This window comes from Enterobacter cloacae complex sp. HYC074_NIDB (assembly GCF_056673345.1).
Genome location: NZ_CP114214.1, coordinates 3,776,266 through 3,833,936 on the forward strand (window position 1 = coordinate 3,776,266; position 57,671 = coordinate 3,833,936).

The window sequence follows — 57,671 nt, forward strand, 5'->3', positions numbered from 1 at the left end:
CCCCTCTTCCTGCGCCATCTGCGCGTAGAACACCACCTGGAACAGCAGGTCGCCCAGCTCACCGCGCAGATCGTCGAAATCCTCTCGCGAAATGGCGTCCAGCACTTCGTAGGTCTCTTCCAGCGTGTAAGGCGCAATGGTGGCGAAAGTCTGCTCTTTATCCCACGGGCAGCCGTTTTCCGGGTCGCGCAGGCGTTTCATGATGCCGAGCAGGCGGTCGATTTGAGTCATAACAGATTCCATTAAATGCCTGAGCCGGGTGGCGGCGTTGCCTTACCCGGCCTACAGAAGAGGATGTTTAGCCGCCGTGCAGACGACGCGCGTCAATCACATCCGGCACCTGGTTCAGTTTGCCGAGTACGCGGCCCAGCACCTGAAGGTTATAGATTTCGATAGTCATATCGATGGTGGCAAGCTGCTCGCGGGTATCGCTGCGGCTGGCAACGCCCAGCACGTTGACCTTCTCGTTGGCGAGAATGGTGGTGATGTCGCGCAGCAGGCCGCTGCGGTCGTTGGCAGTGACGCGCACCACCAGCGAGTAACCCGCCGAGTAGCTCTCCCCCCAGACGGCTTCCACGATACGTTCCGGCGCATGCGATTGCAGCTCTGCAAGCTGGTCGCAGTCGGAGCGGTGAATTGAGATCCCGCGCCCCTGGGTGATAAAGCCGACAATATCATCTCCCGGGATCGGCTGGCAGCAGCGGGCAATGTGGTGCATCAGGTTACCCACCCCTTCAACCACCACGCGGCCATTGTCCTTGCTGCGCTGCTGCGGAGCGTAGGTTTTCTGCTGGAGCTGTTTCAGGGCTGCCGCATCCTGCTCTGCCGCGCTTGGCTTGTTGAACTGCGCTTGCAGGAAGTTCACCATCTGGTTCAGGCGGATATCACCGCCGCCAATCGCCGCTAACAGTTCGTCGAGCTCGTTGAAGTTGTAGCGCGGCAGCAGGAACTTCTCCGCTTCTTTCAGGCTAATGCCAATATGTTCCAGCTCGTCGTCCAGGATCTGGCGACCGGCAAGGATGTTCTTGTCACGATCCTGCTTACGGAACCAGGCGTGAATTTTTGAGCGCCCACGGCTGGTGGTAACGTAACCGAGGTTCGGGTTCAGCCAGTCGCGGCTTGGGTTTGGCTGCTTCTGGGTGATGATTTCAATCTGATCGCCCATCTGGAGCTGGTAGGTAAACGGTACGATACGTCCGCCGATCTTCGCCCCGATGCAACGGTGCCCCACATCGCTGTGGATGTGGTAGGCGAAATCGAGCGGCGTGGAGCCTGCCGGCAAATCCACCACGTCCCCTTTCGGGGTAAAGACGTAGACGCGATCGTCGAAGACCTGACTGCGCACTTCGTCGAGCATTTCGCCGGAGTCGGCCATCTCTTCCTGCCACGCAATCAGCTTACGCAGCCAGGCGATACGGTCCTCGTGACCGGAGCGACCGCCGCCGGAGGTACCCTCTTTGTATTTCCAGTGCGCCGCCACGCCCAGCTCGGCGTCTTCGTGCATCTGTTTGGTACGGATCTGAATTTCCACCGTTTTGCCGCCAGGGCCGAGCACCACGGTATGAATAGACTGATAGCCGTTTGGTTTCGGGTTCGCGACGTAGTCATCGAACTCATCCGGCAGATGGCGGAAGTGAGTATGCACTATCCCCAGCGCGGCATAGCAGTCCTGAAGACGCTCCGCCACGATACGCACCGCGCGCACGTCAAACAGCTCGTCAAAGGCGAGGTGTTTCTTCTGCATTTTGCGCCAGATGCTGTAGATGTGCTTTGGACGCCCGTAGACCTCGGCGCGCACATTCTCCTCTTTCATCGACTGGCGCAGCCCGCTGACAAATTCCTCGATATAGTGCTCGCGGTCAATGCGGCGTTCGTGCAGCAATTTTGCAATGCGTTTGTATTCCGCCGGATGCAGGTAGCGGAAGCAGTAATCTTCCAGCTCCCACTTCAGTTGCCCGATACCCAGACGGTTCGCCAGCGGCGCATAGATATTCGTACACTCTTTGGCGGCCAGGACGCGCTCGTCTTCCGGCGCATCCTTTACTTCACGCAGATGGGCAACCCGTTCGGCCAGCTTGATCACCACGCAGCGGAAATCATCTACCATCGCCAGCAGCATACGACGAACGTTATCCACCTGCTCGGAAGAGACAGAGTCAGTTTGCGCGGCTTTAAGCTGACGAATGGCTGCCATATCACGCACGCCGTGGATGAGCGCCACGACGGACTGGCCGACGCTTTCACGCAGGACGTCTTCCGTCACCACGTCGGCGTCCGCCAGGGGGAACAGTAGTGCGGCCTGTAGCGTTTCGATGTCCATGTTCAGCATGGAGAGAATTTCAACCATCTCCACGCCGCGCCACAACAGCAGTTCAGCGTCCGGATGCCCCTGCGTTGTGCGTAAACAATAGGCCCAGGTTTCGGTTAAGCGTTCACACGACTGCTGGCTGGAAATCCCCAGACTTGCGATCCATTTTTGAGGGTCAAACTCACCAGCTTTATTTAAATGTGCACTTCTTACCGCAACCATCGTCCTCTCCTTTAGGGACAAGGGCCTGTCGAAGTCGACAAGCCAAACTCATTAGATGTGCTCGAACAACACCATCGATTCCAGATGACCAGTGTGCGGGAACATGTCCAGCATTGCCAGACGCCGAATCTGGTAACCCCCGCTCAATAATGCTTCGCTGTCACGGGCAAGCGTCGCCGGGTTACAGGAAACATAGACCACGCGTTCAGGCGCGAGTTTAATTATATGCTGCATCACGCCTGGCGCACCTGCGCGCGCCGGATCGAGCAGGATCTTATCAAAGCCCTGCTTAGCCCACGGTTGCTGAGTGACATCATCCTCAAGATTTTGATGAAAGAATGTCACATTTTGCAAACCGTTCTGTTGGGCGTTCTCCTGGCCTTTCGCCACCAGCGCCTCAACGCCTTCCACTCCGACCACGCTTGCTGCTCTGCGGGCCAGCGGCAGGGTAAAGTTCCCCATGCCGCAGAACAGATCGAGCACCCGGTCAGTGGGCTGTACGTCGAGCCATTCCAGCGCATTCGCCACCATCTGTTGGTTCACGCCGTCGTTGACCTGGATAAAATCCCGCGGGCTGAACGTTAAGCGTAGCCCGTCTGACGCATACCAGGGCGCTTCTCCGCTGACCTGCTCAAGTATCTCGCTTTGCGGCGCGAGGAAAAGCGCAAGCTCATGAGAATGCGAAAAGCGTTCCAGTTTTTCGCGATCCGCCTTTGACAGCGGCGCGGTGTGGCGCAGCACCATCAGCGGGGCACTGTTGGCCAACACCAGTTCGACATGGCCGAGCGAACGCACGCCATCCAGCGATGCAAGACAGTGGTGCACGTCCGGGAGCAATGCCTCAAGATGGGGCACCAAAACAGGGCACTGCGTGACAGAGACGATATCGCTGGAGCCGGCTTTGCGAAACCCCATCTCCAGCCGCTCGGTTTTGGGCTGGTAGCTGAGGCTCAGGCGAGCGCGGCGACGGTAGCCCCAGGGCCGATCGGCAATGATGTCATTCACGTCGTGTCCGACCAGGCGGGCCAGCGCGCTGCTTTTACTTTTTTGCTGTAATTCAGTGCTGGCATGCTGTTGCTGGCAGCCACCGCAGACGCCAAAATGGGGGCAGCGAGGCGTCACGCGCTCCGGGCTATCATTAAGACGGCGCTTGACCTGACCGCGCGCATACTGACGTTTGTCTTCCGTCAGCGTAATATCTGCACGTTCTCCTGGCAGCAAACCTGTGATAAACAGTGTTTTACCCTTGTGTCGCGCCACCCCCTGTCCAAAAGGATCGAGGTCAGAGGCTTCAACAGTTATGATCTGACGCGTCGTCACGCGTCGTTTTGCAGAGTAGAATTGCGCCATCGCCGAGATTGTTCTCAAATAAACATAATTAGCCTGATTGTCCCATAACGGAACTCCATGACCAACTACAGCCTGCGCGCGCGCATGATGATTTTGATCCTCGCTCCTACCGTTCTCATCGGTTTGCTGCTGAGCATTTTCTTTGTGGTGCATCGCTATAACGATTTGCAGAGACAGCTTGAAGATGCCGGGGCCAGCATTATCGAACCGCTGGCCGTCTCCAGCGAGTACGGTATGAACCTGCAAAACCGTGAATCCATTGGTCAGTTAATCAGCGTGCTGCACCGCCGTCATTCAGAGATTGTGCGCGCCATTTCCGTTTACGATGAGCATAACCGTCTGTTCGTCACCTCGAATTTCCATCTGGATCCCACGTCGCTGAAAATCCCGGATGGTACCCCCTTCCCGCGTCATCTTACGGTGTTGCGGCGAGGCGATATCATGATCCTGCGCACGCCGATTATCTCCGAAAGCTATTCACCCGATGAATCCGCCCAGTCCGATGCGAAGTCCAGCAATAATATGCTGGGATATGTGGCGCTGGAGCTGGATCTTAAGTCGGTACGGCTCCAGCAGTACAAAGAAATATTCATCTCCGGCGTGATGATGCTGTTCTGCATCGGCATAGCGCTGATCTTCGGCTGGCGACTGATGCGCGACGTCACGGGGCCTATCCGCAACATGGTGAATACCGTTGACCGGATCCGCCGGGGTCAGCTCGACAGCCGCGTGGAAGGCTTTATGCTCGGCGAGCTGGATATGCTGAAAAACGGCATCAACTCAATGGCGATGTCGCTGGCGGCTTATCACGAAGAGATGCAGCACAACGTTGACCAGGCCACCTCTGACCTGCGCGAAACGCTGGAGCAGATGGAGATCCAGAACGTGGAGCTGGATCTGGCGAAAAAACGTGCTCAGGAGGCGGCGCGTATTAAGTCTGAATTCCTGGCGAACATGTCGCACGAGCTGCGCACGCCGCTGAACGGGGTGATTGGCTTTACCCGTCTGACGCTCAAAAGCGAGCTTAACCCAACCCAGCGTGACCATCTGCATACCATTGAACGCTCAGCCAATAACCTGCTGACCATTATTAACGACGTACTGGACTTCTCGAAGCTGGAAGCGGGCAAGCTGATTCTGGAGAGTATTCCCTTCCCGCTGCGCAGCACGCTGGATGACGTGGTCACGCTTCTTGCCCACTCATCGCATGATAAGGGTCTGGAACTGACGCTCAATATTAAAAATGATGTGCCGGATAACGTCATTGGCGACCCGCTGCGCCTGCAACAGGTCATTACCAATCTGGTGGGCAACGCGATTAAGTTCACCGAGAGCGGCAACATCGACATTCTGGTCGAAAAAAGGGCGCTCAGTAATAACAAAGTCCAGATTGAAGTGCAGATCCGGGATACCGGCATCGGTATTCCGGAGCGCGATCAGACGCGTCTGTTCCAGGCTTTCCGCCAGGCCGATGCGAGCATTTCCCGTCGTCACGGCGGAACGGGCCTGGGGCTGGTGATCACCCAAAAGCTGGTGAAAGAGATGGGAGGCGATATCTCCTTCCACAGCCAGCCTAACCGGGGCTCAACCTTCTGGTTCCATATCAACCTTGATCTTAACCCGAACGTGCAGACCGACGGCCCGGTCACCGGGTGCCTGAAGGGGATGCGTCTGGCCTATGTGGAACCGAACGCCGCGGCAGCGCAGTGTACGCTTGATGTATTAAGCAGCACGCCGCTGGAGGTCATCTACAGCCCGACCTTCTCCGCGCTGGCGAACGATCATTACGATATCCTGTTGTTGGGGATTCCGGTGACGTTTACCGGAGAACTGACCATGCAGCAGGAACGCCTGGCGAAGGCGGCCTCAATGACGGACTACCTGCTGCTGGCGCTGCCGTGCCACGCCCAAATCAACGCCGAAGAGCTGAAAAACGACGGAGCGGCGGCGTGTCTGCTGAAACCCCTCACCGCCACACGGCTGTTACCTGCGTTGACGGAATATTGCCGTCTGACGCATCAGTCCCTGCCGCTGGAAAACGACGAACATAAGCTGCCGATGACGGTGATGGCCGTGGACGATAACCCGGCGAATCTGAAGCTGATTGGCGTACTGCTTGAGGATCAGGTTCAGCATGTTGAGCTGTGTACCAGCGGCGCCGAAGCCGTGGAACAAGCCAAACAGATGCAGTTCGACCTGATCCTGATGGATATTCAGATGCCGGGCATGGATGGCATCCGCGCCTGCGAGTTGATTCGCCAGCTTCCGCACCAGCAGCAGACGCCGGTGATTGCCGTGACGGCGCACGCGATGGCGGGGCAAAAGGAGAAACTGCTGGGTGCGGGCATGAACGATTATCTGGCGAAACCGATCGACGAAGAGAAGCTGCACAGCCTGCTGCTGCGCTACAAGCCGGGGCACATTGGCGGGACATACACCATTACAGCTGAATCGCCGGAGATCAGCGTTAACCAGAATGCCACGTTTGACTGGCAACTGGCGCTGCGCCAGGCGGCAGGCAAACCCGATCTGGCCCGCGATATGCTGCAAATGCTGGTGGACTTCCTGCCTGAGATCCGTAACAAGGTTGAAGAACAGCTGGTGGGTGAAAACCCCGAAGGACTGCTGGAAGCCATTCATAAACTGCATGGCAGCTGCGGCTACAGCGGCGTACCGCGGTTGAAAAATCTCTGCCAGCTGCTTGAACAGCAGCTCCGCGCGGGTACGCCAGAATCCGATCTCGAACCGGAGTTCCTGGAGCTGCTGGACGAGATGGACAACGTGACGCGGGAAGCAATGAAGGTGTTGGGGAGCTAAGACCAAAGCCCGGTGGCGCTTCGCTTACCGGGCCTACAGGAGCACGAACGTTAACGCGACATCCCCTGCCCCATCTTTATCACCGCCGCAATATTCCTTGCGGCCATCTGTACATTCTGTTGCGCATTTTCCAGCGCATCCTCCAGCGAGCAGATGGTGTAAATCACGCTGAATACGGCATCCAGTCCGTGCTCATGCACCACGCCAACATCCGCCGTCAGGCTGCCGGCAATGCCAATAACCGGCTTGTTATAGCGTTTCGCGACTCTCGCCACGCCAACGGGCACTTTTCCGTGGATCGTCTGGCTGTCGATACGCCCTTCGCCCGTGATCACCAGATCGGCGTCCGCGACCTGTTCATCGAGATGCAGGGCATCGGTGACAATCTCAATCCCCTGACGGAGCTGTGCGCTGCAAAATGCATACAGCGCCGCCCCCATTCCGCCGGCCGCACCACCGCCCGCCAGGTTTAAGACGTCAATATCCATATCCCGGGCGATAATTTTTGCGTAATGCGCAAGCGCGTTGTCCAGCGTCCTGACCATCTCCGGCGTCGCCCCTTTCTGCGGACCAAATACCGCAGAAGCACCTGTCTCGCCGATCAGGGGGTTGGTCACATCGCAGGCCACTTCAATTCGACAGGCTGCCAGCCGCTTGTCCAGCCCGCTAAGATCGATATGCGCAAGGCTTGCCAGTTCGCCGCCGCCCGGCCCAACGGGCTGCGCTTTCGCATCCAGCAGTTTTACGCCCAGCGCCTGCACCATGCCTGCGCCACCGTCATTGGTCGCGCTGCCTCCAATGCCAATAATGATATGCTTAACGCCCGCATCCAGCGCATGACGGATCAGTTCCCCGGTTCCCCAGGAGGTGGTGATTAACGGGTTACGCTTTGCAGGAGCAACAAGCTCCAGACCGCTCGCTGCCGCCATCTCGATAAAGGCGCTTTTCCCGTCTCCGGATAACCCGAAAAACCCTTCCACGCGTTCACCCAAAGGCCCGGTAACAGGAACATGGACAAGACGCCCATGCGTGGCTGCCACCATCGCTTCCACCGTCCCTTCACCACCATCGGCAACCGGTAATTTGACATAGTCCGCTGACGGGAAAATTTCGCGAAAACCGACCTCTATCGCTGTCGCCACCTCCAGCGCGCTCAAGCTTTCCTTATACGAGTCCGGAGCGATAACAATTTTCATAAGCCATCCTTACGCATGTTAGTTACGTTAAGCATACACCACGTAAGGGACCACTCATGGGAGCGGTCCCAATGAGTTTATCGTACCATGCACGGACGTTTATTGTCGAATGTCCACTCTGAGATCAGGTATTGCATCGCCAGCGCGTCATCACGCGCGCCCAGGCCGTGTTTCTGGTAAAGCTCATGCGCTTTCATGACCTGGTCCATATCCAGCTCAACGCCCAGCCCCGGCGTAGCAGGAACTTGCACCATGCCGCCTTTGATTTCAAACGGCTGTTTGGTCAGGCGCTGGTTGCCCTCCTGCCAGATCCAGTGGGTGTCGATGGCGGTAATGTTGCCCGGCGCAGCGGCCGCCACGTGGGTGAACATCGCCAGCGAGATGTCGAAGTGGTTGTTGGAGTGGGAGCCCCAGGTCAGGCCGAACTCATGGCACATCTGCGCCACGCGAACCGAGCCCTGCATCGTCCAGAAGTGCGGGTCTGCCAGCGGAATGTCCACCGATTGCAGCGAGAGCGTGTGCCCCATCTGACGCCAGTCGGTCGCGATCATGTTGGTGGCGGTTGGCAGCCCGGTGGCGCGACGGAACTCCGCCATTACTTCACGTCCGGAGAACCCCTGCTCGGCGCCGCACGGATCTTCCGCGTAGGCCAGCACGCCTTTAAGCTGCTTACCGATTTTGATCGCCTCATCAAGCGACCAGGCACCGTTCGGATCCAGCGTGACGCGCGCCTGCGGGAAGCGCTTCGCCAGCGCGGCGATCGCCTCTGCTTCTTCTTCACCCGCCAGTACGCCGCCTTTCAGCTTGAAGTCATTAAAGCCATATTTTTCATACGCGGCTTCCGCCAGGCGCACCACCGCGTCCGGGGTCATCGCTTCATCGTGACGCACACGATACCAGTCGCATTTTTCGTCCGGCTGGCTCTGGTACGGCAGCGGGGTGAGTTTGCGGTTGCCGATAAAGAACAGGTAGCCGAGCATTTCCACTTCGCTGCGCTGTTGGCCGTCGCCCAGCAGGGAGGCGACATTGACGCCCAGATGCTGGCCCAGCAGATCCAGCATCGCGGCTTCAATGCCCGTGACCACATGGATAGTGGTGCGCAGATCAAACGTTTGCAGACCACGGCCACCCGCATCACGATCGGCAAAGGTCGTGCGCACGCGAGTCAGCACATTTTTGTACTCGCCCAGCGTTTTACCCACCACCAGCGGAATGGCGTCCTCCAGCGTTTTACGGATCTTCTCCCCGCCCGGGATTTCACCGACACCGGTATGCCCTGAGTTGTCCTTGATCACCACAATATTACGGGTGAAGAACGGCGCATGGGCGCCGCTCAGGTTCATCAGCATGCTGTCATGTCCCGCGACAGGAATGATCTGCATGGAGGTAACTACAGGGGTAGAAAATGTGCTCATCGTTCGATCCTTTTATCAGTGACGTCCAAATACAGGGCGCTTACGGTCAAATGTCCAGCCGGGGATAAGGTACTGCATCGGGCCTGCGTCGTTGCGCGCGCCGCCCGGCAGTTTTTTATACGCTTCATGCGCCTTGTGGATCTGATCCCAGTCAAGCTCCACGCCCAGCCCCGGCGCATCCGGTACGGCAATTGTGCCGTTTTTGATTTCAAGTGGATTTTTGGTCAGGCGCGCTTCGCCTTCCTGCCAGATCCAGTGCGTATCGATGGCGGTCGGGTTGCCCGGCGCCGCCGCGCCAACGTGGGTAAACATCGCCAGCGAAATGTCGAAATGATTATTGGAGTGGCAGCCCCAGGTGAGGCCCCAGTCATCGCACAGCTGCGCCACGCGCACCGCGCCGGAAAGGGTCCAGAAGTGCGGGTCCGCCAGCGGTATGTCCACCGCATTCAGCATCACCGCATGGCCCATTTCGCGCCAGTTGGTGGCGATCATGTTGGTCGCAACCGGCAGCCCGGTAGCGCGGCGGAATTCGGCCATCACCTCGCGGCCAGAAAAGCCCTGCTCGGCACCGCACGGATCTTCCGCGTAGGTCAGCACGTCGCCCAGCCCTTTGCACAGCGCGATAGCTTCATCCAGCAGCCAGGCGCCGTTCGGATCGACGGTGATGCGTGCCTCCGGGAAGCGTTTTTTCAACGCGCGCACGCTGTCAATCTCCTGCTCGCCCGGCAGAACGCCGCCTTTCAGCTTGAAGTCTTTAAAGCCGTAGCGATCCTGCGCCGCCTCTGCCAGGCGTACCACCGCCTCGCCAGAGAGTGCCTCCTGATGACGCAGGTGATACCACTCGTGGCTACCCGGCGAGCGTTCCAGATACGGCAGATCGGTTTTAGTCCGGTCGCCAACGTAGAACAGATAGCCCAGCACCGTTACCGCATCACGCTGTTTGCCTGGCCCCAGCAGTTCGCAGACCGGCACGTTCAGCGCCTTGCCCAGTAAATCGAGGAGAGCCGCCTCCAGCGCCGCCACCGCGTTAACGCGCAGTTCAAACGTCCAGGCACCTTTGCCGAAGATATCAAAATCCGCCGACTGGTTGCCCTTATGCACCCGCTGAACCACCTTGTTGAGACGGGCGACCTCCTGCCCAACCACCTGCGGGATGGCGTCGACCAGCGTCTGGTAAATCACCTCTCCGCCAGGCGCTTCCCCGACGCCGGTGTTCCCTGCGCTGTCGGTCAGCACCACAATGTTGCGGGTGAACCAGGCGTTATGCGCGCCACCAATGTTGAGCAGCATGCTGTCCTGCCCCGCCACCGGGATGACCTTCATCTCCGTCACGATCGGGCTTGATTGCGTTGTCATCATCCGCGCTCCCCAACAGGTTTCAGTTCGATTCGTTTGATGTCACCCACCAGCACCAGGTAACTGAGTACCGCCACCAGCGCATGGACGCCTACATAAATCAGCGCACCATTGAAGGAGCCGGTGGTGCCGACGATGTAACCGATAGCGATTGGGGTGACAATGCCGGAAATGTTGCCAAACATGTTGAACAGACCGCCGCTCAGGCCGCTGATCTCTTTCGGCGCGGTATCTGCCATCACCGCCCAGCCCAGTGCGCCAATGCCTTTACCGAAGAAGGCCATCGCCATAAAGCCGATAATCATCCACTCCGCGCTGACGTAGTTACAGAACACCATGGTCATGGAGAGCAGCATGCCGAGCACGATTGGCGTTTTACGCGCAATATTCAGCGAACCGGTACGACGCATCAACCAGTCGGAGATGACCCCGCCAAGCACCCCACCCACGAAGCCGCAGATGGCCGGCACGGAGGCGACAAACCCCGCCTTCAGAATCGACATGCCGCGCGCCTGCACCAGGTAAACCGGGAACCAGGTGATGAAGAAGTAGGTTAAGGCGTTAATGCAATACTGGCCGAGATAGATACCGATCATCATTCGTGAGCCGACGAGTTGTTTGATCTGCCCCCATTTCTGGCTGAACGGGACCTTAGCTTTCTGGGTTTTCTGATCCATGTTGATCAGCGCCCCGCCTTCAGCAATGTAGTCCAGCTCTTTCTTGTTCACGCCCGGATGCTGGTTTGGTTCGTGGATCACTTTCAGCCAGATGAAGCTGATGACGATCCCCAGCCCGCCCATGAAGAAGAAGACGTGTGACCAGCCCACCTCATGCGTCAGCCAGCCCATGATTGGCGCGAAAATAACCGTCGCAAAGTATTGCGCCGAGTTAAAGATGGCTACCGCCGTTCCCCTCTCCTGCGCCGGGAACCAGGCGGCCACAATACGGCTGTTGCCAGGGAACGATGGCGCTTCCGCTAAGCCCACCAGGAAGCGGAGGGTAAAGAGCGCAATGATAATGCCGAAGCCGCTAAAGATATCCACGAAGCCCTGTAACAGGGTAAACATCGACCAGATGAAAATGGACCAGAAATAGACCCGTTTTGAGCCAAAGCGGTCCAGCAGCCAGCCGCCAGGGATTTGGCCGATTACGTAGGCCCATGAAAATGCGGAGAAAACATACCCCATACCCACCGGATCAAGTCCGATGTCCTTTGCCATCTCAGAGCCGGCAATGGATAACGTGGCACGGTCGCCGTAGTTGAAAGAGGTGACGATAAACAGCATCACCACTATCCAGTAGCGGGCGTTGGTGCGCTTCTCAGCGCTGCTCGCCGCGTGGCTTAATGTACTCATTGTTGCACTCCTGAAACATAGCTTTCGCCTGGTTCATTCTGTACAGCACCTGTAGGGTAATCAGAATGAGAGATTTGTGTTTGGTTTTGGTACGGCCAGAAGCCGTTTTATAGTGACGGGAAAAGTATATGAAGGAGTGACCGGTTCTCTCACCGTGCAGGAACACAACATTGACGGGCGTGGGGAACGTGGTTTGGGGCATAAGCCCAAAGTGGTGGAAGATACTTCACGGAATTGAGGATAGGGTGCGGCTTCGTTGCCGGGTGGCGGCTTCGCCTTACCCGGCCTGGCGTTCGTTTAGTACAGGGTTAGTTCAGGAGCGTGGCCCAGTGTTCAACCCAGGGATTTGACTCGCTTTCTGGCTCAGGGTGTTCACCCGCATCAATCAGCAACATCTCTCCGACGCGCTGAGCGCTCTGTTCCTGCAACAGCGCGTCGAACTGTTTACCGCCGCCGCAGAAATTGGCGTAAGAGCTATCGCCGAGGGCAATGATGCCATAGTGAACATCTGGCTGATAGCCAAGCTGGTCTTTAATGCCCTGGAAAAGCGGGACGATGCTGTCCGGTAGATCGCCCTGCCCGGTGGTGGAGGTCACCACCAGGATGTATTTATCTTTATACTTTTCCCAGTCCGCCAGCTCCGGATCTTCATAGACCGTTGCTTTATGGCCCTGGTTTACGAGGATTGCTTCCGCTTCCTCCGCCACCAGCAGCGAGTTGCCGTACATTGTCCCGACAAAAATGCCTACTTCAGCCATGCTTTGCTCCCGTAATTATTGCGCTTGCTGTTCATCCTGAACGTTGCCTGCGGCAAACTCAACCCTTTCATTTTCGGGGAGTTGTCCCAGCCAGCCAAACTGTGACAGCGCCTGCATCCAGACCTCGTCCAGCCCCGCGCGAATAGTCAGCGGTTCGCCGGTAAACGGGTGCGTCAGGCGTAGCTCGCTGGCGTGCAGCATCAGCCGGTTACAGCCAAAGTGCTCGGCCGCGCTGCGGTTCTGGCGCAGATCGCCGTGCTTGCTGTCGCCAATAATGGGGTGGCGCAGATGTGCAAGGTGACGGCGAAGCTGGTGCTTGCGCCCGGTTTTGGGCAAAAGCTCCACCAGACTATATCGCGTGGTCGGAAATTTGCTGGTCGCCACCGGCAGTTCTGTGGTCGCCATACCACGATAGTCGGTCACCGCTGGCTGCGGGCCTTTATCTTCGCGGGCAAATTTATCGGCGATTTTATCCAGTTCCTCCACCAGGGGATAATCAAGCGTGGCGGAATCCATCAGCCAGCCACGCACGATGGCGTGGTAGCGTTTCTGGATCTGGTGCCGTTCAAACTGCTGCGCCAGCAGGCGCCCGGCCTCACTGGAAAGCCCCATCAGCAGAACACCAGAGGTTGGCCGATCGAGACGATGGGCAGTAAAAACGTGCTGACCGATTTGATCGCGCACGGTTTGCATGACCACCACTTTCTCATCGCGATCGAGCCAGCTACGGTGCACCAGCCAGCCGGACGGTTTATTCACCGCCACTAACCACTCATCCTGATAAAGGATCTCAAGCGTCATGCATCGTCACCGGCGAAAAGCGCATCCAGCTTCTCCAGCTCCACCAGCATCATAGTACGCGCCGGGTGGGTCGCTTCCAGCGCCATTTCGTAATAGGGAGAGACGGCAAAAGACGCGGGCAACGCGTGGCCACCTTCCAGCAGCGCGTGCATACGCGGAATTAAGACCCACTGGAGCCACTCGAACGGGTCCAGCGTATCCAGACAAAACGGTTGGGTGCTGGCGAACGCGTCTGGCTGCGGCGCGTTATCCTGCCACAGCTGATGCTGGCGCATAAGGGCTTCGATGGCGTGCAACTGCGCACGAACGCTGTCATGATGCGACATATATACCTCAACTGAAAAACGGAATGGCGCGAAGCATAGCATTGCGGAAGACAGAAATAAAAAAGGGAGCACTGTAAAAACAGTGCTCCCGGTTCGTTTCGCAGCATTCCAGCTACAATACGTGCTCCCTGCTCATCCGTGACAACTTTTCCTGATGCCCGAAGGCCTGGTCATCCCTTTACCTTTTGCTTCCTGCTCACATCGTCCTGATGTGTAGGTTTCATCCTGAAACGTCCTGGCCATCCTGACCCACCGACCATCCTGACCGGCTCTCGTTCTCCTTCCTGGAGGTGTCCCTTACGCATCCTGCGTGATCCACTTTGCTTCATCCTGAAGCCTTCCTGCGGCGTCATCCTGACGTGTCCCTGGTAAGAAACGCCATCATCCTGATGTTCGTTTCTCGTGTCGGCATCCTGTCGACACAGATAGAATCCGCTATTCTGCTTCGTCTTACAACCCACCTTGTGAGCAATGTAAGCCAGGCGAAACGGGGGATTTCCTTTCAGAAAACCACTAACTTATTGAAAGAGAAGTTAATATTAATCTGAAATTCCTAAGACAATGCTAATTGTTTCGGCGATGTCTCACAGCGCGTGTAAGAGATCTCTCACACGCCCATTAGCATCATGGATTACAGAAGCGGCTCAATTCGGGTAAGGAAATCCGCAAGTGAAGGCGCGAGAACGTCGCGATTGCGGGTGCCGAGCGTCTCTTTAATGACCTCGCCAGACAGGTTGCAGACAGAAATGACGTCCAGTTCACTGTCGAGCGTCGCAATAAAGAGAGTCGGAGAGAGCTTAAGCCGTTTTTGCGTGACCAGGTGACCAATGAGGTTTTCCTGAACGCGTTGCAGATCGTCTTCGCTCCAGGTTTGCAGCAGCGTCAGCGGCTGTCCTGCAAAACATGCAGTCATATCCCCGGCAAACTGCGTGGTATAAAATGCATGAAGCGCAGGTTGTATCACAAGGTCCATCGCGCGTTCAACAGCATTTACATTCTGCTCGCCCATGAACGGTTTCGGTTGCCAGATAACGTAATCATCCTGCGAAGCGATAATGCACGGTGACGGCACGCCACATAAGTCAGTACTTTGCGGCCACGTCCCCCGCTTTTCATGCCAGGCATCGCAATAGCGGGTCGTGAAGGACGTCAGGGCATTTGCAGTTTCGATATCCACCGATTTCTCTCTTCTTGTAAGACAGGATAAACTCAGCCCATAAGTGTACCTGTAAAGTGGCTATGAAACATGTCTTACGAAAATCATCAGGCGTTAACGGGCTTAACGCTGGGAAAATCGACCGATTACCGCGACACCTACGATGCAAGCCTGTTGCAGGGCGTGCCGCGCAGTCTGAACCGCGATCCGCTCGGGCTGCACGCTGACGCGCTGCCGTTTGTCGGCGGCGACATCTGGACGCTGTACGAACTCTCCTGGCTGAATGCGCGCGGTCTGCCGCAGGTGGCCGTGGGCCACGTCGAGCTGGATTACGCCAGCGTAAACCTGGTCGAATCCAAGAGCTTTAAGCTCTATCTCAACAGCTTTAACCAGACCAAATTTAACAGCTGGGACGAGGTGCAACAGACGCTTGAACGTGATTTAAGCGCGTGCGCGCAGGGGAACGTAACCGTCTCGTTATACCGTCTGCATGAGCTGGAAGGTCAGCCCATCGCCCATTTCCACGGCACCTGCATCGACGATCAGGACATTGAGGTGGAAAGCTATGAATTTAGCAGCGACTACCTGGAAAACGCGGCGGGCGGAAAAGTGGTCAACGAGACGCTGGTCAGCCATCTGCTGAAATCCAACTGCCTTATCACCCATCAGCCGGACTGGGGCTCGGTACAGATCCAGTACCGCGGCCCGCAGATTGACCGTGAAAAGCTGCTGCGTTACCTGGTGTCATTCCGTCATCACAACGAATTCCACGAGCAGTGCGTGGAGCGCATCTTCAACGACATCCAGCGTTTCTGCCAGCCCGAAAAGTTGAGCGTTTACGCCCGCTACACCCGTCGCGGCGGTCTGGATATCAACCCGTGGCGCACCAATACCGATTTTGTGCCTGCCACCGGACGACTTGTGCGCCAGTAAGATAAATATTTTCACAATATGCGGGCGGTATTCCGCCCGAAGTGTTGTGAAACGTCATAAGCCAGGGCTATTGTAATCAACAGGGAAAGACGATAATCGTCCCATAAGGAGCTCACTTGATTACACATATTAGCCCGCTTGGCTCTATGGATATGTTGTCGCAACTGGAAGTGGACATGCTTAAACGCACCGCCAGTAGCGACCTTTATCAACTGTTTCGTAACTGTTCACTTGCCGTACTGAACTCCGGAAGCCTGACCGACAACAGTAAAGAGCTGTTGTCCCGCTTCGAAAGTTTTGATATCAACGTGCTGCGCCGCGAGCGCGGGGTGAAGCTCGAAGTGATCAACCCGCCGGAAGACGCTTTTGTCGACGGGCGTATTATTCGCTCACTTCAGGCAAACCTGTTTGCCGTGCTGCGCGACATTCTGTTTGTTAACGGACAGATCAGCAATGCCGGACGTTTCCAGCATCTTGACCTGGAAAGTTCCGTTCATATCACCAACCTGGTCTTCTCCATTCTGCGTAACGCCCGTGCCCTGCACGTGGGCGAAGCGCCGAACATGGTCGTCTGCTGGGGCGGTCACTCCATTAACGAAACCGAATACCTGTATGCCCGCCGCGTAGGGACGCAGCTCGGCCTGCGCGAACTGAATATCTGTACCGGTTGCGGTCCTGGCGCGATGGAAGCGCCGATGAAAGGCGCGGCAGTAGGACACGCACAGCAACGCTATAAAGAAGGCCGTTTTATCGGCATGACCGAGCCATCGATCATCGCCGCTGAGCCGCCTAACCCGCTGGTTAACGAACTGATTATTATGCCGGATATCGAAAAACGTCTTGAGGCGTTTGTCCGTATCGCGCACGGCATCATCATCTTCCCGGGCGGCGTAGGCACGGCGGAAGAGCTGCTTTATCTGCTGGGGATCCTGATGAACCCGGCCAACAAAGATCAGGTTCTGCCGCTGATCCTGACCGGCCCGAAAGAGAGCGCCGACTACTTCCGCGTGCTGGACGAGTTTATCGTGCATACGCTGGGCGAAGATGCGCGCCGTCACTACCGCATTATTATTGACGATGCCGCAGAAGTGGCCCGTCAGATGAAAAAAGCGATGCCGCTGGTGAAAGAGAATCGTCGTGATACCGGGGATGCCTACAGTTTTAACTGGTCCATCCGTATCGCACCGGATCTTCAGATACCCTTCGAGCCGTCGCATGAGAACATGGCGAACCTCAAACTCTATCCGGATCAGCCGGTGGAAGTGCTGGCTGCCGACCTGCGTCGCGCCTTCTCTGGCATCGTGGCGGGGAACGTGAAAGAGGTAGGGATCCGCGCAATTGAAGAGTTCGGGCCGTATAAGATCCACGGTGACCCGGAGATGATGCGCCGCATGGATGACATGTTGCAGGGCTTTGTCGCTCAGCACCGCATGAAGCTTCCAGGCTCTGCCTATATTCCGTGTTACGAAATCATCAAGTAAAGCGACATTTCTTTCCTCTCAAGCCGGATCGTCATCCGGCTTTTTTATTAGTGATGCAATTCATAGCGATCTTCAATGTTATTAACAAATCTGACGCCTGCGCAAACGATTACCTCGATTTTGAAACCGTAAATAATCAGCCTTAATCGAAATTACCCGCCAGAAAATCCTAAAATCCCATTTCTTTACAGCGAAAGACACCTATCTCGCGGGTCGACCTTTTCGAAAACATGTCGTTAATGGTAGCCTTCGCGCCCGTAAATTCTCTTTGATGTTTTTTTAACAGATAAATGGTCTAAAGATACCCACATCACAAGTGGATTATTGCATTTGGGATCGCGATCACTGATAGATTCATAACTAGAATGTATCTTTCCGCCCGCCAATAGTTACGGGCAAAAATTATTAAAAAACCGTCACTGAACGAATTTCATATTACCGTCAGGCACTTTTTCATCGGATTTGACTAAAAACCTGACAATTTGCTTCCTCCAGGAGATACAGATGGAAACCACTCAAACCAGCACCGTTGCTTCGATTGAATCCCGAAGCGGTTGGCGCAAAACGGATACCATGTGGATGCTTGGCCTGTACGGCACAGCAATCGGCGCTGGTGTACTGTTCCTTCCTATCAACGCAGGTGTCGGCGGTATGATCCCGCTGATCATCATGGCCCTCATCGCTTTCCCGATGACCTTCTTTGCACACCGCGGCCTGACCCGCTTCGTGCTGTCCGGTAAAAATCCGGGCGAAGACATCACTGAAGTCGTTGAAGAACACTTCGGCGTCGGCGCAGGTAAGCTGATTACCCTGCTCTACTTCTTCGCGATTTACCCGATTCTGCTGGTGTACAGCGTTGCTATCACCAACACCGTTGAAAGCTTTATGATGCACCAGCTTCAGATGACCCCGCCGCCGCGTGCGATTCTGTCCCTGATCCTGATCGTCGGTATGATGACCATCGTGCGCTTCGGCGAGCAGATGATTGTGAAAGCGATGAGCGTGCTGGTGTTCCCGTTTGTTGCGGCTCTGATGGTGCTGGCTCTGTACCTGATCCCACAGTGGAACGGCGCTGCGCTGGAAACCCTGTCTCTGAGCAGCGCATCCACGACCGGCAACGGTCTGCTGCTGACCCTGTGGCTGGCGATCCCGGTGATGGTATTCTCCTTCAACCACTCGCCAATCATCTCTTCCTTCGCAGTAGCGAAGCGTGAAGAGTACGGCAATGGCGCAGAGAAGAAGTGCTCCAGCATCCTGGCTCGCGCGCACATCATGATGGTACTGACCGTAATGTTCTTCGTGTTCAGCTGCGTGCTGAGCCTCTCCCCGGCGGATCTGGCGGCGGCGAAAGAGCAGAACATCTCTATTCTGTCTTACCTGGCAAACCACTTTAACGCACCGCTGATTGCGTGGATGGCGCCGATCATCGCGATTATCGCCATCACCAAATCCTTCCTGGGCCACTACCTGGGCGCACGTGAAGGCTTCAACGGCATGGTGATTAAATCTCTGCGTGGTAAAGGCAAGACCATTGAAATCAACCGTCTGAACAAAATCACTGCACTGTTCATGCTGGTGACCACCTGGGCGGTAGCCACCCTGAACCCAAGCATTCTGGGCATGATTGAAACCCTGGGCGGCCCGATTATCGCGATGATCCTGTTCCTGATGCCGATGTACGCGATTCAGAAAGTGCCTGCGATGCGCAAATACAGCGGCCATATCAGCAACGTGTTCGTTGTTGTGATGGGCCTGATTGCCATCTCCGCTATTTTCTACTCGCTGTTCAGCTAATACCTCCTGCGCCGTCTGCGGACGGCGCACTTCTCCCCTCTGACTGAAGCAATGGACGCATCATGATTAGCGTATTCGATATCTTCAAAATCGGTATTGGTCCTTCCAGCTCTCACACCGTCGGACCAATGAAAGCCGGTAAACAATTCACGGATGACTTGATTGCACGCGGCATTTTGCACGACATCACCCGCGTGGTTGTCGATGTATATGGTTCCCTTTCCCTGACCGGTAAAGGCCACCATACCGATATTGCCATTATCATGGGGCTGGCGGGTAATCTGCCGGATACCGTTGATATTGATGCAATACCTGGCTTTATCCAGGACGTGAACACCCACGGTCGTTTGCTGCTGGCGAACGGCGAGCATGAGGTTGAATTCCCGGTTGATCACTGCATGAATTTCCATGCGGATAACCTGTCGTTGCACGAGAATGGCATGCGCATTACCGCGCTGGCCGGCGACAAAGCGTTTTACAGCCAGACGTATTACTCCATCGGCGGCGGGTTTATCGTCGACGAGGACCATTTTGGTCAAAGCACCAATTCTGCTGTTGATGTGCCGTACCCTTACAAAAACGCGGCCGACTTACAGCGTCACTGCCAGGAGACAGGGCTTTCTCTCTCCGGCCTGATGATGAAAAACGAGCTGGCCCTGCACAGCAAAGAGGAACTGGAACAGCACTTCGCTAACGTCTGGGAAGTGATGCGCAGCGGCATTGAGCGCGGGATCACCACCGAAGGCGTGCTGCCGGGTAAACTGCGTGTTCCGCGTCGTGCGGCTGCGCTGCGCCGCATGCTGGTCAGCGCCGACAAAACCACCACCGATCCGATGGCCGTCGTCGACTGGATCAACATGTTCGCGCTGGCGGTGAACGAAGAGAACGCCGCGGGCGGCCGCGTCGTCACCGCACCAACCAACGGGGCGTGCGGCATTGTTCCGGCGGTCCTGGCGTATTACGACAAGTTTATCCGTGAAGTGAACGCAAACTCACTTGCACGCTACCTGCTGGTCGCCAGTGCGATTGGCTCACTGTACAAGATGAACGCCTCAATTTCTGGCGCGGAAGTAGGCTGTCAGGGTGAAGTGGGCGTAGCCTGCTCTATGGCGGCGGCGGGTCTGGCCGAATTGCTGGGCGCAAGCCCTGCGCAGGTTTGTATCGCGGCGGAAATCGGCATGGAACATAACCTGGGGCTGACCTGCGATCCGGTCGGCGGACAGGTCCAGGTGCCATGCATCGAACGTAACGCCATCGCCTCGGTGAAAGCAGTGAACGCGGCCCGTATGGCGCTGCGTCGTACCAGCGAACCGCGCGTCTGCCTCGACAAGGTTATCGAAACCATGTACGAAACCGGCAAAGATATGAACGCCAAATACCGCGAAACCTCCCGCGGTGGCCTGGCGATGAAGATCGTCACCTGCGATTAAGCCTCTCAGGAAGCCTCGTTTTGCGAGGCTTCTTCCTGTTTTCCCCACCATTCATAGTTTCATGCTGCGCTCAGTGTTACCCTTCACCCATTAGACAGAAGGGAGATTATCTGTGGCCGTTCATTTGCTTATCGTCGATGCTCTTAACCTGATTCGCCGTATTCATGCGGTACAGGGCACACCCTGCAAGGACACCTGTTTACACGCGCTGGAGCAGCTTATCCGCCACAGTGAACCCACCCATGCGGTCGCGGTTTTTGATGACGAAGCCCGCAACACGGGCTGGCGGCACCAGCGCCTGCCGGACTACAAAGCCGGGCGTGCGCCGATGCCGGACGATCTGCACGCAGAAATGCCCGCTATCCGCGCGGCCTTTGAGCAGCGCGGCGTTCCGTGCTGGGGCGCCCACGGTAATGAGGCTGACGATTTAGCCGCAACGCTGGCGGTTAAAGTCGCGAGCGCCGGACATCAGGCGACTATCGTTTCAACCGACAAAGGCTACTGCCAGCTGCTCTCCCCCACTATCCGTATTCGCGACTATTTTCAAAAACGCTGGCTGGACGCGCCGTTCATTGCCAGCGAGTTTGGCGTATCGCCTGAGCAACTGCCGGATTACTGGGGGCTGGCGGGGATCAGCAGCTCTAAAGTGCCGGGTGTCGCCGGTATTGGACCCAAAAGCGCCGCACAGCTGCTGACGGAGTTTCAGAGTCTGGAAGGGATGTACGCCCGGCTGAACGAGGTGCCGGATAAATGGCGCAAAAAGCTGGAGGCGCATAAAGAAATGGCGTTTATCTGCCGGGAGGTGGCGACGCTACAGACGGATTTACAACTGGACGGGAATTTACAGCAGTTAAGGTTAGAGCGTTAAAACAACTACACGATTTTGTAGGCCCGGTAAGCGCAGCGCCACCGGGCGTTACAAACGTTATCGCTCGTCGCGACGCCCCCCCACGGCCGCCCACCAGCGACGGATATGCACCGTCACTTCTTCGCGGTCGTGATAAAGCTGACGCGCCTGGATTTCCGCGTTAATCCCGTGTTCATCCAGCTGCTGCTGAATGTAGGCCAGGTTCTGCGACACCTCCTCATAGCGCTTTTTCATCGGCAGCTTGAGGTTGAAAATGGTCTCGCGACACCAGCCGTTCACCAGCCAGGAGGCCATCAGCGCGGCCACTTTCGCCGGTTTCTCAACCATGTCGCACACCATCCAGGAGATGTTGTTGCGGTTCGGGCGATAGCGGAAACCGTCTTCACGCAGCCAGGTGACCTGTCCGGTGTCCATCAGGCTTTGCGCCATTGGGCCGTTATCAACGGACGATACCCACATGTTGCGTTTCACCAGCTGATAGGTCCAGCCGCCCGGGCACGCGCCAAGGTCGACGGCATACATGCCGTTTGCCAGCCGTTCGTCCCACTCGTCCGCCGGGATAAAGACGTGAAACGCCTCCTCCAGCTTGAGGGTTGAACGGCTCGGCGCATCTGCCGGGAAGCGCAGACGCGGGATCCCCATAAAGAACGGCGAGTTATTGGTGGTATACGAGTAGCCTGCGTAACAACATCCTGGCGCAATAAAGAAGATATGCACGACTGGGCGCTTTGGCGTTTCGTAGTTTGTCAGCACACCCGCATCACGCAGCGCCGCGCGCAGCGGCACGGTGAACTTACGGCAGAACTTCATCAGCTCTTTGCTTTCGTTGGTGTCGGCCACTTCCACGCGCAAATCGCCGCCCTTCTCCACCACGCCCTGCAACAGGCCAACAATCGGCGTGATGCGATCTTCCGGCGGAAGATCTTTCAGCAGTTCACCCGCGACAAACATCTGACGGGCGAAAATCAATGAGCTGAACGGCAGTTCGCGCGCCAGCTTGTCGGCATCATCAGGCTGATAGCATTCAAATACCACATAGCCCGCGTTCTCTTTGACGCGAGCGAATCCAAAGACTTCACGCTTCGCCGCTTTATCGGTGATTTCCGCGGCGCACTCTTTCTCAAACCCCGGGCGACAATATAAAACAACCTTATTCATGAACAACGCCCTTGCGTTTCAGACGGATAGCTCCGATAAACATTAACACCCAACCCGCCAGGAAGCTGACGCCGCCGACAGGTGTAACAAACGCCCACAGGCGTAAATGCGACAGCGCCAGACAGTAAAGACTGCCGCTGAACAGTACGGTACCCAGCGCCAGAAAGACGCTGCTCCAGTAAAACCAGATGCTGATGCGGCGCTGCATCGCCACCGCCAGCCCAAAAATTGCCAGCGTGTGGAACGCCTGATATTCAAGGCCGGTCTGGATCCACCCCATCTCCACAACGCCCAGAGATTTGCTTAAGACATGCGCGCCAAACGCGCCCAGAGCTACAAAAATAAAGCCACTCACCGCGGCGAAAATCAGCATGAATCGGCTGGTCATGTTTAAGTCCTGAATTGATGCGTGCCCGGCACACAAACGTTATTGTTCATACCTGAAGCGGAATTTTTCTTGCTCGCTTGCCGCTTTCGCCAGTATCCACTGCCGGAAAGCGGCTATTTTACCCAGTTCTGCCTGACTGTCATGACAAACCAGATAAAATGCATTCTTGCTGACCAGTACATCGTTAAATGGGCAAACCAGACGGCCTGCCTCAATTTCGGACTGCGCCATAACGTTGTTTGCCAACGCCACGCCCTGCCCGTGAATGGCAGCCTGTAGCACCATCGCGCTGTGGCTAAAAATGGGCCCCTGCTGCACGTTTATATGATTAAGACCTAACTGGCGAGTATAAGTTTGCCAGTCGCGACGCGACGCATCGTGCAAAAGCGTATGTTGCGCCAGATCGGCGGGCGTTTTGAGCGCTTTATCCCCCGTCAGCAGCAGCGGTGAACAGACCGGCAACAGATATTCTGCGTATAATTTTTCCACACGCAAGCCCGGCCAGTTACCGCGACCGTAAAAAATCGCCACGTCCACATCATCTGCAAGCTTGTCTTCCTGACGGTCCACCGCCTGGATTCGGACATCGATTCCCGGATAAGTTGAGTTAAAGCTTGAGAGTCGCGGCACCAGCCACTGAATGGCAAAACTGGGCAATAAACTCACAGTCAGGGCGCCTTTTGCGCTCCGGGCCTGAAGCTTGCGAGTGGCTTCCGTCAGCTGGGAAAAAATCTCTTTAATATCCTGAAAATAGCTCTGCCCCTCTTCGGTCAACAGCAACGAACGGTTGCGTCGACGGAACAGCTTAAGCCCCAGAAAATCCTCCAGAGACTTGATTTGATGACTTACTGCGGCCTGTGTCACAAAAAGCTCATCGGCTGCGCGGGTGAAGCTGAGGTGGCGTGCTGCTGCATCAAAAACACGTAATGCATTAAGGGGTGGCAATCGCTTGGACATGGTTATCTGGCTTAGATGTTAACGAGATTTAACATATAGGAAACAACGTTTAACCTATTAGTTTTTTTTATCTGAGCCATTATAATTTGTCCGTTGAGGAACTACCAGCAAATACCTATAGTGGCGGCACTTCCTGAGCCGGAACGAAAAGCTTTTTTTGGAATGCGTGTTCTGAAGGGCTTTTGGCTTACGGTTGTGATGTTGTGTTGTTGTGTTGTTGTGTTTGCAATTGGTCTGCGATTCAGACCACGGTAGCAACGCTACCAATTTTTCACTTCCTGTACATTTACCCTGTCTGTCCATAGTGATTAATGTAGCACCGCCAACTTGCGGTGCTTTTTTTTCGCTTATCTAACTGTTAATGCTCGATTTCCTTCATCTCTTTCACGTCAGTGCGATTGATCTGCTGTTTGTTCCCGTTAGCATCTTTGTATGAAATCATCCCGGTATCATTATCGGTTGTCGGTTTCCCTTCAGAGACGATAGATCGACCATCGTTGGTATGCATTACGTAGTTATTTCCAGAACAGGCGCTCAGGGCAAAGGTCAACGCACAGGCAGAAATGATTGCAGCTGTCTTTTTCATGATTATCTCCTTTAGCAATTAATGCTATTCAAACCTCGATTTATAACAGGCTAAAACATCCGCCTAACACTATTTAGCATAACCTGCTTTTTCAGACTCGCCAGGATAAGCAGACAAATCTGATAGATATCAACTTCCTTGCCCTGCTGATGAATTTGCGCGACGATCGTAGAATCGATATGAGGAATTCCATGAACGCTTTCAGTCCTGCGCAGTTTCGCGCACAGTTTCCCGCGCTGGCCGATGCCGGCATTTATCTTGATAGCGCTGCCACGGCCCTTAAACCGCAGGCGGTGATTGAGGCAACCCGCCAGTTTTACAGCCTGAGCGCCGGGAACGTGCACCGCAGCCAGTATGCCGACGCGCAGCGCTTAACGGCGCAATACGAAGCCGCACGGGATCAGGTCGCGCGCCTGATCAATGCTGACAGCGGTAAGAACATCGTCTGGACGCGGGGCACCACCGAGGCCATTAACATGGTGGCGCAATGTTACGCGCGTCCGCTGTTGCAGCCCGGGGATGAGATTATCGTCAGCGAGGCGGAACACCACGCCAACCTGGTGCCCTGGCTAATGGTGGCCGAACAAACCGGGGCACAGGTTGTAAAGCTCCCGTTGGGTGCGGACTTCCTGCCTGACGTGGCGCGTCTGCCTGAGCTGATTACGCCGCGCAGCCGTATTCTGGCGCTGGGGCAGATGTCCAACGTCACCGGCGGCTGTCCGGATCTGGCGCGTGCCATTGAGATTGCCCATGCCAGCGGCGTGGTGGTGATGGTCGACGGTGCGCAGGGTGTGGTGCATTTTCCGGCTGATGTGCAGGCGCTGGATATCGACTTCTATGCCTTCTCAGGGCACAAATTGTACGGGCCAACCGGTATCGGCGCGCTGTACGGCAAACCTGAACTGCTGGCCCGGATGACGCCGTGGCTCGGCGGCGGCAAGATGATTACCGAAGTCACCTTCGACGGTTTTAAAACGCAGGATGTGCCCTACCGCCTGGAAGCCGGTACACCGAACGTGGCCGGGGTTATTGGCCTGAGCGCGGCGCTCGAATGGCTGGCAGAAACGGACGTGGTTCAGGCTGAAAGCTGGAGCCGGGGTCTGGCGACGCTGGCGGAAGAAGAACTGAAAAAACGTCCGGGTTTTCGCTCGTTCCGCGTGCAGGACTCCAGCCTGCTCGCCTTTGATTTCGCGGGCGTGCACCATAGCGACATGGTAACGCTACTTGCCGGATACGGCATTGCCCTGCGTGCCGGACAGCACTGCGCCCAGCCGCTGCTGGCGGTTATTGGCGTGAGCGGTACCCTGCGCGCCTCGTTTGCACCGTACAATACAAAAAGTGACGTCGATGCGCTGGTTTCCGCCGTCGACCGCGCCCTGGAATTACTGGTGGATTAATGACAAGTTCAGCTTTAGCCGGACACCCGTTCGGCACCGTTATTACTGAAGAGACGTTAAAACAGACCTTTGTCCCGCTCACGCAGTGGGAAGATAAATATCGTCAGCTGATCCTGCTGGGCAAACAGTTGCCTGCACTGTCAGACGAGCTGAAATTACAGGCGAAGGAGATCGCAGGCTGCGAGAACCGCGTCTGGCTTGGGTTTAGCGTATCCGGTGAGAAACTGCATTTCTTCGGCGACAGCGAGGGACGCATTGTTCGCGGTCTGCTGGCGGTGCTGTTGACCGCAATCGAAGGGAAAAGCGCCGCAGAGCTGCTGGCGCATTCTCCGCTGGCGCTGTTTGATGAGCTGGGGCTTCGCGCGCAGCTTAGCGCCTCGCGCGGTCAGGGACTGATTGCGCTAAACGACGCGGTGCTGGATGCCGCCCGTCAGGCTCAGGCCTGACGTTCCGCCTTCGCCATCATCTTCTTCAGGGCGTGAGAGACCGCCACAAAGCCGAAGGAGGCGGTAACCATGGTGGCCGCTCCAAACCCAGAGGCACAATCCATCCGCTTTGGCCCTTCCGCCGTGCTTTTCATCGCACAAACTGAACCATCCGCCTGCGGGTAGACCAGCGCTTCGGTGGAGAACACGCAGTCGACGCCCAGCTTGCCCTTGCTGTTCTTCACCACATTGAAGTCGCTCTTCAGGCGTTCACGCAGCTTGGCAGCCAGCGGATCCTGAATGGTTTTCGCCAGATCCGCCACCTGGATCTGCGTCGGATCGATTTGCCCGCCCGCGCCGCCGGTCGTGACCAGCGGCACCTTGTAACGACGACAGTAAGCGATCAGCGCCGCTTTTGGCCGCACGCTGTCGATGGCGTCAATCACATAGCTGTAGCCTCTGCTCATGTACCCCGCGACGTTATCTGCCGTCACAAAGTCGTCGATCACCGTCACCCGGCACTCCGGGTTGATGAGACGAATACGCTCCGCCATCACCTCGGACTTCGCCAGACCGACGTTATCACGCAGGGCGTGGATCTGACGGTTAGTGTTAGTCACGCAGACATCATCCATATCAATCAACGTAATTGCGCCAATGCCGGTTCTCGCCAGCGCTTCTGCCGCCCACGAACCCACGCCACCAATGCCCACCACGCAGACATGCGCATCCGCGAACAGTTGCAGGGCTTTTTCACCATATAACCGTGCCGTGCCGCCGAAACGCTGGCGCCAGGCATCGCTGATTACCACAGACATAAAACCTCAGATGTAAAAAGGGTGAGGTATTCCTCACCCTGAACCGTAATCCGTCTTGCGCTCAGAATACCACAATCAGCCGCTGAATACGTTTCCGGTACCCGGCGCTGTCTTCAGCACCCACACGCGTCCGTAGTGGTTATACCAGCCTGCACGATGGCCGGCATCCGGGCCGATGCCCTGATAAATGTCGAAGTGCTGGCCTTTAATCGCCCCACCCACGTCCAGCGCCACCATCAGGCGTAATTCATACTTGCCGTTGAATTTGCCGTTGTTGTCGAGGAGTGGAACTTCCGCCAGCAGAGTGGTACCCGCCGGAATAATCGAACGATCCGATGCCACAGAAGCGCGGCCAATCAGCGGGACGGCGCTCGCCCCTTTCACCGGCGCAAAGTTCTGCGGTTTGAAGAAAACAAACGATGGGTTCTGCTCAAGCAGCTCACGCACTTCCGCTTCGCTGTGCTTTTCGCCCCATTCGCGGATAGCCTGCATCGACATATCTTCTCGTTTCACTTCGCCACGGTCGATCAGCACCTTACCGATGCTGCGATAGGCATGGCCATTTTTACCGGCATAGCTAAAGAAGTTCAGCGGCGAGCCGTCGCCAAAATCAATATAGCCGCTGCCCTGCACGTCCATAATGAAGTTGTCCATCAGCGAGTTGCTGTAGGCCAGAACATAATTTTCGCTTAGCGCGCCGGCGTAGATCTCGGCGCGGGACGGCAGACGACCGCGTTTCGGCGGCATACGGTAAATGGGATACTGGAACTCGCCCTGGCGCGTGTGTCGCGCCTGGACAACCGGGGTGTAGTAACCGGTAAACTGGACGTTACCGTAGTTATCCGCCCCCTCCATCTGCCAGGCATCGATACCAAACTGGCGCATATTGCGGGTATCACCGCCTGCACGCAGCCAGTCCTGCACGGCACTATAAACGTTGTTCTGTGCGCCATACAGGCGCGGCGACGCTTTGCGGATCTGGTACACCTGCTCGGAGAAATCCCCGGCATTGATTGGAGCACCCACGGCATCGGGCTGGTTAACTAAAGAGAAAGGCTGGGATAATTTCCCGTCTTTATACTGTTGACCGCGATCGGTCGGTTTGGAAGAGCAGGCCGCAAGAATCGCCACCATTGCGCCTGTCATCAGATACTTCGCCCAACGTCCTTTCATTATATCTCGTCTTTTAGTTGCCCAATTCCGCGAGATGAAGATAACAAACCCACCGTGTTAATGAAATGCAATCGCCTTCCCTTTGGCAAATTCTGCACAAAAAATAGTCCAAAGTGGCTTTTGCCGTTCATTTTGCATACAAAATAATGAATTATGTGAAAAAGGGGTTGCATCACAAACCTATCCGAGTATAGTGCGCTTCCACGGACGCGGGGTGGAGCAGCCTGGTAGCTCGTCGGGCTCATAACCCGAAGGTCGTCGGTTCAAATCCGGCCCCCGCAACCAATTAAAATTTGATGAAGTATCTTCTACGACTGTAGAAGTTTTTGCGAAGTAGTTCGAATCACAGCAAGGCGACGACGCAGTGAATCCTTAGGAGCTTACTCCAGTAAGTGACTGAGGTGAACGAGGAAAGTCAACGCAGATGTGGTTTGAAATACGAAGCAAAAAGACGGACGCGGGGTGGAGCAGCCTGGTAGCTCGTCGGGCTCATAACCCGAAGGTCGTCGGTTCAAATCCGGCCCCCGCAACCAATCAAATTTGAAGAAGTAAGTTTCTACAAGTGTAGAAAGACGGACGCGGGGTGGAGCAGCCTGGTAGCTCGTCGGGCTCATAACCCGAAGGTCGTCGGTTCAAATCCGGCCCCCGCAACCAACACTTCTTAAAACAATAAACACCCTGAAGGGTGTTTTTTTGTATCTGGCGTTTGTGAAAATGCCGGGCATGATACCCGGCTTAATGCCCTACCCCCGCCGCGCCAGCGTTTCCCCGTCTGAGAAGTAGGCCCGAATCCCCGCCAGAATCGACTCCGCCACTTCCTGCTGGAATTTAGCCGTCTTGAGCTTACGTTCCTCTTCCACGTTACTGATAAACGCGGTTTCGACCAGAATGGAAGGAATATCCGGCGCTTTCAGTACCGCAAATCCGGCCTGCTCGACGCTGTTTTTGTGCAGCTTGTTGACCCGGCCCAGTTTGCCCAGCACCGCTTTACCAAACTTCAGGCTGTCGGTAATAGTCAGCGACTGCACCATATCAAACATCGTATGGTCGACGTAACGGTCGCCACTTTTGCTCACACCACCGATTAAATCCGAGGCGTTCTGCGTGTCCGCCAGGTATCTCGCCGCGGTGCTGGTCGCCCCTTTTGTTGACAGGGCAAACACTGAGGATCCGCTCGGCTGGCGGCTGGTGAAGGCATCCGCATGAATAGAGACAAACAGATCCGCGCGCTGCTTTTGCGCTTTTGCCACGCGGACCTTCAGCGGAATAAAGACATCTTCGTTGCGCGTCATATAGGCGCGCATATTGCCCTCTTTGTCGATCAACGCCTTCAGACGACGGGCAATTTGCAGCACCACATCTTTTTCGCGGGTGCGATATTTCCCGACGGCGCCGGAATCTTCTCCGCCGTGGCCAGGATCGAGCATGATCACAATCGGGCGATCGCGCCCCGCCTTGCCAGGCTTTGGACCACTTTGCGCTGGCGGAACCTGGCTGTCGAGATCGCCTTTGTTGTAATCCTCAAGTAATGCCAGGAGCGGATCCTGAATATCCGTCGCATTCGCCGGATAGAGATCCATCACCAGACGCTCCTTAAAAGCGGCAACAGGCGCAAGGGCAAAGAGCTGCGGTTTCACGTTCTGCTTCAGCTCAAACACCATGCGCACGGTTTGCGGATCGAACTGCCCGACGCGCGCCGATTTGATAAACGGATCGTCGCCACGGATTTGTGCTGCCATGCCTTTAAGCACGGAGTTGAGGTTCACACCTTCGAGATCAACCACCACACGTTCAGGATTGCTGAGGGCAAATTGCTTGTATTTCAGCACGCGATTGGACTCGACCGTCACGCGCGTATAGGTCGACGACGGCCAGACGCGCACCGCGACTACCTGGCTTGTGGCGGCAAGACCCACCTGGCTGACGCTAAGCAACCACATCGCCCCGGCCCCTTTTAACAGGCGGCGGCGGCTTATTGCTGAATTGGATCCCGACATGCTTCTCCCGAGCAAGAAATCTGATTGATGAACAAAACGCCCAAATTGACCGAAAACTTTAACGAATGACGCATAAACTGTCATCTATAAAAGGGTAAACAATCATACGTTAACGCACGGATTACTTATTATTTTCTGTGGGTCGCAGAAAATTTAGGCTTGCACACGCGGCCACGATCGAATAAAAATACATAAATTACGAATAAACATTCACTAAGGGTTGTGTCATGGTTAAGGAACGCAGAACCGAACTGGTCCAGGGATTCCGCCATTCTGTTCCCTATATCAACACCCATCGGGGAAAAACGTTTGTCATCATGCTTGGCGGCGAAGCCATTGAGCATGAAAACTTTTCCAGCATCGTCAATGATATCGGCCTGCTGCACAGCCTCGGCATCCGTCTGGTGGTGGTGTATGGCGCACGTCCGCAAATCGAAGCCAACCTGGCCGCCCATCACCATGAGCCGATCTACCACAAACACACGCGCGTGACGGATGCGAAAACCCTCGAACTGGTCAAACAGGCGGCGGGTCTGTTGCAGCTCGATATCACTGCCCGCCTGTCGATGAGCCTGAATAATACGCCGTTGCAGGGCGCGCACATTAACGTGGTGAGCGGCAACTTTATCATCGCTCAGCCGCTCGGCGTGGACGATGGCGTGGATTACTGCCACAGCGGTCGCATCCGCCGTATTGATGAAGACGCCATTCACCGCCAGTTAGACAATGGCGCGATCGTCCTGATGGGGCCCGTTGCCGTCTCCGTAACGGGTGAAAGTTTTAATCTGACCTCAGAAGAGATTGCCACCCAGCTGGCCATCAAGCTGAAAGCGGAAAAAATGATCGGCTTTTGCTCCTCGCAGGGTGTCGTGAACGATGAGGGCGTAATTGTGCCAGAACTTTTTCCGAATGAAGCCCAGGCGCGCGTGGAAGCGCTGGAAGCAGAAGGCGATTACTATTCCGGTACCGTGCGTTTTCTGCGCGGCGCCGTTAAAGCGTGCCGCAGCGGGGTGCGCCGCAGCCACCTGATCAGCTATCAGGAAGACGGTGCGCTGTTGCAGGAACTGTTCTCCCGGGACGGGATCGGTACGCAGATCGTCATGGAGAGCGCCGAGCAGATCCGCCGTGCCACCATCAACGATATCGGCGGCATTCTGGAGCTGATCCGTCCGCTGGAGCAACAGGGCATTCTGGTTCGCCGCTCCCGGGAGCAGCTGGAGATGGAGATCGACAAGTTCACCATCATTCAGCGCGATAACCTGACCATTGCCTGTGCGGCGCTTTATCCGTTCCCGGAAGAGCAGATTGGCGAAATGGCGTGCGTTGCCGTGCACCCGGATTACCGTAGCTCCTCGCGGGGGGAACTGCTGCTTGAACGCGTGGCGGCACAGGCGCGCCAGATGGGTCTGAGCAAGCTGTTCGTGCTCACCACGCGCAGCATTCACTGGTTCCAGGAGCGCGGCTTCACGCCGGTGGATATTGATTCCCTGCCGGAAAGTAAGAAAGAGATGTACAACTACCAGCGCCGCTCGAAGGTGTTAATGGCGGACCTGGGATAACAGTCACCCTCTCCTGTTGGAGAGGGCGTTCACTCAGACAGATTCAAATATCGCGCTTAATCCGCTTCTGCGCTCGGTACGGGTGGCAATAGCCTGGCTCAACACGCGCTCATCCGCATATAGCGACAGGCGCTGGCGCGCACGGGTAATGGCTGTGTAGACCAGTTCGCGGGTCACTACCGGCGACAGCTGTGTCGGCAGGATCAGCGCCGCATGGTTGAACTCGGAGCCCTGAGATTTATGTACCGTCATCGCCCATGCCGTTTCATGCTCTGGCAGGCGGCTGGGCTGGACGGACTTCACGCTACCGTCCGGTAGCTGGAACCAGACGCGCAGACCGTTACCGCGATCGAGCGCAATGCCGATATCCCCGTTGAACAGCCCCAGCGCACTATCGTTGCGGGAGATCATCACTGGCCGGCCTTCATACCATCGCGAATGCAGCTGACGGTTAATTTTGCGTTTCTGCACCAGCAACTGCTCCAGCCTGTCGTTCAGGCCCGTGACGCCAAACGGCCCTTCCCGCAATGCGCACAGAAGCTGGTATTCGCCAAATGCGGCGATGACCTGTCCGGGCTGACTGCGCTGCTGCACGCAGCTCAGAAAATGCTGGTATCCCTGGAGAGCCTCCTCAAGCATAGCCTGATACTCTTCCCCGCTTTGCAGCGATTTCTTTTCAATGTCAGTGAAGGTACCGTCAAACACCGTGCGCGTGGCGTGCCTGTCGCCACGGTTGACCGCCGCAGCCAGCTGGCCGATGCCGGAGTCGCTACCGAAACGGTAGCTTTTTTGCAGCAGGCACAGGCTGTCACGCAGTGCGCCCGCGATCGGCGTGTGATCGGGTTCAAGCGAGCAGCCGGTCAGACGGGCGAGCTCCTGCGCCCGCGCGGCGGTATAACCGTAACTGGCGTAGGTACAGATATCTCCCAGCACCGCCCCGGCTTCTACAGAGGCGAGCTGGTCGCGATCGCCCAGGAAAACCACCCGCGCATGGGGTGGCAGAGCATCAATCAGGCGCGACATCATGGTCAGGTCGATCATGGAGGCTTCATCCACCACCAGCACGTCCAGATGCAGCGGATTACCCGCATGGTAGCGCAGCCGCTGGCTACCCGGCTGCGCGCCGAGCAGACGGTGCAGAGTACTTGCTTCACCCGGGAAAAGCGCAAGCTGCTCCTGAGTGAGCGGCAGCTGTTGCATCGCGCCGCCCAGTGATTCGGTCAGACGCGCCGCAGCCTTCCCGGTGGGCGCCGCCAGACGAATACGGCATCGCTGCTCTCCTGAAAGCTGTATCAGGGCTGCCAGCAGCTTTGCGACGGTCGTTGTTTTCCCCGTTCCCGGGCCGCCGGATATCACCGAGATCCGCCGCGTCAGGGCGACGGCCGCCGCCACTTTCTGCCAGTCTGTGTCCTCACCGGAGTCAAACAGCCTGTCCAGCGTCTGGCGAAGCTGTGCTTCGTCGCAGGGAAGCGGCGCATTGGTCTCACTAAAGAAACGCGCTACCGTCAGTTCATTTCGCCACAGGCGGTTCAGGTATAAGCGCTCCCCCGTCAGGATCAGCGGTGCCTGGTTGTCTCCCGGCCCAACGGCTGACGATTCCCGCAAGATTTTCTGCCAGTCCACCTTATCTCCCAGCAGCACAAAGCAGGACTGGAGGACAGGCGGCATTTTCTCGTCAACCACCAGACGCGAGAGCGGCAGACACACATGCCCCTCTCCGGCATCTTTACTCAACAGGGCAGCGGCAAGCATCACGGCGGGCTGGTCAGCGGCAATCATCATGGCAAACTGCACGTCCAGCTGACGCAGCACGCGTTGCTCTACCGCATCCAGCAATAAGTCCTGCATCGTCATGCCATCTCCTCCGTGTTTGCTGCAAACAGGTTATCCATTTTATTAATCAATTCCGCATCCGGACGAGTGCTGAAGATCCCGGAGCGCGGATCGGCAGCGTCAACCCCGCGCAGGAACAGGTAGATGACGCCGCCAAAATGATCGTCGTAGCGGTAATCCGCAATACGGTGGCGCAAATAGCGGTGCAGCGCCAGGGTATAGAGCTGATATTGCAGATCGTAGCGATGCATTTGCATGGCGGCCGCCATCGCCTGCTGGGTATAGGCTGCGCTGTTCTCGCCCAGCCAGTTTGATTTGTAATCCAGCAGGTAGTACCGTCCTTCGTGACGGAAGACCAGGTCGATAAACCCTTTCAGCATGCCCTGCACCTGACGGAAGTTCAGCGGCGGGCAACCGGCTGACAGCGGATCGTACTGACGGATAAGCGCATCGAGCGCGTCGGCCTTAAGCGGGCCTGCGACGGGCAGATAAAACTCCATCTCAACCTGCTTATTTTTGGCCGTTAACTGGCGAAGAGAGAAGCCCTGCGCCGTCAGCGGCGCTTGCAAAATGGCGTTGATCCAGTCAGTGAGAACGGGCTGCCAGTGCGCGTCATAGCCTCCGCTCTGCAACATCTTCAGCACCCACTCCTCACTGACAGGCTGGGTGAAATCAAGCTCTTCAAAAAGGCTGTGCAAAAAGGTGCCCGGCGACGCGCCGCGTGGGAACTGATGCGGAGTTAACGTCGGTTCAACCGGAACATCGCCTACCCCTGCGGCATCCACGTCCAGCTTCGGCATGAGATCCTGCGCAATACTTTGCCCTTGCTGTTGCAGGCCAGAATAGCTGGTGACGCGCCAGTCGTCGGCAAGCACCCGTGTGATCTGGCGCGCGTTAAGATCGGTCACGGGCTCTTGCGCCATTTCCCAGCGGCTGTTGTCTGGCAGAGAAGGGATATGCAGGGCGATATCGTCTCCGCAAAGCGACTCAATACAGAGGCGCAACCCCGCCGAATCTTTTGGCTCACCACGCTGAATAAGCCACCCTAAGGCGCTTAAATGGAAATCGCTCTCCCCTGTTTTTTCCCCGCGACGGCGGAAAACCGGCGCGACGCCCAGGCTGCAATGCCAGACAGAACGGGTCAGCGCCACGTAAAGCAGGCGCAAATCCTCCGCCAGACGCTCCGCTTCCGCCAGCTCAACACTGGTTTCCGCCTTGCTGAGATCGAGCACCGCATCGAAAGTCTCGCGGTCATGATAATAGGCCTGATCCTGAACGCGGTAGTTGGCGATAAAGGGCAGCCAGACCAGCGGATACTCGAGACCTTTCGATTTGTGAATGGTGACGATTTGCACCAGATGCTTATCGCTCTCAAGACGCATCTGCTGGCTTGAGGCGTTACTGTTTGGATCCGCGATTTGCTGCGCCAGCCAGCGCACGAGGGCATGTTCACTTTCAAGCTGGGTGCCGGCTTCCTGCAACAGTTCGCTGATGTGTAAAATATCGGTAAGACGTCTTTCACCGCCGGATGACGCCAGCATATTTTCGGCAATCTGACGCCGCGTCATCAATTCGCGCAGCATCGCCATGACGCCGCGTTTTTGCCAGCGTTCACGGTAATGGACAAACTCTTCCACCACCGCATCCCATGCGTTTTCGTCATGGTTGAGCTCATCAATATCGCGCGCGTTCAAACCCAGCATAGAGCTGGCCAGCGCGCTTCGAAGCGTATTTTCGCGCTCCGGCGCCAGTACCGCCTGAAGCAGCCAGAGCATTTCCTGGGCTTCCAGCGTGTCGAACACGCTGTCACGGTTAGAGAGATACACTGATGGAATATCCAGCAATGTTAGCGCATCGCGGATTAACGCCGCTTCCTGACGACTGCGCACCAGCACGGTAATATCAGAGGCTTTAACAGGATTTGCCTGTTCCCCCTTCCACAGCAGCGCCTCGCCGCGGTTGCCTGCGCTCAGCCAGTCACGGATTTGCGCGGCGCAGTGCTGGGCCATCACCGCCTGATAGTCAGCAACGCCATAGCCTTCCCCTTCAAGCAGCCAGAAGGTCATGGCGGGCTGCTCCGCGCCACTGACTTCGAAGCGCAGGGATGCGTTTTTTGGGGCGGATTTCACCGGCAGAAAAGGGATTTCCTTGAACATGAACGCCGTCTCCATACGGCTGAACAGCGCATTGACGCTCTCAACCATCCCCGGAGCGGAACGCCAGTTGGTGTCTAACGTGTAATGCGCGACAACTTCACTACGGGCTTTCATATAGGTGAAGATATCTGCCCCACGGAAGGCGTAAATCGCCTGTTTAGGGTCGCCAATCAACAACAGGGCAGTGTCGGGCTGCTGTCGCCAGATGCGGCGAAAAATGCGGTACTGCTGGGGGTCGGTGTCCTGAAATTCGTCAATCATCGCCACCGGAAAACGGGTACGGATCGCGCTGGCGAGCGCTTCACCATTCTCGCTGGACAGGGCTTCGTCCAGGCGGCTCAGCATGTCATCAAACCCCAGCTCGCCCCGGCGACGTTTTTCGCGCGCGACGGCCTGGCGGATCTCCGTCATGGCGCGGGTGATCATCAGGTCATTGAGCGTTAATGGCTCCGCAAGCAGCGCTTCAATCGCCACAAACAGGGGATGCTCAGGCACAATACCGTCGGCTTTGGTTCGCTCGGTCAAAAAGCGTTGCGAAAATTTTTCCAGTGCGTCCGGAAGCTGGTAACCCCGCGTCTCCTCCTGGGCCCAGGCGCTGATCTTTTCGATCCACTTCCCCTGGTTCCCACGGTTGAACTTGCGTCTGTCGATGCCTGAGTTTTCGATGATTGCATCAATTTCACCGACCGACTCATTCCACTTCTGCTTAAGCGCGGCAATTTTGGCGACGATCTTTTCATGGCGCGAGGCCAGCGTTTCATCGGCAGGCGGAGGTGATTTAATGACCGGCGCCTCGCCTTGCAGGTAACGGTCGATGGCGCGAAGAAGCTCTTCCGGACCTTTCCACAGGGCGTGAACCGCTTCGGCAATGTCGCGCTGCAACGGATAACAGTGTCGACGCCAGAAATCCGCACAGGCCTGATAGCGAAGCTCGGATTCATCTTCAATAAGCTGCTGCTCAAAGAGCATGCCGGATTCAAACGCATTCAGGCTCAGCATGCGCTGACAAAAACCGTGAATGGTGAAGACGGACGCTTCATCCATTTGCCGTTCGGCCAGCAGCAGCCATTGCGCAGCCTGTTGCTTATCCGCAATCTCGTCCAGCAGGCTCGCGTAGAGGGGGTTATCCGTCGTCTGACGCAGACAGGCGATGCGCAGCTCATGAATGTTGCTGCGAATACGGCCACGCAGCTCGGCAGTGGCCGCTTCGGTGAAGGTTACCACCAGCAGCTCTTCCACGCTTAACGGGCGCGAAAAAGCGGCGTTGCCGCCGAGCCCCAACAGCAGACGCAGATAGAGCGCGGCGATGGTATAGGTTTTTCCCGTTCCCGCTGAGGCTTCAATCAGTCGCTCACCCTGTAGAGGTAAACTTAGGGGATCAAGCGGCTCAGCGGTATGGGTCATTCTTTCTTACTCCAGGGCATTGTTTGTTGCAGCGCGCTGACGCTCTTCCAGACGGTCCACTCTTTTGATTTTACGTAGTCCGTTTTCCCGTTCTGGCTGCCAGAAACCTGAGACAGGATGGCCATACCCTGCGGTTTTACTACCGCCTGATGGAAGAAATCGGCAACCTTTTGTGGCGTCAGCTGTTTTATTTCGGCCACTATTTTATCACGCGAATCAAATTTCATATTACCGCGATCAAAATCTTTGCTCAGCTGCGAGGCCTCTTCACCCAGCGTCTGCGGCGGTTGCATCACCTGGGCGATAACCGCCTGCTGGATTTGGGCAAACTCTTCCGGCTTCATGGCGCGCAGTTTTGCTTCCGCCTGCGGGAAGAACGCCTGATAACGCTGCCACAGGTAAGCGGGTTGCTTGTCACTGCTTTGCAGAAGGAAGCCCAGCCCCCACTGACGGCCCACATTCATGGAGAAAGCGAACACCGCATAGCCCAGCTGCTCTTCGGTGCGCAGCTGGTTGTAAAACCACGGCTGAATAATTTGACCAAGCACCGCACTCTGGGCAGAGCTGGTAAATTCGTCATAACCGACAGGGACAAACACCGCGGCCAGCGCGGAATCCGTGCTGCTTCCCGCTTTTTCGAAGATCACGTTCTGCTTTTTCTCTACCAGCACATCCTGGTTACGGCACCACTCATCGCCTTTTGAACCCAGTTGCGCACGGACGTTTTGCGCCAGCGTTTTAGCCTGATCTTCGCTCATATTCCCTACAACCAGGAACTCCGGACGGGTATTGGTTTTCAGCGCATCACGGTAAGCCAGCACCTCTTTTAAGGTGACTGAGGGCAATATCGCGCGGCGATCTTCGCGCTGGAAGTACGGAATTTGCGACAGCATCTGTGCTGGCATAATCGCCTGATCGTAGGCTTTACCCTTCTCGGCAGAATCCATCATCTGGGCATACCAGGACTTAGCCTGCTCGAGCTGTTCTTCCGTAGGCGTATAGCTGAAATAACCGTCCAGCAGCGCCTGGAACAGCTGCGGCAAACGCTGGGTATAGCCGTTGGCATTCACCATCAGGCCGTTATTGGCGTTGGTGGAGAAACTGATACCACCAACGGCAGCCTGGTTGCTGAGCTGATCGAGGGCAATACCGGCCAGATAATCATTAAGCGCAAACAGCACCTGGTTTCTGGCGCTGTCCATTGCTTTGGGGTTACGCAGCACCACGCTGACATCCGCTTTTGGCTCGTCGGCGAAATAGCGGCTTGGGGTGTAGACCACGCGCAGCGTCGGCTCATCAACAATCAGCTCCGGGTGCGGATACGCCTTTGCGGGTTTGATCAGCGAGAAATCGTCCGGAATGTAGGGGTTAAGCTCCGGTAACTTCAGCGCAATTTCCCCCGCCTTTTTCTGCCAGCCCGCGAAGGTCTGTTCGCTGATTTTTTCAACCTGATACGGGGCATCAACGAAGTAGGCCATTTTGTTATGCGGTTCGTTCGGGCTGATATACCAGACGCGGGCATTCTGCGGAGTCATCATCGCCAGACGCGCTTTGAGCGCTCCGGCGTCAAACTGGTCGGCAATATTTACCGCATCCAGCGTATGTTCCACCGGCACGCGGATCATGGTATCTGCCAGCCACTCAACGTAGTCCATATCACGCGTGATAGAGGGATAGCGGAAATCGAGATCCAGCACGTGCGCCAGCTCGTCAAAGTAGCGTTTATCGACGCCTTTGTCGCGCAGCAGAGAGAGGTAACTGAAAATGGCCGCAACGACGTCGTCCCGGTGAGCCAGCCCTTTATCGGTCAGCGTCGCGGAGATGGCCAGCACGCCGCTATTCCCATTTACAACGGGATCGGAGTCAGCGCGAATACCTTCCACCAGCCCCTGCTTTTGCAGCCAGTCGGAGAGCGTACCCGGGCTGCGGTTGCCGATAAGATACGTCACCAGCTCGTCGGTTTTGCTGCGGAACTGCGCCGTGTTGTTATCAATACGGAATTCAACGCGTAACACCTTGCGCGGCAAGGCCGGCACATAGTGAATAACAATGCCTTTTTGCGCGTCCGTGACAACTGGCACGTTAATCTGCGGCAGATCGATATTTTTATTTGGCACCCTGCCGTAGGTCTGCGCGGCCATGTTTGCCAGCGTCGGCAACGGTTTATTGCTGTAGATAACCGCTTTCATCAGATTGGCGGAATAGTATTTTTCACGAAACGCATGCAGCGCATCGAGCACCGGGCTACCTGGCTTGTCGCTCAGCGTTTCAAGGTTGCCGCCTGAGAAGCGCGAACCCGGGTGCGCCGGATTGATGGTTTCAGCACTAACCTGCGCCATGCGCATACCGTCTCGCGTGCGCGCCATCGTCAGTTCGGCGTTCACGGCATTACGTTCACGGTCAGCGTATTTTTTATCCAGCAGCGGTGCGGCGATGGCATCCGCCAGACGATCCACCGCCCCATCAAGCGCATCATTTTCCACTTCCAGGTAAAACGCGGTGCGATACGGCGCGGTACTAGCGTTGTGGCTGCCGCCATGCATTTTCAGAAATTCGGACAGGCTGTCAGGCTGTGGGTATTTTTTAGATCCCATCAGCGTCATGTGCTCAAGGTAGTGCGCCAGTCCCGGATGGGCGTCAGGATCTTCCAGCGAACCCACCGGCACAACCAGCGCGGAGAGCGATTTCACCGCCTGAGGATCGGAAACCAGCAGTACGGTCATCCCGTTATCAAGACGAATCGCCTGATACTGACGGGTGTCCTTATCGCTCTTACGGATTGTTTCCTTGACAGGTTGCCAACCGGAATCGGCCTGTGTGACGGGAGCCCAAAGGGCGATAAACAAAACAAACGCTTTGAACAAGGTGCTGCCTGGCATTACGACCTCTTTATCACGGCTACATCATTAACAACGTGCGTGCTGGACACGCCAGCATCTCTTTCTTTGGGTACATCAGTCCGTGATAAGAGGTGCATCATAAATGAACACCTCATACTGCGCAATTTTTATACAGCACTCAGGACTGATTAAATTTGTATAACGGTAACAGGTAGCGTTGCGCCTCCTGGGTGATAATGTCGAAATATTCTGGCTCCAGCGTTCGCCATAAACGTTGATACCAGACATCGTCACCTTCGCCACGTACCATCATGTTCCCTTCGTAGGCCTGCAAAAACTTGCTGCGCGCTTTCTGGAGCGAAGCCTCATCCGTTAACATGGCATCATTCTGCGCGTCATAACAGGCTTTTATCCATGCCCCCCCACTTTCAGGCAGCAAAAGCAGGGGTTTGTTCATGCCCTGACGGTAACCTTCAATATAAAGCGACAGGTACGTCAACGCCTGCTCAGGCTCCATCCGCGGGAAGCGCCATTCGCCGTCCTTACGTACAAACAACCGGCTTTCACCTTCGTGACCACTCGCACTGTAGACAAGATGTTCGAGCCAGAGTTGCAGGCCATGTGAAACGCTGAGCATGGATGGGCGCCAACGCAGCAGCCCGTCAGACTGCACGTGCGTGAGCCAGCCGCTAAGGTGCATACCGTTACAATCGAGATCGATTTCAATGCTGCTCGCCGGCTGCCGACACGCGATAACGCGGTCAGCTAGCGCTCGCATCTCCTCGCACTGGGCATCCCAGACGATTTCGCCGAATGCACCATACGGAAGTAATCCCGACGCCCTGTAACGTCGAAACAGTTTACTGGCGTCTTCTTCGTCAACCAGCGCATTCAGAAGCTGGGAATTAAGCTTAAAACGCTCCAGCCCATCAAGAATAAACGGTTCCGCATCGGGGATTTCGCTCTCTTCAGAGCGGAAATTCACCTGCAAGCGTTGCTGGAAAAACGCCCGAACCGGGTGTGCCCAAAAGCGCTGTAGCTGCTCAAACGTGAGGGTGTCTATAGCGCGCGGTTCGAGCGCCTGAATAAAATCGGTTTGCGGCGTCCCCGCTTTCTTCGCGGCGGGAAGCCACTCGCGGGCATAGCTTTGCAGTTCATCAGGAACGTAGTTGACAGGATCGAACGGCATACGGCTATGGTGGCAAGTGATATGCGCTATCACCCGACGTTCGCTTTCGTCGCAGTTGCAGGCTTCATCGCCCGGCAGATAGTGGCTCTGTCCAATGTAGTCCACTAGCTCCTGCACCAGCACAGACGGGAAACGCTCGCTGTTATCCTGAATTGAACGTCCGATATAGCTGATATAAAGCCTGCTTTGCGCAGACATCAGCGCCTCAAGGAAGAGATAACGGTCATCATCGCGGCGGCTGCGGTCACCCCGCTTCGGTTGTGCGCTCATAAGATCAAAGCCCAGAGGCGGCAGCGCACGCGGATAAATACCGTCGTTCATGCCAAGCAGACAGACCACTTTGAACGGGATTGAACGCATTGGCATCAGGGTACAAATATTCACCGGCCCCGCAAGGAAGCGCTGGCTGATGCGCTCCTGATCGAGACGTTGCGTCAGCTCATCACGCAGAAGCGAAAGGGGAACCGCCTCGTGATAGTGCGAATTAACCCCTTCATCAACGATGGCCTGCCACTGCTTCTCGATAAGCGCCATGGCGGCTTCAGTTTCGCTGTCCGGCAGGAAGAAATCATTCAGCATTTCGCGGCAAACTGGCAGCCACTCTTCGAGCGGGCGGGGCTGCATCAATGCACGGCGCCAGCGGTTGAGCTGCATAAGCAGCGAGGCTAAGTGACCAACCAGTTCCGCGATCAACCCACTGGATTCATCGTACGGCAGCACGTCATTCCATTCGCCGTGGATGCTCTCCATTGCATACCCCAGCAGCATGCGCGTCAGCCCAAACTGCCAGGTATGCTGGCCGGTTGCTGGCAGTTCGAACTCCTGGACGTTATCATCGTCGATACCCCAGCGGACACCGGATTCGTTGACCCACTGGCGCAGATAGCGCAACCCCTCTTCGTTAATGTTGAAACGTGCGGCCAGAACTGGCACATCCAGCAGTGCCAGCACATCCTCAGAGATAAACCGGCTATCAGGCAGCGAAAGCAGGCTGATAAAGGCCTGTAGCGCCGGGTGTGACTGACGAGCGCGACGGTCAGAGATTGCGTAGGGCAGATAGCGGTCGCCCGTTGCGCTGCCAAATACCGCCTGAATAAACGGGCTGTAGCTGTCGATATCCGCCACCATCACCACGATATCGCGCGGTGTCAGGGTTGGGTCGTCCTGCAACATGGCCAGCAGGCGGTCATGAAGAATTTCAACTTCACGCTGTGGGCTGTGACAAACGTGGATCGCGATACTACGATCGTCAGGATCCAGTTTTCGCTTCTTATCGCTTCGCGCAAACTCCTCGGCAGTGATCCCGGCAACGGCACGGTTCTCTAAATCCAGAATATCAAGCTGAATATTGTGCAGCAGGCTATCCGGCGTAATATCGGCAAACGCATCCACATCCCCTTCTCCCGAGGAGGTGATATCTGAAAGCAGATAAATATAGTCACGTCCGAGCTTGCCCCACGAGGCAAGCAGCGGGTTCGGCAGGTTCTGAATCCCCTCTTCATCAAAAAGCTGCGCCGCGTTTTCACTGTCTTTAAACAGCGGCACCGCGCGTTCTTCAAAGAGACGTTTTCTCTGACGGGTGACCAGCCGTGAAAGCCAGCGCGGATCCTGAATATCCCCCCAATAGTGCCGACACGGGTTGGTAAAGAGGATATGGATATCAGTGTGCTTACCGAGCGCTTTTAGCGCGTTCAGGTAGACAGGCGGCAACGCGGAGATACCGCAAATGAACACGCGTGACGGCAAACGGGCTGGCCGTTCTGCGCTGTTCTCAAGTATCGAGATAAAGCGATCGTACAAGTTAGCACGGTGCCACTTAGGCTGACCGAGTTTCCCGGTATGCTCGACCAGCGCTTTCCAGAGCGGCGCCTGCCAGATTTGCGCTTCCGGTAACCCATCGACTAATTCTCCCGCTTCCCAGCGAATCAGCCAGTCTGCACGGTAAACCAGATACTGGTCATAGAGGTCGGCAGTACGTGAGGCCAGCTGGAAAAGTTTACGCTTGTCGGTGTCGTCATTCAGGTAGTGCCGCAGCATGGCAAACTCATCACGCGCCAGCATGTCCGGCAGCAGCGTCATCAGTTTCCAGGCCATGCTTTGTTTGTTGAAGGCGCTCTGCTCAGGGATGTCCGGCAGGACGCGAACAAACATCTCCCAGATAAAGCTCGCGGGCAGCGGAAAATCGATGTTCGCCGCAATGCCAAATTTCTGCGAAAGGGACATTTGCAGCCACTGCGCCATACCGGTGCTCTGCACCAGCACCATTTCTGGCTCAAACGGATCGTCAAGACGCTCTTGCTCAACGATATACTCCATCAGTGCTTCCAGCACATCCAGACGATTTGAGTGGTAAACCCTTAGCATAAACGCTCCCGACTAGCGGCTAACCGGGCAGTGCAGACGCGTTAACGCGCCCTGCCGCCCCATAGGAGAAATAAGTGTGACCGTGATGCTGACACATCCGGACTGTGTTGTCTGCCCCCGACTGACCTGCCAGCCCGGCGGGAGCGTTAATGTTGAGATCTGCGATTGATTCCACGCATGATGCCATAGCTGACGATACTGGCTAAGCGCCGCATACCGGGCTGCCAGCGCGCGATGATATCCGGATAACGCCGTCACAACCACAACCAGCAACATCATTGCCAGCAAAACCTCCACCATGCTAAATCCTTTTTGTCTGCTCAGGGTAACTGACATAGCGTACTTTCCTTAAGGGGGCAGAAATCACTCCAGCCGTGGGCGGAAAAGCGTATCTGCCCTTCCGCGATGTCCCCGCCTTGCCATAGCAACAGATCGTCATTGCCGGCAATAAGCAAAACACGCTCCCCAAACAACCTTACACAGACCCGCAAACGCTGTGTCTGTTTGCACTGAACCTCTGGCTGTAAAGCCCATTCCTGAACGCGCCCCCACTCCAGTGCAGATTGCACGGCAGCCTGCTGGCGAACAGACAAACTCTCGCCACTTACCAGCGTGCTAAAGGTTTGCAACTGCTGATTTAATCCGGTGAGGATCAGCGTGCCGAGCACCAGCAATAGCAGGACCAGCGCCAGCGATGACATGCCCCGCTGACGATTCACAGATTAAACCCCGTTACGGTATGGCGAGCCGAAAAGGGGGCGGTCAGTTCACCTTTACGGCGGGCACGCAGCTCGATACTGATGACCGGCGCAAAGCCAGCACGATCGGTTTTAGTGACCATAAATTGCTCTATCAGGACCCGATCCGGGTCGGTGAGCTTATCCCATCCCTTACCGTCACAGGATGTGGCGCCCCGCAGCGTTTCAAGCGATCCGGACTCAAGCCGGAATCCCGTACTGTCGTTTTCTGACGCGGTGCTATCCCACTGGCCGTTGCTGTTCGCATCCCATTGCACAATCGCACATCGTCCTTGCCTGCCGATGATCATCCCCTGTCCCTGGCAATGCCCTGCACAGTATCCTGCTCTCTGAAACTGTTTACCGACCGCGAACAGACGTTGCCAGACCTCATCCTCCAGCTCCTGCTGCCCGGATTGCAGTAAAACCCCCGCTGTAGCCCCGGTAAAAAACGTGACGTGCTGAGTAACAGAATGCTGCTTATCGTCATCGTAATCAGCACTTCCAGCAGGGAAAACCCTTTTCGATTTACTGGCATGCACCTTCTCCTGCGGCATTACACAGCCTGATACGTCCGCCATTTGAGACAATAACCCACCACCCACCAGCGCGGCTCTGCACCCGGATATGTCCGGCCCACGCGGTATCTCTTAAACCGTAAAATCCCAGCGCAGGTGTTATGTCGCTTATCGTGACCCCTGGCCACATCGGCTTCATCACGAACGGTCCGCCGCTGTCACAACCGGTCACCGCTGAACTGGCCAGACAGTTCTTTTCACCGTCGTTATACAGCGCGATCCTGTGCTCGCTGTTGTGACGGTTGGCGTCATTGCGCAAAAACACCAGGTAATCCCGCACCTGGCAGGCGGTTTGCCAAAGCCGCTGCCGCTGCTGCCAGCTGTCCCAGCCATAGAGTCCTGTGGCGCTGAGGATCACTGCCAGCGAAACGGCGATAAGGGTTTCGATAAGCGTAAAGCCTTGTTCGTTTTTCATGGCGGGAGTGTGGAGGAATAGCAGAAACGGTGCGAGCGTCAAACCAGAACTTTACGAGCCGCTTTCAGGAGATTTTCACCCGTTGCAACGCGTTGCATCATCTCTGGAAACAGGTTCGAAAAACAAAACGGGCGTGAAAAAAAACCGGCGCTAAAGAGCACCGGTTGTGTCAGGATTTGCCGTATCAGATGGCGACAGGAGCTTTAATGCCGGGATGCGGGTCGTAACCCTCAATCTCGAAATCATCAAAACGGTAATCGAAGATCGAGTCCGGTTTACGTTTGATCACCAGCTTCGGCAATGCACGCGGTTCGCGCGTCAGCTGGAGATGCGTCTGTTCCATATGATTGCTGTAGAGGTGGGTATCACCGCCCGTCCAGACAAAATCGCCCACTTCAAGATCGCACTGCTGCGCCATCATGTGCACCAACAGCGCGTAGCTGGCGATGTTAAACGGCAGGCCGAGGAACACGTCGCAGGAGCGTTGATAGAGCTGGCAGGAGAGCTTGCCGTCCGCCACGTAAAACTGGAAAAACGCGTGGCAAGGCGCCAGCGCCATTTTATCCAGTTCACCCACGTTCCAGGCAGAGACAATGATACGGCGCGAGTCCGGATCATTTTTCAGCTGGTTTATGACGGTCGTGATCTGGTCGATATGGCGGCCGTCCGGGGTAGGCCACGCGCGCCATTGCTTGCCGTAGACCGGACCCAGGTCGCCGTTCTCATCTGCCCACTCGTCCCAGATGGAGACATTGTTTTCATGTAGATAAGCAACGTTGGTATCGCCTTGCAGGAACCAGAGCAGTTCATGAATGATCGAGCGCAGATGGCAGCGCTTCGTTGTCACCAGAGGAAAGCCTTCTTGCAGATTGAAGCGCATCTGGTGGCCAAAAATGGAGAGCGTACCGGTGCCGGTGCGGTCGTTTTTCGGCGTGCCCTCGTCGAGCACTTTTTTCATCAATTCAAGATACTGTTTCATGATTCCTCAGGAAAGTTGTTGCTGTGGACGACGACGATACGCCCAAATCATCATAATGGCACCCGCGACAATCATCGGGATGGAGAGGATCTGCCCCATGCTGATGTACTGTACCCATTCACCGGTAAACTGCGCATCCGGCTGGCGGAAGAACTCGACGATGATACGAAACGCGCCGTAGCCAATCAGGAACAGACCGGAGACAGCCCCCATTGGACGCGGTTTGCGGATATAAAGATTCAGGATGATGAATAGCACCACGCCTTCCAGCGCCAGCTCATAGAGCTGTGACATATGGCGCGGCAGGACGCCGTAGGTATCGAAAATGGGCTGCCACTCAGGATGCGAAGGCAGCAGCGCGATATCCTCTGCGCGGGAGCCCGGGAACAGCATGGTAAACGGCACGCTCGGATCGACACGCCCCCACAGCTCACCGTTGATGAAATTGCCCAGACGCCCTGCGCCCAGCCCAAACGGGATTAACGGCGCAATAAAATCAGCCACCTGGAAGAAGTTGCGTTTGGTGCGTCTGGCGAAGATCACCATCACGAGGATCACACCAATCAGTCCGCCGTGGAAGGACATACCGCCGTCCCAGACGCGGAACAGATAGAGCGGGTCGTTCAGGAATACCGGGAAATTATAGAACAGGACATAACCGATGCGACCTCCCAGGAATACGCCGAGGAAGCCGGCATAAAGCAGGTTTTCCACTTCGTTCTTCGTCCATCCACTGCCCGGACGACTGGCGCGACGGCCAGCAAGCCACATGGCAAAAACGAAGCCCACCAGGTACATCAGACCGTACCAGTGCAGCGCTACAGGTCCTATTGAGAAAATAACCGGATCGAATTCCGGAAAATGCAGATAACCACTGTTCATCTGTCACCACAAGATGTTGTTATTCCGCTGAAAGTGGACAGCGGGTGAATTGCATTCCCGCCGTTGGCAGGTGCTCCAAAGTTGCGAATCATAGCATAAGGCAGGCGCGGAGGATGCGCCTGAGATGTAAAAGATGTGTATAGGGGTTCATGCGCGCAGTTCTCCCTCACCCCATCCCTCTCCCTCAAGGGAGAGGGGTCGTCTGAGCAGTCATTATTTTGTGGGGATCAGCGGCCACCGCGGATCAAACCGCCCATGCCGCGTCGCTCCATAAACGCAGCCACCTGATGGCGCACTTCGGCTGCCAGCTGTGCTTCCAGGCTACGCGCGGCCAGTTCGCGCGCCTCATCTTGTTCGATGTGACGTAACAGGTATTTCACACGCGCAACGGAACGTCCGTTCATTGACAGGTGACGGAAACCGAGACCAATCAGGATCGCCACGCACATCGGATCGCCGGCCATTTCACCGCACAGGCGCAGGTCGATATTATGCTGCTCGGCTTCGCGGGCGATCATCGCCAGGGCACGAAGCATCGCCGGATGCAGGCTATCGTAGATGCTGGCAACACGCGTATTGTTGCGATCGACTGCCAGAATGTATTGCGTTAAGTCGTTGGTACCAACGGAGATAAAATCAACGCGGGTCGCCAGCTGCGGCAACATAAAGACCATTGAAGGCACTTCAAGCATCACGCCGATACGGGGTTTAGGGATCGCATAGCCGATCATCTCTTCCACTTCGCGCCCTGCACGTTCTATCAACCGCCGCGCTTCGTCGATCTCGTCAATACTGGTGACCATCGGCAGCAAAATGCTGAGATTCCCCGTGGCCGCGTTGGCACGCAGCATGGCACGAACCTGGATAAGGAAGATTTCCGGCTGATCGAGGGTTATGCGGATCCCACGCCAGCCGAGGCAGGGATTCTCTTCACTGATGGGCATATAGGGCAGTTGCTTATCCGCGCCGACGTCCAGGGTGCGCAACGTGACGGGTTTGTCATTAAACATCTGCAACATGCCCTGATACTGCGCCACCTGCTCCTCTTCTGACGGGAAGCCGCTTTGCAGCATAAACGGTATTTCAGTGCGGTAGAGGCCGATGCCATCGATGCGGCTGCCGAGCTTCTCTTCATGCTCGGGGCTTAAGCCAGCGTTGAGCATCACCTTCACCCGCTCACCGCTCTTGAGCTGCGCGGGCAGGTTGACGTCATCTTCCGCCAGCTTGCTTAATTCATTCTCTTCGCTGATAAGACGCTGGTACTCCTGAAGGAGAACCGGTTCAGGATCCACCAGCAACTCACCACGATATCCGTCCACCACCAGCGTACGGCGATGCAGTACGGAGGGCTGAATATCCGCCCCCATCACGGTCGGAATACCGAGCGCGCGCACCATAATGGCGGCATGGGAGTTAGCAGCGCCATCGCGCACCACCACGCCCGCCAGCCTGTCCTGCGGTAATTCAGCCAGCGTCGTCGCTGAGAGTTCATCGGCCACCAGCACAAACCGGTTCGGCCAGGCGTTCGCCCCCTGAATAGTATCATCGAGGTGGAACAGCAGACGTTGCCCAAGCGCGCGTAAATCGCCGGCGCGCTCTTTCAGATAACCGTCAGTCAGCACCGCAAACTGCTCAGCAAATTTTTCAATGACCTTTTTAACCGCCCATTCTGCCACCGACCCTTTATCGACCTCGGCAAATAACTCACGACGCAAACGCGCATCGGAAAGCAGGTGTGAGTAGAGATCGAAAATAGCCGCCGTCTCTTTTTGCGCGCCAGCGGCAAAGCGTTTGCTGTAGCGACGAAACTCATTCGCCGCCTCTTCCAGCGCAGCGGTAAGCCGTTCGCGCTCAAGCGCTTCATCCAGCGTCGAGGCTTCGTAGACCTGCTCCATCAGCGGGAGCGTGGCATCCATCCAGCCTTCGGCAATCGCGACGCCCGGCGAGGCCGGAAGCGCGCGGATGCGGGTATGACGATACTGCCCAAAAAGGGCTGCCAGCTGAGACTGGGAGAGGATAGCAGCCATCTGCGTTGCCAGCGTGACGAGGAAAGACTCCTCGCTTTCGTCGTACTGCCGCAACTCTCGTTGCTGGACAACAAGCACGCCAAGCAGTTGGCGGCGCTGAATAATCGGCACGCCAAGGAAAGCGCGGAACCGCTCCTCTTTGACGGAAGGGATATATTTGAAGCTGGGGTGTTTTTGCGCATCGGCAAGGTTGATTGGCTCCGCCAGTCGCCCGACCAGGCCAACAATACCTTCATCAAACGCGAGCGTGACGGTACGTCCCCGTGGTTTTTTTAAACCGCGGGTTGCCATCAGGTAGTAGCAACGTCGGTCATGATCGGCCAGGTAGACCGAACAGACCTCGGTTTCCATCGCAAGACAGATGTCCGTCACCAGAATATTCAGCGCCTCGTTGAGGCGAGGCGCACTGGCAACCTTTTCAACTATTTCTCGCAAGCGGGTGAGCATGATTTGCGTAGCTTAACCTCTTTTACGTCGCCAGGCAGGTGCGCTCTGTGGCTTCGGAGGCGTCTCCTGAAGCTGCATCACGACACTTGCGAACTCTTTCATCACCCTACGATATACATCGCGCTTAAATGACACGACCTGACGAACCGGATACCAGTAGCTTACCCAGCGCCAGCCATCAAACTCTGGCGTGCTGCTGGTTTGCATATTGATATCTGAATCGTTGCCCACCAACTGCAAAAGAAACCACTTCTGTTTCTGGCCGATACAAACCGGCTTTGTGTCCCAACGCACCAAACGTTTCGGTAACTTGTAACGCAACCAGTTGCGGGTCGAAGCCAGAATACGAACATCTTTTCGGCTTAAACCAACCTCTTCAAACAGCTCCCGGTACATCGCTTGTTCTGGGGACTCTCCAGGATTGATCCCGCCTTGCGGGAACTGCCAGGAGTGCTGACCATATCGCCGGGCCCACATCACCTGGCCCTGACGATTACAAATTACTATTCCTACGTTTGGGCGGTAGCCATCGTCATCAATCACCGGACTACCCCAAACTAAATCTGATATATGAATGATTGTTTCACACTACAGGGAGGCGGTAAACCACTCTCTTACAGGCCTGCAACCTAATAACATTTGAATAACTCACAATTTAGTGAGGAGTTATAAACAGATGCGGGCGACAGAGACCATTTTTATTCACCTTTTCTGTGGATATAGTTGTGAAGAAGTGCAGAATTACCGATGAACAACCTTGTAACCCGACGAAACGCCAATTTACCCTGCCAATAATAAATCATTTAAATTCATAATATTAGATTGGAATTAAGGGTGCCAGAGGCGATTAACGTGACGATCGTCACATCAAAGTTCCTCCTGCTGATGAAAGATCGAACAGCGTCGGTTTTATCCACAGATTGTGCCAATAAGTTAGGCACAATTTGTGTGAAAATTCGATTTTCATCGCACGTCAAGGCTGTAAATTGAAACAGTAGTGGCAGTTATTCCCAGTTATCCCATTTTTCTGTGGATAACATGGTGTAAGATCCTGTTTATTGTCAGTGACCAGAATTGCACAACCTGTTTTTTAGCCGCGGCGCGACGGGCTATAGTCTAAAAAAGATGAAATAAATCATACGCATGGGATATTCACTCAGAAAAAGGTAAACTCTGTCCACAAGGGATAAAATATCAGCTCATTTTTTAATCAAAAGGTTGTTAGTATGCATTCTCTCGCCCCACTGCTCTCCCCTCCCGTCAGTGAAGCCCAGTTGCTCCAGCAGGCGCAACGTCTGGCAGGCTATTCACTGGGCGAGCTGGCCGTGATGGCGGGGTTGACGATACCCAACGATCTGAAGCGTGATAAAGGCTGGATCGGCGTGTTGCTGGAACGCTGGCTGGGCGCAAGCGCGGGCAGTAAACCCGAGCAAGATTTTGCGGCGCTGGGGGTGGAACTGAAGACGATCCCCATCGATAGCCAGGGGCGGCCGCTGGAAACCACCTTTGTCTGCGTTGCGCCGCTCACGGGTAACAGCGGAGTGACCTGGGAAACCAGCCACGTCAGGCATAAGCTGAAGCGGGTGTTGTGGGTACCCGTTGAGGGCGACAGGCAGATCCCGCTGGCAGAGCGTCGCGTTGGCGCCCCGCTGCTCTGGAGTCCGAATGATGAAGAGGAGAGACTGCTTTCCCAGGACTGGGAAGAGCTGATGGACATGATTGTGCTGGGACAGGTTGAGCGGATCACCGCCCGGCATGGCGAAGTGCTGCAACTTCGTCCTAAAGCCGCCAATAGCAAAGCGCTCACTGAAGCGGTAGGCGCACAGGGCGAACCGATCCTGACGCTGCCGCGCGGTTTCTATCTTAAAAAGAATTTCACCGGGGCACTGCTGGCACGCCACTTCCTATTGAAAACATAGTTTTTTACTAATTTTGCGCTCCGGCTAACATAATCTCCTCCTTTTTAAGATTTCCCCCCTTTCACCTGTCGTAATATCAGGTTATTACTACACTATGATTTGATACGAGCCAGGTGAGGATGAGAACGATGAAAAAATGGGCAGTAATTATCTCAGCAGTCGGTTTAGCGTTTGCGGTATCGGGTTGTAGCAGCGACTATGTCATGTCAACGAAAGATGGTCGTATGATCCTGACCGATGGCAAACCCGAAGTCGACGACGATACCGGTCTGGTGAGTTACCGCGATCGCGAAGGCAATCAAATGCAGATTAATCGCGACGAAGTCTCCCAGATCATCGAGCGCTAAACAGATAAAGGTCAGTAGCTTGCTGGCCTTTTTGATTTTTTCCTTCCCCTTTTGCCTTCCCTCTGCCATGTTTATATTCCTTTGTCGGGAGGTTCCTGACGCAGTCTGTATGTCTAAAAAAGGAAACCGGCTATGCATTATCATCGTATCCCCCACAGCGCTCTGGAGATCAGCCAACTGGGGTTGGGCACCATGACATTTGGTGAACAAAACAGCGAAGCCGATGCCCATGCACAACTCGATTACGCCGTCAGCCAGGGCATTAACCTGATTGACGTGGCGGAGATGTACCCCGTTCCTCCCCGCCCGGAAACACAAGGTCTTACTGAAACGTATGTCGGCAACTGGCTGGCGAAACGCGGCAATCGCGAAAAGCTGGTCATCGCCTCCAAAGTCAGCGGACCTTCCCGTAATAACGATGCCGGGATCCGCCCTAATCAGATCCTCGATCGCAAGAATATCCGTGCGGCGCTGGATGCAAGCCTCAAGCGCCTGCAAACCGACTATCTCGATCTTTATCAGGTGCACTGGCCGCAGCGTCCGACGAACTGCTTCGGTAAGCTTGGCTACACCTGGAACGAAAGTGCTCCGGCCGTTACCCTGCTGGAAACGCTGGAAGCGCTCACGGAGTGCCAGCGGGCGGGTAAGATCCGCTACATCGGCGTTTCCAACGAGACGGCGTTTGGCGTGATGCGCTATCTGCATCTGGCCGATAAACACGATCTGCCGCGCATCGTGACCATTCAGAACCCGTACAGCCTGCTGAACCGCAGTTATGAAGTGGGTCTGGCGGAGGTGACGCAGTACGAAGAGGTGGAGCTGCTCGCCTACTCCTGTCTGGGCTTCGGTACCCTGACGGGCAAATACCTGAACGGCGCGAAACCGGCTGGCGCGCGTAACACGCTTTTCAGCCGCTTCACCCGCTATAGCGGCGAGCAGACGCAAAAAGCCGTTGCGGCCTACGTGGATATCGCGAAACGCCACGGACTCGATCCGGCGCAGATGGCGCTGGCCTTCGTGCGTCGTCAGCCGTTTGTGGCGAGTACCCTGCTCGGCGCGACGACGATGGATCAGTTGAAAACCAATATTGAGAGTTTCAATCTGAACCTGAGTGAAGAGGTATTAGCGGAGATAGAAGCGGTGCATCAGGTTTATACCTACCCGGCACCGTAATAAAAGCAAAACGGCAACGCACGTTGCCGTTTTTAGGGTTTTCACCCTCTCTCTGTGGGAGAGGGCCGGGGTGAGGGCATCAGGCAGCACAATTCAACGACGACGCTGCCAGACCCACAGCCCGCTAATCGCCAGCGCGAACAGCGCGCCGAATCCTACCCCGATTGCCACGACCGGCGCACCTGCTTTTACCGCCAGCGAGTAAATCCCCAGCATCAGCAACATCGCCATGTTTTCACCAAGGTTTTGCACCGCAATGGCGTTACCCGCCCCAACGGTCTGCTTGCCGCGCTCCTGCAACAGCGCGTTTAGCGGCACCACAAAGAAACCGCCTAACATGCCGATCAGCAACAGCAGGGCATAGGCAGGCAATAGGGCATGTTGCAGGGAGAAGAACAGAACGCCGACGCCAATCAGGATCCCCGCAGGCATGCAGCGCGCGACGGTTTCCAGCGTCACCAGTTTTGCCGCAGCCCCGGCCCCGACCACAATCCCGACGGCGACCATGGCATTCAGGTAAGTCGGCGTGGCGTTGTCAGTAATGCCCAGCGCCACCGGCACCCATAGCACCAGCAGGAAACGCAGCGTAACGCCGGCCCCCCAGAACATGCTGGTGCCCATCAGCGAGAAGCGTGTTTCACCGTTACGCCACAGTACGCGGCAGGCGTTGAAGAAGCTGCCGGTCATGGGCCCGAAGCGCCAGGATTGCCCCGGACGCGCCACGGCCAGTTTGGGGATAAACAGGTTGGCGATCACCGCGCCACCGTACATCAGGGCGCAGATGCCAAGCGCGGCGAGCACATGCCAGTCTGCCAGTACGCCACCCGCCACCGAACCCAGCAGAATAGCCGCAATGGTGGAGGACTCCATCAGGCCGTTGGCCTTCACCAGCTTATCACCGGTGGTGAGCTCACCCAGAATGCCGTACTTCGCCGGGGAGTAGGCTGCCGCACCAATGCCCACCAGCGTGTAGCCGACGAAAGGATTGATACCAAAGCAGATACTTGCCGCGCCCAGAAGCTTAAGGCTGTTGGCAAACATCATGACCCGACCTTTCGGGAAGCTGTCCGCCACCTGGCCGACAAACGGCGCAAATACGATGTAAGCACCCACAAACACCATCTGTAGGATCGGCTGGCTCCAGTCGGGATAAAACTCAGCTTTCAGCAACGCCAGCGTGGCAAACAGCAACGCGTTATCGCCGAACGCGGAAAGAAACTGGGCGGCGATAACCGCCATCATGCCTTTCGACCAGATTGAAGTGTTAGTGTGCACTGACTCACGCATTTTGCTGTTCCGCCTCTTCAACCATGCCCTTCAGGGTCACGAAATCGGGTTTACCGCTGCCCAGCACCGGTAACTGTTTGAGGTAACGAATATCGCGGGGGACCGCCAGCTCGGGGATACCGTGTTCGCGTGCATACCTGAGCAGCGCGTCACGCTTCAGTTCACCGTCTGTCGTGAAGAGCACCAGCGCCTCGCCTTTACTGGCATCACTTTTCACCACGGTCGCATGCATTTTCTCTGCTGAGACTGCGGTCGCCAGCGTCTCGACCATTTCAAGAGAGACCATTTCCCCGGCGATTTTGGCGAAGCGTTTTGCGCGTCCCTGGATCTGCACGAAGCCCTGATCGTCGAAGCGCACGATATCGCCCGTGTCGTACCAGCCCGTTTCAACCTCGCCATTGACGTTCTCAGCCGTCGGCGCCTCAAGCACCCCCGGGTTTTCCACACGCAAATAGCCGTTCATGACGTTCGGCCCTTTCAGCTGAAGACGTCCGCCGTCTTCAATACCCGGCACCGCCAGCAGACGCGCGTCCAGCCCCGGCAGAATGCGGCCAACCGTTCCGGGTTTTGCCGCCATCGGAACGTTGATGGAGACCACCGGCGCGCACTCCGTCACGCCATAGCCTTCCAGAATGCGCAGGCCAAACTTGTCCTGCCAGATTTGGCGCGTGCTGTCCTGGAGTTTTTCCGCCCCCGCCACCACGTAGCGCACGCGGAAGAAATCATACGGGTTGGCGAAGCGCGCGTAGTTTCCGAGGAAGGTGGACGTCCCGAACAGCACCGTGCAGTTACGGTCATAAACCAGTTCCGGCACAATGCGGTAGTGCAGCGGGCTTGGGTAGAGGAACACCTCGGCACCGGTCAGCAGCGGCGTAAAGAGCCCCACGGTCAGACCAAATGAGTGGAACAGCGGCAGCGCCGACATAAAGCGATCGTTGGCGGTAAAGTCAGCAATGGTTTTAATCTGTTCGACGTTCGCCAGAATGCTTTTGTGACTGTGAACCACACCTTTCGGGTTGCCTTCAGAGCCGGAGGTAAAGAGGATAATGGCATCATCCTCCGGCTGCTGCTTAACCTGCGCCAGACGCGGCATCAGCAGGTGCGCGAAAATCCACAGCTTGTCGGCGGTCGTGACGTCTGCTTTCAGATCTTCCAGGAACACCCAGCGCACCTGCGTCAGCTGTTCCGGCAGGTGCCACAGCTTGCCTTTATCCAGGAACTGGCGGGAGGTAAAGACGGTGTTGATTTGCGCCGCGGTAATCGCGCTGGAGAGCCCTTTCACGCCCGCCGTGTAGTTCATCATCGCCGGAATGCGGCCCCGGGAGACGGCACCAAAGATCACCGCCGCGCTGATACCCGCGTTTGGCAGCATCAGGCCGATCTTTTCACCCTGTTTGCTGTATTTTTCCAGGATACGCCCGACAAACAGCGTTTTGGTCAACAGCTTACGGTAGGTATCCGGCGTAAAGTTGATGTCTTCAATGCAGTTTTTCTTCGCACCGTAGCGATACTGGGCCGACAGCAACGATTCATACAGCGTCTCGCGCGGGCGAACGGCCATGCGCGCTTCCATCATAATCTGGTGCAGCATTTCCCCGGCGATTTTACGGCGGTCGCGCGCACGCGGCGCCTCGGGCATCGGCAGTGACGTCGGCGGTAATATATGCAGCGTAATTTTCGGGAACAGACGCTGCTTCACCAGCCCTTTCAGACGACTGAAAAAGGTCAGCTCAGCCCCGTCGATGCGTAGCGGCACGACGGTGGCCTGAGACTTCGCCGCGACAAAACCGGCCCCATCGTAAATTTTCATCAGGGAGCCCGTCACTGAAATCCGCCCTTCCGGGAAGATAACCACCGGACGCCCCTGCCCAATCAGACGCACCAGATGTTTAATCATCATCGGTTTGGTTGGATCGAGCGGGACAAAATCAATCAGCGGTTTGAGCCAGCGCATGTACCATTTTTCACTGATGGAGCTGTACACCGCGAAGACGGGCCGCACGGGCAAAAACAGCGCCAGCAATACGCCATCAAGAAAAGAGACGTGATTCGGTGTGATAAGAACACGCTCGCCATAGAGTGCCTGCGTATCGCCAGTCACGCGGATGCGAAACAGGACACGAAACAGTGTGCGGAAGAACCCAAAAAGCATTTCAACTCCCTTTGCCAGCCAGTGTGAAAGGTATAAATGGTGGCAGATTACACGAGAAGTAGTGAGGGAGCGATAGCAAAAACAGAGGCGAAAAAAAACCTGCGCATCCGCGCAGGTTGGTGCAAGAGAAGAGTACGAAAACGTACCAGGAATTCTCACCAATCAATACCTCTGGGATCTTGATTGTGGCCTCCGGCGACAGGCTTCGCCAGCGGGAAAACGCAAGGGAATGAGCCGAAGTGCAACCAGGTGTGAATATTCTCTTTTGCTGTTACAGGTTGAACTTACAGGCAAAAAAAAACCTGCGTAAAACGCAGGTTGGTGTAAATCGTGTTAATCAACCGAAGTTGATTCCACCTATCAATACCTCTGGGATCTCGACTCTAGCAATTCATAACGCATCGTTGCTAACGGACAATCGCAACAGCCTGAGGCAAAGTGTAACTAAAGGTTCAGATTACCATTATTCAGACATGACTGGCCGTGTAACGATTACACCGCGAGGGATGTTCTGCTTCACGTTTGCAGAGGACGCTCACCCGCTCCCCTTGAATGCGCGCCGCTTTTCCGCAACACTAGTTAGTGTGTAAACGCTTACCCCTATAAGAAGGTATTGAATGGCGACAATTAAGGATGTGGCTCGTCTGGCCGGTGTTTCCGTCGCGACCGTCTCCCGCGTAATTAACAACTCCCCTAAAGCGAGTGATGCATCGCGACAGGCCGTGCAGGACGCCATGGAAAACCTGAATTATCACCCTAACGCCAACGCGCGCGCCCTTGCCCAGCAGTCGACAGAAACCATCGGGCTGGTGGTCGGGGATGTATCCGATCCGTTTTTCGGTGCGATGGTCAAAGCCGTAGAACAAGTCTCTTATCACACCGGAAATTTCCTGCTGATTGGTAATGGCTACCACAATG

General features: G+C 56.0%; 44 protein-coding genes, 3 tRNA genes and 1 pseudogene (2 of these 48 only partly in view). 16 read left to right on the forward strand and 32 right to left on the reverse strand.

Translation table 11 applies throughout. The features are described from left to right. The 3 genes from mazG to rlmD form a co-directional block, all read right to left on the reverse strand. A protein-coding gene (gene mazG / locus O1724_RS18390; protein ID WP_032610052.1) for a nucleoside triphosphate pyrophosphohydrolase crosses the window boundary here: on the reverse strand, positions 1 to 231 show its beginning. 561 nt of this gene lie to the left of the window's left edge; only the first 231 of its 792 coding nucleotides appear in the window; its start codon is at positions 229 to 231; its stop codon lies off the left edge, out of view. A 67-nt stretch (positions 232 to 298) separates the two neighbouring features. Beyond that, complete coding sequence (relA, locus tag O1724_RS18395) at positions 299 to 2,530, reverse strand: GTP diphosphokinase (protein WP_003862722.1); 2,232 nt, start codon at positions 2,528 to 2,530, stop codon at positions 299 to 301. Between the two features lie 51 nt (positions 2,531 to 2,581). Then, on the reverse strand, positions 2,582 to 3,880 hold the full coding sequence (gene rlmD, locus O1724_RS18400; protein ID WP_003862724.1) for a 23S rRNA (uracil(1939)-C(5))-methyltransferase RlmD: 1,299 nt from the start codon (positions 3,878 to 3,880) through the stop codon (positions 2,582 to 2,584). A 57-nt stretch (positions 3,881 to 3,937) separates the two neighbouring features. Here rlmD and barA point away from each other — a divergent pair, with 57 nt between their 5' ends. Beyond that, positions 3,938 to 6,697 carry a two-component sensor histidine kinase BarA gene (gene barA, locus O1724_RS18405; protein ID WP_003862726.1) on the forward strand — a complete coding sequence of 920 codons (2,760 nt, stop codon included), beginning with the start codon at positions 3,938 to 3,940 and terminating at the stop codon, positions 6,695 to 6,697. A gap of 50 nt (positions 6,698 to 6,747) precedes the next feature. Here the strand turns inward: barA and O1724_RS18410 are convergent, their stop codons facing one another. From O1724_RS18410 to syd, 8 genes are all read right to left on the reverse strand, one after another. Beyond that, positions 6,748 to 7,893 (reverse strand): glycerate kinase, encoded by a 1,146-nt coding sequence (locus tag O1724_RS18410; protein ID WP_050871387.1) that lies wholly within the window; start codon positions 7,891 to 7,893, stop codon positions 6,748 to 6,750. Positions 7,894 to 7,970: 77 nt separating this feature from the next. Continuing rightward, positions 7,971 to 9,308 carry a glucarate dehydratase gene (gudD, locus tag O1724_RS18415; RefSeq protein ID WP_058647835.1) on the reverse strand — a complete coding sequence of 446 codons (1,338 nt, stop codon included), beginning with the start codon at positions 9,306 to 9,308 and terminating at the stop codon, positions 7,971 to 7,973. A 15-nt stretch (positions 9,309 to 9,323) separates the two neighbouring features. After that, positions 9,324 to 10,664 (reverse strand): enolase C-terminal domain-like protein, encoded by a 1,341-nt coding sequence (locus O1724_RS18420; protein ID WP_058647842.1) that lies wholly within the window; start codon positions 10,662 to 10,664, stop codon positions 9,324 to 9,326. After that, on the reverse strand, positions 10,664 to 12,019 hold the full coding sequence (gudP, locus tag O1724_RS18425) for a galactarate/glucarate/glycerate transporter GudP (protein WP_003862734.1): 1,356 nt from the start codon (positions 12,017 to 12,019) through the stop codon (positions 10,664 to 10,666). Before gudP ends, O1724_RS18420 begins: the two co-directional genes overlap by 1 nt. A gap of 308 nt (positions 12,020 to 12,327) precedes the next feature. Next, positions 12,328 to 12,777, reverse strand: coding sequence for a flavodoxin (locus tag O1724_RS18430; protein ID WP_023295346.1), 450 nt, complete (start codon positions 12,775 to 12,777; stop codon positions 12,328 to 12,330). Positions 12,778 to 12,792: 15 nt separating this feature from the next. Next, positions 12,793 to 13,578 (reverse strand): tRNA pseudouridine(65) synthase TruC, encoded by a 786-nt coding sequence (truC, locus tag O1724_RS18435; RefSeq protein WP_045897942.1) that lies wholly within the window; start codon positions 13,576 to 13,578, stop codon positions 12,793 to 12,795. Beyond that, a complete protein-coding gene (locus O1724_RS18440; RefSeq protein WP_023323686.1) occupies positions 13,575 to 13,904 on the reverse strand; it encodes a YqcC family protein in 330 nt (109 codons plus the stop codon). Before O1724_RS18440 ends, truC begins: the two co-directional genes overlap by 4 nt. A gap of 631 nt (positions 13,905 to 14,535) precedes the next feature. Next, positions 14,536 to 15,081, reverse strand: coding sequence for a SecY-interacting protein (syd, locus tag O1724_RS18445; protein WP_032610056.1), 546 nt, complete (start codon positions 15,079 to 15,081; stop codon positions 14,536 to 14,538). A 69-nt stretch (positions 15,082 to 15,150) separates the two neighbouring features. On the opposite strand from syd, the gene queF reads away from it, so the two are divergent. The 5 genes from queF (at position 15,151) to xni (ending at position 21,566) form a co-directional block, all read left to right on the forward strand. Continuing rightward, complete coding sequence (gene queF / locus O1724_RS18450; RefSeq protein ID WP_023323687.1) at positions 15,151 to 15,993, forward strand: NADPH-dependent 7-cyano-7-deazaguanine reductase QueF; 843 nt, start codon at positions 15,151 to 15,153, stop codon at positions 15,991 to 15,993. 116 nt (positions 15,994 to 16,109) lie between these two features. Next, positions 16,110 to 17,474, forward strand: a complete 1,365-nt coding sequence (ppnN, locus tag O1724_RS18455) for a nucleotide 5'-monophosphate nucleosidase PpnN (RefSeq protein ID WP_003862748.1) — start codon at positions 16,110 to 16,112, stop codon at positions 17,472 to 17,474. Between the two features lie 504 nt (positions 17,475 to 17,978). Further along, on the forward strand, positions 17,979 to 19,268 hold the full coding sequence (locus tag O1724_RS18460) for an HAAAP family serine/threonine permease (protein WP_003862749.1): 1,290 nt from the start codon (positions 17,979 to 17,981) through the stop codon (positions 19,266 to 19,268). Positions 19,269 to 19,330: 62 nt separating this feature from the next. Further along, positions 19,331 to 20,698, forward strand: a complete 1,368-nt coding sequence (locus O1724_RS18465; RefSeq protein ID WP_126296839.1) for an L-serine ammonia-lyase — start codon at positions 19,331 to 19,333, stop codon at positions 20,696 to 20,698. Between the two features lie 112 nt (positions 20,699 to 20,810). Then, positions 20,811 to 21,566 carry a flap endonuclease Xni gene (xni, locus tag O1724_RS18470; protein ID WP_003862753.1) on the forward strand — a complete coding sequence of 252 codons (756 nt, stop codon included), beginning with the start codon at positions 20,811 to 20,813 and terminating at the stop codon, positions 21,564 to 21,566. A gap of 57 nt (positions 21,567 to 21,623) precedes the next feature. On the opposite strand, the gene rlmM is transcribed toward xni, so the two are convergent. The 4 genes from rlmM to O1724_RS18490 all read right to left on the reverse strand — a co-directional run bounded on the left by rlmM (position 21,624) and on the right by O1724_RS18490 (position 24,655). Then, complete coding sequence (gene rlmM, locus O1724_RS18475) at positions 21,624 to 22,724, reverse strand: 23S rRNA (cytidine(2498)-2'-O)-methyltransferase RlmM (protein ID WP_003862754.1); 1,101 nt, start codon at positions 22,722 to 22,724, stop codon at positions 21,624 to 21,626. After that, complete coding sequence (locus tag O1724_RS18480; protein ID WP_003862756.1) at positions 22,717 to 23,112, reverse strand: DUF423 domain-containing protein; 396 nt, start codon at positions 23,110 to 23,112, stop codon at positions 22,717 to 22,719. The genes rlmM and O1724_RS18480 overlap by 8 nt, the downstream gene beginning before the upstream one ends. A gap of 39 nt (positions 23,113 to 23,151) precedes the next feature. Next, on the reverse strand, positions 23,152 to 24,069 hold the full coding sequence (gene gcvA, locus O1724_RS18485) for a glycine cleavage system transcriptional regulator GcvA (RefSeq protein WP_003862758.1): 918 nt from the start codon (positions 24,067 to 24,069) through the stop codon (positions 23,152 to 23,154). A gap of 358 nt (positions 24,070 to 24,427) precedes the next feature. Then, positions 24,428 to 24,655 (reverse strand): YgdI/YgdR family lipoprotein, encoded by a 228-nt coding sequence (locus O1724_RS18490; protein ID WP_003862759.1) that lies wholly within the window; start codon positions 24,653 to 24,655, stop codon positions 24,428 to 24,430. A gap of 191 nt (positions 24,656 to 24,846) precedes the next feature. On the opposite strand from O1724_RS18490, the gene csdA reads away from it, so the two are divergent. Together csdA and csdE are read left to right on the forward strand one after the other, a co-directional pair. Then, complete coding sequence (csdA, locus tag O1724_RS18495; protein WP_126296840.1) at positions 24,847 to 26,052, forward strand: cysteine desulfurase CsdA; 1,206 nt, start codon at positions 24,847 to 24,849, stop codon at positions 26,050 to 26,052. Further along, a complete protein-coding gene (csdE, locus tag O1724_RS18500; RefSeq protein WP_003862762.1) occupies positions 26,052 to 26,498 on the forward strand; it encodes a cysteine desulfurase sulfur acceptor subunit CsdE in 447 nt (148 codons plus the stop codon). The genes csdA and csdE overlap by 1 nt, the downstream gene beginning before the upstream one ends. On the opposite strand, the gene tcdA is transcribed toward csdE, so the two are convergent. Then, positions 26,489 to 27,295 (reverse strand): tRNA cyclic N6-threonylcarbamoyladenosine(37) synthase TcdA, encoded by an 807-nt coding sequence (gene tcdA / locus O1724_RS18505; protein ID WP_023323691.1) that lies wholly within the window; start codon positions 27,293 to 27,295, stop codon positions 26,489 to 26,491. The genes csdE and tcdA overlap by 10 nt on opposite strands. Before the next feature lie 75 nt (positions 27,296 to 27,370). After that, positions 27,371 to 28,468 carry a murein transglycosylase A gene (gene mltA, locus O1724_RS18510; protein WP_003862765.1) on the reverse strand — a complete coding sequence of 366 codons (1,098 nt, stop codon included), beginning with the start codon at positions 28,466 to 28,468 and terminating at the stop codon, positions 27,371 to 27,373. Between the two features lie 208 nt (positions 28,469 to 28,676). Between mltA and O1724_RS18515 the strand changes: the two genes are divergently transcribed. The 3 genes from O1724_RS18515 (at position 28,677) to O1724_RS18525 (ending at position 29,122) form a co-directional block, all read left to right on the forward strand. Beyond that, positions 28,677 to 28,753, forward strand: a tRNA-Met gene (locus O1724_RS18515). Between the two features lie 171 nt (positions 28,754 to 28,924). Then, positions 28,925 to 29,001, forward strand: a tRNA-Met gene (locus O1724_RS18520). A gap of 44 nt (positions 29,002 to 29,045) precedes the next feature. Further along, positions 29,046 to 29,122: transfer RNA gene (locus tag O1724_RS18525), tRNA-Met, on the forward strand. Between the two features lie 89 nt (positions 29,123 to 29,211). Here the strand turns inward: O1724_RS18525 and amiC are convergent. Further along, positions 29,212 to 30,465 carry an N-acetylmuramoyl-L-alanine amidase AmiC gene (amiC, locus tag O1724_RS18530; RefSeq protein ID WP_003862766.1) on the reverse strand — a complete coding sequence of 418 codons (1,254 nt, stop codon included), beginning with the start codon at positions 30,463 to 30,465 and terminating at the stop codon, positions 29,212 to 29,214. Between the two features lie 227 nt (positions 30,466 to 30,692). On the opposite strand from amiC, the gene argA reads away from it, so the two are divergent. Then, positions 30,693 to 32,024 carry an amino-acid N-acetyltransferase gene (gene argA, locus O1724_RS18535; protein ID WP_003862767.1) on the forward strand — a complete coding sequence of 444 codons (1,332 nt, stop codon included), beginning with the start codon at positions 30,693 to 30,695 and terminating at the stop codon, positions 32,022 to 32,024. A gap of 33 nt (positions 32,025 to 32,057) precedes the next feature. Here argA and recD read toward each other — a convergent pair whose 3' ends face one another. The 12 genes and pseudogenes from recD to rppH all read right to left on the reverse strand — a co-directional run bounded on the left by recD (position 32,058) and on the right by rppH (position 50,418). Beyond that, a complete protein-coding gene (gene recD, locus O1724_RS18540; protein WP_126296841.1) occupies positions 32,058 to 33,878 on the reverse strand; it encodes an exodeoxyribonuclease V subunit alpha in 1,821 nt (606 codons plus the stop codon). Continuing rightward, positions 33,875 to 37,417 (reverse strand): exodeoxyribonuclease V subunit beta, encoded by a 3,543-nt coding sequence (gene recB / locus O1724_RS18545; protein ID WP_214595345.1) that lies wholly within the window; start codon positions 37,415 to 37,417, stop codon positions 33,875 to 33,877. Before recB ends, recD begins: the two co-directional genes overlap by 4 nt. Beyond that, positions 37,414 to 40,296: a pitrilysin gene (ptrA, locus tag O1724_RS18550; protein ID WP_048209543.1), complete on the reverse strand. Its 2,883-nt coding sequence runs from the start codon at positions 40,294 to 40,296 to the stop codon at positions 37,414 to 37,416. The genes recB and ptrA overlap by 4 nt, the downstream gene beginning before the upstream one ends. 139 nt (positions 40,297 to 40,435) lie before the next feature. Then, positions 40,436 to 43,810 (reverse strand): exodeoxyribonuclease V subunit gamma, encoded by a 3,375-nt coding sequence (recC, locus tag O1724_RS18555; RefSeq protein ID WP_003862774.1) that lies wholly within the window; start codon positions 43,808 to 43,810, stop codon positions 40,436 to 40,438. A gap of 12 nt (positions 43,811 to 43,822) precedes the next feature. After that, positions 43,823 to 44,146, reverse strand: coding sequence for a prepilin-type N-terminal cleavage/methylation domain-containing protein (locus O1724_RS18560; protein ID WP_003862776.1), 324 nt, complete (start codon positions 44,144 to 44,146; stop codon positions 43,823 to 43,825). After that, a complete protein-coding gene (locus tag O1724_RS18565; RefSeq protein WP_003862778.1) occupies positions 44,131 to 44,529 on the reverse strand; it encodes a DUF2509 family protein in 399 nt (132 codons plus the stop codon). The genes O1724_RS18560 and O1724_RS18565 overlap by 16 nt, the downstream gene beginning before the upstream one ends. Then, positions 44,526 to 45,085 (reverse strand): annotated as a pseudogene (locus O1724_RS18570) (prepilin peptidase-dependent protein). The gene O1724_RS18565 and the pseudogene O1724_RS18570 overlap by 4 nt, the downstream one beginning before the upstream one ends. Beyond that, positions 45,076 to 45,540, reverse strand: coding sequence for a prepilin peptidase-dependent protein (locus O1724_RS18575; RefSeq protein WP_003862783.1), 465 nt, complete (start codon positions 45,538 to 45,540; stop codon positions 45,076 to 45,078). The pseudogene O1724_RS18570 and the gene O1724_RS18575 overlap by 10 nt, the downstream one beginning before the upstream one ends. A 184-nt stretch (positions 45,541 to 45,724) precedes the next feature. Continuing rightward, the gene (thyA, locus tag O1724_RS18580; RefSeq protein ID WP_003862785.1) at positions 45,725 to 46,519 is read right to left on the reverse strand and encodes a thymidylate synthase; all 795 of its coding nucleotides are present in this window, start codon (positions 46,517 to 46,519) and stop codon (positions 45,725 to 45,727) included. A 6-nt stretch (positions 46,520 to 46,525) separates the two neighbouring features. Then, a complete protein-coding gene (gene lgt / locus O1724_RS18585; RefSeq protein ID WP_032610063.1) occupies positions 46,526 to 47,401 on the reverse strand; it encodes a prolipoprotein diacylglyceryl transferase in 876 nt (291 codons plus the stop codon). Between the two features lie 227 nt (positions 47,402 to 47,628). Next, positions 47,629 to 49,875 (reverse strand): phosphoenolpyruvate--protein phosphotransferase, encoded by a 2,247-nt coding sequence (ptsP, locus tag O1724_RS18590; protein WP_003862789.1) that lies wholly within the window; start codon positions 49,873 to 49,875, stop codon positions 47,629 to 47,631. Between the two features lie 12 nt (positions 49,876 to 49,887). Then, entirely contained in the window at positions 49,888 to 50,418 is a 531-nt protein-coding gene (gene rppH / locus O1724_RS18595) for an RNA pyrophosphohydrolase (RefSeq protein ID WP_003862791.1), read from the reverse strand. Between the two features lie 683 nt (positions 50,419 to 51,101). On the opposite strand from rppH, the gene mutH reads away from it, so the two are divergent. The 3 genes from mutH (at position 51,102) to O1724_RS18610 (ending at position 53,314) form a co-directional block, all read left to right on the forward strand. Next, on the forward strand, positions 51,102 to 51,794 hold the full coding sequence (gene mutH / locus O1724_RS18600) for a DNA mismatch repair endonuclease MutH (RefSeq protein ID WP_003862792.1): 693 nt from the start codon (positions 51,102 to 51,104) through the stop codon (positions 51,792 to 51,794). 128 nt (positions 51,795 to 51,922) lie between these two features. After that, on the forward strand, positions 51,923 to 52,141 hold the full coding sequence (locus O1724_RS18605; RefSeq protein WP_003862794.1) for a YgdI/YgdR family lipoprotein: 219 nt from the start codon (positions 51,923 to 51,925) through the stop codon (positions 52,139 to 52,141). Between the two features lie 132 nt (positions 52,142 to 52,273). Then, on the forward strand, positions 52,274 to 53,314 hold the full coding sequence (locus O1724_RS18610) for an NADP(H)-dependent aldo-keto reductase (RefSeq protein ID WP_003862795.1): 1,041 nt from the start codon (positions 52,274 to 52,276) through the stop codon (positions 53,312 to 53,314). A 93-nt stretch (positions 53,315 to 53,407) separates the two neighbouring features. Here O1724_RS18610 and lplT read toward each other — a convergent pair whose 3' ends face one another. Then, on the reverse strand, positions 53,408 to 54,601 hold the full coding sequence (lplT, locus tag O1724_RS18615) for a lysophospholipid transporter LplT (RefSeq protein WP_003862801.1): 1,194 nt from the start codon (positions 54,599 to 54,601) through the stop codon (positions 53,408 to 53,410). Continuing rightward, positions 54,594 to 56,753 carry a bifunctional acyl-ACP--phospholipid O-acyltransferase/long-chain-fatty-acid--ACP ligase gene (gene aas / locus O1724_RS18620; RefSeq protein WP_023314771.1) on the reverse strand — a complete coding sequence of 720 codons (2,160 nt, stop codon included), beginning with the start codon at positions 56,751 to 56,753 and terminating at the stop codon, positions 54,594 to 54,596. Before aas ends, lplT begins: the two co-directional genes overlap by 8 nt. 617 nt (positions 56,754 to 57,370) lie before the next feature. Here aas and galR point away from each other — a divergent pair. Continuing rightward, positions 57,371 to 57,671: the beginning of an HTH-type transcriptional regulator GalR gene (gene galR, locus O1724_RS18625; protein ID WP_003862806.1), read on the forward strand. It continues 722 nt past the right edge of the window; 301 of the gene's 1,023 nt are visible here — the first part of the coding sequence; its start codon is at positions 57,371 to 57,373; its stop codon lies off the right edge, out of view.

What these genes read in the sequence shown, in the direction of transcription:
- relA (WP_003862722.1), bottom strand. Translation starts at nt 2,530, where the DNA reads ATGGTTGCGGTAAGAAGTGCACATTTAAATAAAGCTGGTGAGTTTGAC.
- rlmD (WP_003862724.1), bottom strand. Translation starts at nt 3,880, where the DNA reads ATGGCGCAATTCTACTCTGCAAAACGACGCGTGACGACGCGTCAGATC.
- barA (WP_003862726.1), top strand. Translation starts at nt 3,938, where the DNA reads ATGACCAACTACAGCCTGCGCGCGCGCATGATGATTTTGATCCTCGCT.
- O1724_RS18410 (WP_050871387.1), bottom strand. Translation starts at nt 7,893, where the DNA reads ATGAAAATTGTTATCGCTCCGGACTCGTATAAGGAAAGCTTGAGCGCG.
- gudD (WP_058647835.1), bottom strand. Translation starts at nt 9,308, where the DNA reads ATGAGCACATTTTCTACCCCTGTAGTTACCTCCATGCAGATCATTCCT.
- O1724_RS18420 (WP_058647842.1), bottom strand. Translation starts at nt 10,664, where the DNA reads ATGACAACGCAATCAAGCCCGATCGTGACGGAGATGAAGGTCATCCCG.
- gudP (WP_003862734.1), bottom strand. Translation starts at nt 12,019, where the DNA reads ATGAGTACATTAAGCCACGCGGCGAGCAGCGCTGAGAAGCGCACCAAC.
- O1724_RS18430 (WP_023295346.1), bottom strand. Translation starts at nt 12,777, where the DNA reads ATGGCTGAAGTAGGCATTTTTGTCGGGACAATGTACGGCAACTCGCTG.
- truC (WP_045897942.1), bottom strand. Translation starts at nt 13,578, where the DNA reads ATGACGCTTGAGATCCTTTATCAGGATGAGTGGTTAGTGGCGGTGAAT.
- O1724_RS18440 (WP_023323686.1), bottom strand. Translation starts at nt 13,904, where the DNA reads ATGTCGCATCATGACAGCGTTCGTGCGCAGTTGCACGCCATCGAAGCC.
- queF (WP_023323687.1), top strand. Translation starts at nt 15,151, where the DNA reads ATGTCTTACGAAAATCATCAGGCGTTAACGGGCTTAACGCTGGGAAAA.
- O1724_RS18460 (WP_003862749.1), top strand. Translation starts at nt 17,979, where the DNA reads ATGGAAACCACTCAAACCAGCACCGTTGCTTCGATTGAATCCCGAAGC.
- O1724_RS18465 (WP_126296839.1), top strand. Translation starts at nt 19,331, where the DNA reads ATGATTAGCGTATTCGATATCTTCAAAATCGGTATTGGTCCTTCCAGC.
- rlmM (WP_003862754.1), bottom strand. Translation starts at nt 22,724, where the DNA reads ATGAATAAGGTTGTTTTATATTGTCGCCCGGGGTTTGAGAAAGAGTGC.
- O1724_RS18480 (WP_003862756.1), bottom strand. Translation starts at nt 23,112, where the DNA reads ATGACCAGCCGATTCATGCTGATTTTCGCCGCGGTGAGTGGCTTTATT.
- gcvA (WP_003862758.1), bottom strand. Translation starts at nt 24,069, where the DNA reads ATGTCCAAGCGATTGCCACCCCTTAATGCATTACGTGTTTTTGATGCA.
- O1724_RS18490 (WP_003862759.1), bottom strand. Translation starts at nt 24,655, where the DNA reads ATGAAAAAGACAGCTGCAATCATTTCTGCCTGTGCGTTGACCTTTGCC.
- csdA (WP_126296840.1), top strand. Translation starts at nt 24,847, where the DNA reads ATGAACGCTTTCAGTCCTGCGCAGTTTCGCGCACAGTTTCCCGCGCTG.
- csdE (WP_003862762.1), top strand. Translation starts at nt 26,052, where the DNA reads ATGACAAGTTCAGCTTTAGCCGGACACCCGTTCGGCACCGTTATTACT.
- tcdA (WP_023323691.1), bottom strand. Translation starts at nt 27,295, where the DNA reads ATGTCTGTGGTAATCAGCGATGCCTGGCGCCAGCGTTTCGGCGGCACG.
- mltA (WP_003862765.1), bottom strand. Translation starts at nt 28,468, where the DNA reads ATGAAAGGACGTTGGGCGAAGTATCTGATGACAGGCGCAATGGTGGCG.
- amiC (WP_003862766.1), bottom strand. Translation starts at nt 30,465, where the DNA reads ATGTCGGGATCCAATTCAGCAATAAGCCGCCGCCGCCTGTTAAAAGGG.
- argA (WP_003862767.1), top strand. Translation starts at nt 30,693, where the DNA reads ATGGTTAAGGAACGCAGAACCGAACTGGTCCAGGGATTCCGCCATTCT.
- recD (WP_126296841.1), bottom strand. Translation starts at nt 33,878, where the DNA reads ATGACGATGCAGGACTTATTGCTGGATGCGGTAGAGCAACGCGTGCTG.
- recB (WP_214595345.1), bottom strand. Translation starts at nt 37,417, where the DNA reads ATGACCCATACCGCTGAGCCGCTTGATCCCCTAAGTTTACCTCTACAG.
- ptrA (WP_048209543.1), bottom strand. Translation starts at nt 40,296, where the DNA reads ATGCCAGGCAGCACCTTGTTCAAAGCGTTTGTTTTGTTTATCGCCCTT.
- recC (WP_003862774.1), bottom strand. Translation starts at nt 43,810, where the DNA reads ATGCTAAGGGTTTACCACTCAAATCGTCTGGATGTGCTGGAAGCACTG.
- O1724_RS18560 (WP_003862776.1), bottom strand. Translation starts at nt 44,146, where the DNA reads ATGTCAGTTACCCTGAGCAGACAAAAAGGATTTAGCATGGTGGAGGTT.
- O1724_RS18575 (WP_003862783.1), bottom strand. Translation starts at nt 45,540, where the DNA reads ATGAAAAACGAACAAGGCTTTACGCTTATCGAAACCCTTATCGCCGTT.
- thyA (WP_003862785.1), bottom strand. Translation starts at nt 46,519, where the DNA reads ATGAAACAGTATCTTGAATTGATGAAAAAAGTGCTCGACGAGGGCACG.
- lgt (WP_032610063.1), bottom strand. Translation starts at nt 47,401, where the DNA reads ATGAACAGTGGTTATCTGCATTTTCCGGAATTCGATCCGGTTATTTTC.
- ptsP (WP_003862789.1), bottom strand. Translation starts at nt 49,875, where the DNA reads ATGCTCACCCGCTTGCGAGAAATAGTTGAAAAGGTTGCCAGTGCGCCT.
- mutH (WP_003862792.1), top strand. Translation starts at nt 51,102, where the DNA reads ATGCATTCTCTCGCCCCACTGCTCTCCCCTCCCGTCAGTGAAGCCCAG.
- O1724_RS18605 (WP_003862794.1), top strand. Translation starts at nt 51,923, where the DNA reads ATGAAAAAATGGGCAGTAATTATCTCAGCAGTCGGTTTAGCGTTTGCG.
- O1724_RS18610 (WP_003862795.1), top strand. Translation starts at nt 52,274, where the DNA reads ATGCATTATCATCGTATCCCCCACAGCGCTCTGGAGATCAGCCAACTG.
- lplT (WP_003862801.1), bottom strand. Translation starts at nt 54,601, where the DNA reads ATGCGTGAGTCAGTGCACACTAACACTTCAATCTGGTCGAAAGGCATG.
- aas (WP_023314771.1), bottom strand. Translation starts at nt 56,753, where the DNA reads ATGCTTTTTGGGTTCTTCCGCACACTGTTTCGTGTCCTGTTTCGCATC.